The 57671-nt window shown below is 69.5% G+C and carries 53 protein-coding genes, 1 tRNA gene and 3 pseudogenes; 29 read left to right on the forward strand and 28 right to left on the reverse strand.

Annotated features, from left to right (window positions below):
* The first annotated feature begins 769 nt into the window (after positions 1-769).
* The 3 genes from LRS74_RS33235 (at position 770) to LRS74_RS33245 (ending at position 2986) form a co-directional block, all read left to right on the forward strand.
* The gene (locus LRS74_RS33235; RefSeq protein ID WP_277745041.1) at positions 770-943 is read left to right on the forward strand and encodes a DUF6087 family protein; all 174 of its coding nucleotides are present in this window, start codon (positions 770-772) and stop codon (positions 941-943) included.
* A 224-nt stretch (positions 944-1167) separates the two neighbouring features.
* Entirely contained in the window at positions 1168-2256 is a 1089-nt protein-coding gene (locus LRS74_RS33240; protein WP_277744488.1) for a hypothetical protein, read from the forward strand.
* Positions 2257-2341: 85 nt separating this feature from the next.
* Positions 2342-2986: a hypothetical protein gene (locus LRS74_RS33245; protein ID WP_277744489.1), complete on the forward strand. Its 645-nt coding sequence runs from the start codon at positions 2342-2344 to the stop codon at positions 2984-2986.
* A gap of 37 nt (positions 2987-3023) precedes the next feature.
* Here the strand turns inward: LRS74_RS33245 and LRS74_RS33250 are convergent, their stop codons facing one another.
* From LRS74_RS33250 to LRS74_RS33280, 7 genes are all read right to left on the reverse strand, one after another.
* Positions 3024-4565, reverse strand: a complete 1542-nt coding sequence (locus LRS74_RS33250; RefSeq protein WP_277744490.1) for an NUDIX hydrolase — start codon at positions 4563-4565, stop codon at positions 3024-3026.
* 269 nt (positions 4566-4834) lie between these two features.
* Positions 4835-5227, reverse strand: a complete 393-nt coding sequence (locus LRS74_RS33255) for an NUDIX hydrolase (RefSeq protein ID WP_277744491.1) — start codon at positions 5225-5227, stop codon at positions 4835-4837.
* Positions 5228-5329: 102 nt separating this feature from the next.
* Positions 5330-5557, reverse strand: coding sequence for a GNAT family N-acetyltransferase (locus LRS74_RS33260; RefSeq protein WP_277744492.1), 228 nt, complete (start codon positions 5555-5557; stop codon positions 5330-5332).
* Entirely contained in the window at positions 5491-6465 is a 975-nt protein-coding gene (locus LRS74_RS33265) for an NUDIX domain-containing protein (RefSeq protein WP_277744493.1), read from the reverse strand. The genes LRS74_RS33260 and LRS74_RS33265 overlap by 67 nt, the downstream gene beginning before the upstream one ends.
* Positions 6462-7319 (reverse strand): methyltransferase domain-containing protein, encoded by an 858-nt coding sequence (locus tag LRS74_RS33270; protein WP_277744494.1) that lies wholly within the window; start codon positions 7317-7319, stop codon positions 6462-6464. The genes LRS74_RS33265 and LRS74_RS33270 overlap by 4 nt, the downstream gene beginning before the upstream one ends.
* Positions 7316-8629 (reverse strand): methyltransferase domain-containing protein, encoded by a 1314-nt coding sequence (locus LRS74_RS33275; protein ID WP_277744495.1) that lies wholly within the window; start codon positions 8627-8629, stop codon positions 7316-7318. Before LRS74_RS33275 ends, LRS74_RS33270 begins: the two co-directional genes overlap by 4 nt.
* Positions 8626-9162 (reverse strand): hypothetical protein, encoded by a 537-nt coding sequence (locus LRS74_RS33280; protein ID WP_277744496.1) that lies wholly within the window; start codon positions 9160-9162, stop codon positions 8626-8628. The genes LRS74_RS33275 and LRS74_RS33280 overlap by 4 nt, the downstream gene beginning before the upstream one ends.
* A gap of 611 nt (positions 9163-9773) precedes the next feature.
* Between LRS74_RS33280 and LRS74_RS33285 the strand changes: the two genes are divergently transcribed.
* Positions 9774-10151, forward strand: a complete 378-nt coding sequence (locus tag LRS74_RS33285; RefSeq protein ID WP_277744497.1) for an HIT domain-containing protein — start codon at positions 9774-9776, stop codon at positions 10149-10151.
* A 2-nt stretch (positions 10152-10153) separates the two neighbouring features.
* Here the strand turns inward: LRS74_RS33285 and LRS74_RS33290 are convergent, their stop codons facing one another.
* The 7 genes and pseudogenes from LRS74_RS33290 to LRS74_RS33320 all read right to left on the reverse strand — a co-directional run bounded on the left by LRS74_RS33290 (position 10154) and on the right by LRS74_RS33320 (position 13829).
* Entirely contained in the window at positions 10154-11254 is a 1101-nt protein-coding gene (locus LRS74_RS33290) for a UDP-N-acetylglucosamine--N-acetylmuramyl-(pentapeptide) pyrophosphoryl-undecaprenol N-acetylglucosamine transferase (protein WP_277744498.1), read from the reverse strand.
* A 93-nt stretch (positions 11255-11347) separates the two neighbouring features.
* Positions 11348-11419 (reverse strand) — tRNA-Ala (locus LRS74_RS33295).
* Positions 11420-11622: 203 nt separating this feature from the next.
* Entirely contained in the window at positions 11623-11844 is a 222-nt protein-coding gene (locus LRS74_RS33300) for a His/Gly/Thr/Pro-type tRNA ligase C-terminal domain-containing protein (protein ID WP_277745042.1), read from the reverse strand.
* The gene (locus LRS74_RS33305) at positions 11845-12705 is read right to left on the reverse strand and encodes a YbaK/EbsC family protein (protein WP_277744499.1); all 861 of its coding nucleotides are present in this window, start codon (positions 12703-12705) and stop codon (positions 11845-11847) included.
* A gap of 97 nt (positions 12706-12802) precedes the next feature.
* Positions 12803-13288 (reverse strand): annotated as a pseudogene (locus LRS74_RS33310) (aminoacyl--tRNA ligase-related protein); the annotation flags it as partial.
* Positions 13285-13545: a hypothetical protein gene (locus LRS74_RS33315; RefSeq protein WP_347178184.1), complete on the reverse strand. Its 261-nt coding sequence runs from the start codon at positions 13543-13545 to the stop codon at positions 13285-13287. The gene LRS74_RS33315 and the pseudogene LRS74_RS33310, both read right to left, overlap by 4 nt.
* Positions 13491-13829 carry a hypothetical protein gene (locus LRS74_RS33320; RefSeq protein ID WP_277744501.1) on the reverse strand — a complete coding sequence of 113 codons (339 nt, stop codon included), beginning with the start codon at positions 13827-13829 and terminating at the stop codon, positions 13491-13493. Before LRS74_RS33320 ends, LRS74_RS33315 begins: the two co-directional genes overlap by 55 nt.
* Positions 13830-13917: 88 nt before the next feature.
* Between LRS74_RS33320 and LRS74_RS33325 the strand changes: the two are divergent.
* Positions 13918-14695, forward strand: a pseudogene (locus tag LRS74_RS33325) (PIG-L family deacetylase).
* A gap of 124 nt (positions 14696-14819) precedes the next feature.
* Here the strand turns inward: LRS74_RS33325 and LRS74_RS33330 are convergent.
* Positions 14820-15137 carry a hypothetical protein gene (locus LRS74_RS33330; RefSeq protein WP_277744502.1) on the reverse strand — a complete coding sequence of 106 codons (318 nt, stop codon included), beginning with the start codon at positions 15135-15137 and terminating at the stop codon, positions 14820-14822.
* Between the two features lie 170 nt (positions 15138-15307).
* Between LRS74_RS33330 and LRS74_RS33335 the strand changes: the two genes are divergently transcribed.
* The gene (locus tag LRS74_RS33335; protein ID WP_277744503.1) at positions 15308-15445 is read left to right on the forward strand and encodes a hypothetical protein; all 138 of its coding nucleotides are present in this window, start codon (positions 15308-15310) and stop codon (positions 15443-15445) included.
* Positions 15446-15493: 48 nt separating this feature from the next.
* Here LRS74_RS33335 and LRS74_RS33340 read toward each other — a convergent pair whose 3' ends face one another.
* Positions 15494-15919, reverse strand: coding sequence for a contact-dependent growth inhibition system immunity protein (locus LRS74_RS33340; RefSeq protein WP_277744504.1), 426 nt, complete (start codon positions 15917-15919; stop codon positions 15494-15496).
* 577 nt (positions 15920-16496) lie between these two features.
* Here LRS74_RS33340 and LRS74_RS33345 point away from each other — a divergent pair.
* On the forward strand, positions 16497-16889 hold the full coding sequence (locus LRS74_RS33345; RefSeq protein ID WP_277744505.1) for a hypothetical protein: 393 nt from the start codon (positions 16497-16499) through the stop codon (positions 16887-16889).
* 323 nt (positions 16890-17212) lie between these two features.
* Positions 17213-17374 carry a hypothetical protein gene (locus LRS74_RS33350; RefSeq protein ID WP_277744506.1) on the forward strand — a complete coding sequence of 54 codons (162 nt, stop codon included), beginning with the start codon at positions 17213-17215 and terminating at the stop codon, positions 17372-17374.
* Positions 17375-18634: 1260 nt separating this feature from the next.
* Here the strand turns inward: LRS74_RS33350 and LRS74_RS33355 are convergent.
* The 8 genes and pseudogenes from LRS74_RS33355 to LRS74_RS33390 all read right to left on the reverse strand — a co-directional run bounded on the left by LRS74_RS33355 (position 18635) and on the right by LRS74_RS33390 (position 29692).
* Positions 18635-20302 (reverse strand): immunity 49 family protein, encoded by a 1668-nt coding sequence (locus tag LRS74_RS33355; RefSeq protein WP_277744507.1) that lies wholly within the window; start codon positions 20300-20302, stop codon positions 18635-18637.
* 594 nt (positions 20303-20896) lie between these two features.
* Positions 20897-21523, reverse strand: coding sequence for a DUF6000 family protein (locus LRS74_RS33360; RefSeq protein ID WP_277744508.1), 627 nt, complete (start codon positions 21521-21523; stop codon positions 20897-20899).
* Positions 21524-21942: 419 nt separating this feature from the next.
* Positions 21943-22511, reverse strand: a pseudogene (locus LRS74_RS33365) (IS5 family transposase); the annotation flags it as partial.
* 113 nt (positions 22512-22624) lie between these two features.
* On the reverse strand, positions 22625-23023 hold the full coding sequence (locus LRS74_RS33370; protein WP_277741838.1) for a hypothetical protein: 399 nt from the start codon (positions 23021-23023) through the stop codon (positions 22625-22627).
* On the reverse strand, positions 23020-23868 hold the full coding sequence (locus tag LRS74_RS33375; protein ID WP_277741837.1) for an IS5 family transposase: 849 nt from the start codon (positions 23866-23868) through the stop codon (positions 23020-23022). Before LRS74_RS33375 ends, LRS74_RS33370 begins: the two co-directional genes overlap by 4 nt.
* Positions 23869-24370: 502 nt before the next feature.
* Positions 24371-27904 carry a helicase associated domain-containing protein gene (locus LRS74_RS33380; RefSeq protein WP_277744509.1) on the reverse strand — a complete coding sequence of 1178 codons (3534 nt, stop codon included), beginning with the start codon at positions 27902-27904 and terminating at the stop codon, positions 24371-24373.
* 16 nt (positions 27905-27920) lie between these two features.
* Positions 27921-28979 (reverse strand): TniB family NTP-binding protein, encoded by a 1059-nt coding sequence (locus tag LRS74_RS33385; protein ID WP_277744510.1) that lies wholly within the window; start codon positions 28977-28979, stop codon positions 27921-27923.
* Entirely contained in the window at positions 28973-29692 is a 720-nt protein-coding gene (locus tag LRS74_RS33390) for a Mu transposase C-terminal domain-containing protein (RefSeq protein ID WP_277744511.1), read from the reverse strand. Before LRS74_RS33390 ends, LRS74_RS33385 begins: the two co-directional genes overlap by 7 nt.
* Positions 29693-30123: 431 nt before the next feature.
* Here LRS74_RS33390 and LRS74_RS33395 point away from each other — a divergent pair, with 431 nt between their 5' ends.
* The gene (locus tag LRS74_RS33395; RefSeq protein WP_277744512.1) at positions 30124-30609 is read left to right on the forward strand and encodes a hypothetical protein; all 486 of its coding nucleotides are present in this window, start codon (positions 30124-30126) and stop codon (positions 30607-30609) included.
* A gap of 520 nt (positions 30610-31129) precedes the next feature.
* Here LRS74_RS33395 and LRS74_RS33400 read toward each other — a convergent pair.
* The gene (locus LRS74_RS33400; protein WP_347178185.1) at positions 31130-31891 is read right to left on the reverse strand and encodes a TnsA-like heteromeric transposase endonuclease subunit; all 762 of its coding nucleotides are present in this window, start codon (positions 31889-31891) and stop codon (positions 31130-31132) included.
* Between the two features lie 209 nt (positions 31892-32100).
* Between LRS74_RS33400 and LRS74_RS33405 the strand changes: the two genes are divergently transcribed.
* Positions 32101-32922 carry a TIGR02391 family protein gene (locus LRS74_RS33405; RefSeq protein WP_277744513.1) on the forward strand — a complete coding sequence of 274 codons (822 nt, stop codon included), beginning with the start codon at positions 32101-32103 and terminating at the stop codon, positions 32920-32922.
* A gap of 72 nt (positions 32923-32994) precedes the next feature.
* Here LRS74_RS33405 and LRS74_RS33410 read toward each other — a convergent pair whose 3' ends face one another.
* Complete coding sequence (locus LRS74_RS33410) at positions 32995-33258, reverse strand: hypothetical protein (protein WP_277744514.1); 264 nt, start codon at positions 33256-33258, stop codon at positions 32995-32997.
* A gap of 149 nt (positions 33259-33407) precedes the next feature.
* On the opposite strand from LRS74_RS33410, the gene LRS74_RS33415 reads away from it, so the two are divergent.
* From LRS74_RS33415 to LRS74_RS33425, 3 genes are all read left to right on the forward strand, one after another.
* A complete protein-coding gene (locus LRS74_RS33415) occupies positions 33408-34856 on the forward strand; it encodes a hypothetical protein (protein ID WP_277744515.1) in 1449 nt (482 codons plus the stop codon).
* Positions 34857-34952: 96 nt separating this feature from the next.
* The gene (locus tag LRS74_RS33420; RefSeq protein ID WP_277744516.1) at positions 34953-35138 is read left to right on the forward strand and encodes a hypothetical protein; all 186 of its coding nucleotides are present in this window, start codon (positions 34953-34955) and stop codon (positions 35136-35138) included.
* 677 nt (positions 35139-35815) lie between these two features.
* The gene (locus LRS74_RS33425) at positions 35816-37123 is read left to right on the forward strand and encodes a hypothetical protein (RefSeq protein WP_277744517.1); all 1308 of its coding nucleotides are present in this window, start codon (positions 35816-35818) and stop codon (positions 37121-37123) included.
* Between the two features lie 227 nt (positions 37124-37350).
* Here LRS74_RS33425 and LRS74_RS33430 read toward each other — a convergent pair whose 3' ends face one another.
* Positions 37351-40545 carry a HEAT repeat domain-containing protein gene (locus tag LRS74_RS33430; protein WP_277744518.1) on the reverse strand — a complete coding sequence of 1065 codons (3195 nt, stop codon included), beginning with the start codon at positions 40543-40545 and terminating at the stop codon, positions 37351-37353.
* Positions 40546-40899: 354 nt separating this feature from the next.
* Entirely contained in the window at positions 40900-41025 is a 126-nt protein-coding gene (locus LRS74_RS33435) for a hypothetical protein (RefSeq protein ID WP_277744519.1), read from the reverse strand.
* 159 nt (positions 41026-41184) lie between these two features.
* On the opposite strand from LRS74_RS33435, the gene LRS74_RS33440 reads away from it, so the two are divergent.
* From LRS74_RS33440 to LRS74_RS33515, 16 genes are all read left to right on the forward strand, one after another.
* Positions 41185-41904, forward strand: a complete 720-nt coding sequence (locus LRS74_RS33440; RefSeq protein WP_277744520.1) for a GNAT family N-acetyltransferase — start codon at positions 41185-41187, stop codon at positions 41902-41904.
* A 1136-nt stretch (positions 41905-43040) separates the two neighbouring features.
* A complete protein-coding gene (locus tag LRS74_RS33445) occupies positions 43041-44624 on the forward strand; it encodes a Mu transposase C-terminal domain-containing protein (RefSeq protein WP_277744521.1) in 1584 nt (527 codons plus the stop codon).
* Complete coding sequence (locus tag LRS74_RS33450; protein WP_277744522.1) at positions 44621-45424, forward strand: ATP-binding protein; 804 nt, start codon at positions 44621-44623, stop codon at positions 45422-45424. Before LRS74_RS33445 ends, LRS74_RS33450 begins: the two co-directional genes overlap by 4 nt.
* Positions 45418-46263 carry an ATP-binding protein gene (locus LRS74_RS33455; protein WP_277744523.1) on the forward strand — a complete coding sequence of 282 codons (846 nt, stop codon included), beginning with the start codon at positions 45418-45420 and terminating at the stop codon, positions 46261-46263. The genes LRS74_RS33450 and LRS74_RS33455 overlap by 7 nt, the downstream gene beginning before the upstream one ends.
* Before the next feature lie 83 nt (positions 46264-46346).
* A complete protein-coding gene (locus tag LRS74_RS33460) occupies positions 46347-47732 on the forward strand; it encodes a hypothetical protein (protein ID WP_277744524.1) in 1386 nt (461 codons plus the stop codon).
* Positions 47729-48511 (forward strand): hypothetical protein, encoded by a 783-nt coding sequence (locus LRS74_RS33465; RefSeq protein WP_277744525.1) that lies wholly within the window; start codon positions 47729-47731, stop codon positions 48509-48511. The genes LRS74_RS33460 and LRS74_RS33465 overlap by 4 nt, the downstream gene beginning before the upstream one ends.
* A 5-nt stretch (positions 48512-48516) precedes the next feature.
* Positions 48517-49674, forward strand: coding sequence for a hypothetical protein (locus LRS74_RS33470; RefSeq protein ID WP_277744526.1), 1158 nt, complete (start codon positions 48517-48519; stop codon positions 49672-49674).
* A gap of 45 nt (positions 49675-49719) precedes the next feature.
* Complete coding sequence (locus LRS74_RS33475; RefSeq protein WP_277744527.1) at positions 49720-50397, forward strand: hypothetical protein; 678 nt, start codon at positions 49720-49722, stop codon at positions 50395-50397.
* Positions 50398-50524: 127 nt separating this feature from the next.
* Positions 50525-50671 carry a hypothetical protein gene (locus tag LRS74_RS33480; RefSeq protein ID WP_277744528.1) on the forward strand — a complete coding sequence of 49 codons (147 nt, stop codon included), beginning with the start codon at positions 50525-50527 and terminating at the stop codon, positions 50669-50671.
* 580 nt (positions 50672-51251) lie between these two features.
* Positions 51252-52715 (forward strand): group II intron reverse transcriptase/maturase, encoded by a 1464-nt coding sequence (gene ltrA / locus LRS74_RS33485; protein WP_277744529.1) that lies wholly within the window; start codon positions 51252-51254, stop codon positions 52713-52715.
* A gap of 185 nt (positions 52716-52900) precedes the next feature.
* Positions 52901-53467, forward strand: coding sequence for an XRE family transcriptional regulator (locus tag LRS74_RS33490; RefSeq protein ID WP_277744531.1), 567 nt, complete (start codon positions 52901-52903; stop codon positions 53465-53467).
* Between the two features lie 18 nt (positions 53468-53485).
* Positions 53486-54676: a M20/M25/M40 family metallo-hydrolase gene (locus tag LRS74_RS33495; protein ID WP_277744532.1), complete on the forward strand. Its 1191-nt coding sequence runs from the start codon at positions 53486-53488 to the stop codon at positions 54674-54676.
* 137 nt (positions 54677-54813) lie between these two features.
* Positions 54814-54984: a hypothetical protein gene (locus LRS74_RS33500; RefSeq protein ID WP_277744533.1), complete on the forward strand. Its 171-nt coding sequence runs from the start codon at positions 54814-54816 to the stop codon at positions 54982-54984.
* Positions 54985-55067: 83 nt separating this feature from the next.
* Positions 55068-56813: an asparagine synthase-related protein gene (locus tag LRS74_RS33505; RefSeq protein ID WP_277744534.1), complete on the forward strand. Its 1746-nt coding sequence runs from the start codon at positions 55068-55070 to the stop codon at positions 56811-56813.
* A complete protein-coding gene (locus tag LRS74_RS33510; protein WP_277744535.1) occupies positions 56807-57103 on the forward strand; it encodes a PqqD family protein in 297 nt (98 codons plus the stop codon). Before LRS74_RS33505 ends, LRS74_RS33510 begins: the two co-directional genes overlap by 7 nt.
* On the forward strand, positions 57100-57516 hold the full coding sequence (locus LRS74_RS33515) for a lasso peptide biosynthesis B2 protein (protein ID WP_277744536.1): 417 nt from the start codon (positions 57100-57102) through the stop codon (positions 57514-57516). The genes LRS74_RS33510 and LRS74_RS33515 overlap by 4 nt, the downstream gene beginning before the upstream one ends.
* Positions 57517-57671: the final 155 nt, after the last annotated feature.

The following is a 57671-nucleotide window of genomic DNA, read 5'->3' on the forward strand; positions in this document are numbered from 1 at the left end:
GCGTTGGTGAAGCAGAACCCGGGGTGCAGCGACGCCACTGGGGAGCGGGGCCGGAGTGAAGAGCCGGCCTTCGCGTAGCAGCAGGTCGAACTGACTGGTGTAGGTCCAGCCCTCCGCGATCGCACGCGCCGTCGGGTCGATGGCTTCGGCCGCCTGGCGAAGGTAGGCGACCAACTGCTCTTCGGCTCTGGTGAGGCATCCGGTCTGCTCGGTCGTCACAGCGCCTCCAAGGATGGCCGACCAATATCCACCAGGCCAACTGTCTACTCTCCACGCCCAGCGCAGCCTATCCCGGGCCAGGGACAATCTCCTCTCCTGCCGGTAGGCGCCGGCGGCGAGAGGGCTACCGAAAAGGGGCACTGCAGGAGCCCGCCGTCGAACGCTTGCCCAGCACGTCTTCGGCCTCGGCCGGGCGCGTGCCCGCGACCGGTGCCCTGCTGGCAGGCACAATGTCGAACGGCGCTCGGCGAGCAGCGTCACCATCAGGTCGCCTCCCCGCCACGCCCGAGCCGTCCCCCTGCCCAGCGCCCACTCTCGCCCACCGGCCCTCGAGGCGAAGTGAGCCCTGGGTGGCCAAAAGACCCCATGTGGGGACGGCAGCGACGCGGGATGGCGCGAGGGCATGGGGGGTGTCTTCCGTACTCTCTGGGAACCGAGAACCGTGGGCAGGCACGCCCGACCCGGACCGTCGGACCAGCCGTCCCGAGCGGCCCCGCGCATCGACCCCGACGACCCGCCGGCCCCCTACCTCCGGCGCCGGCGCGCACCGATGGACGTCTACCGTCGGCACCGACCCGCTGGCGGCGGGGCCACCCACGTCAGGCCCGACGAACCGCGCGTCCTGGAGTCCTGGGACGGCTTCGCCTGCATACCTGAAGGCACCGCGCCGAACCTCGCGGCCGCGCAAGCCTGGGCGGCTGGCCGACCAGGACCGGGCGGGTAGGCCAGCGGCCCGCTCGGCTCATGCCAGAGGGTGGGATTTCGGCGAAATTGCCCTCGTCACGGACACGAATCCGGATCATGGAGGCGTGGAGGACTGGCATACCTGCAACGACCCAGCTGAACTGCGCATCCGGCTCGATGTGGCGCTCGAGGAGAACGCCGAACTACGGAGCGGAACTCGCCGAGCTCCGTACTGAGAGTCAGCGCCTGCGTACCCGGCTGGGCATGCCCACTGCCCGTGTCCCGCAGGCACTGCCGTCAGTCCCCGAGCCCCTGGCGCCAACCGTTGTGGAAGGCGAAGGCGGGCTGCCGTACGCGGACGCGACCACCGGCACGGAGGCGAAGGTCGCGCTGTTCCGGGCCCTGTTCGCCGGCCGCGAGGACGTCTACGCGACCCGGTGGGTGAGCGCGAAGTCAGGCCGGACGGGCTGGAGCCCCGCCGAGGACAATCCCTTCGCCAAGAACAAGAACGACGCCGAGCGGGTGTTCTGGCTGCTGACCGACGGGGCCGTCTACAACCACCTCGCCCGCCCCGAGCCCGGCTCCCGCGAGACCCATTTGGGGCTATACCCACTGCTGGCCGACGACACCTGCCGCCTCCTTGCGGTCGACTTCGACGGCAAGGACGGCAGCGACTGGCGCGGCAACGCAGCCGCCTACGCCTCCGCCTGCGAGGACGCTGGTGTCCCCGCGTTGGTGGAGCTCTCCCGCTCCGGGGCCGGCGCGCACGTGTGGTCCTTCTTCCCCGCCCCTGTCGCTGCGGTCACCGCCCGCACACTAGGGATGGCGCTGCTGCGCCGCGCGATCGATGTCTGCGGGCAGATGACACTGTGCAGCCACGACCGGCTCTTCCCCGCCCAAGACCTGATCCCGACGAACGCGAAGGGCAACGCCCGGTTCGGCAACCTGATCGCGCTCCCGCTGCAAGGAGCCTCCCGCCTCAAGGGCACCACGGTCTTCTGCGACCCACGGAACTGGGAGCCCTACCCCGACCAGTTCGCACACTTGTCCCAGGTGGAGCGGCTTTCCCTGCCCCCTGTCGAGGCACTCTCCGACAAGATCGGCGAGGTCAAAGCGGGCCCGTCAGCGATCGCGCCGGTCCTGCCGCCCAGCCGCGGCGGCGCGCTCTGGGCAAGGCCCCCCACATCGTCGAGGCGCGGTTGTCGGCGATGCTCGCTATCTCCACGAAGGGGATGCCGGCTGCCTTGCTCGCCGCGCTCAAGCACACGGCGTCGTTCCACTTCCCTGAGTTCCTTCTGTTCGGTGACGGAGGGCTCACCGGTGAACGCGGTGACGTGGACGGCGGTGGTCTGACGGAAATGCCGTAGGTCGCGTCCGTCAGCACCGCCAGGACGCGGGCGTCGTCGGTGAGGCGACCAGCCCCGTCTCCTCGCGCAGCTTGCGCACGGCGGTCTGCTCCGCACTCTCCACACTCCCGGTAGGCCGGCTTCCCGCCGGGCAGCTCCCACACATCGCGTACCGAGCGGCCCAGCTGGACACGGCCCGAATCGTCGGTGACCACGCCCACGCCGACCAGGCCCTGCGGGGCGGGGCGTCGCTTGTCGGCGACGGTGACCTGGGCCTGGACGGGGTCGCGCAGGACGATGAAGGCCAGACCGTCAGCGTCGAGCTGGGTGACGTGGCGCCAACCGGTGGTCAGCAAGGCGATCTCGCTGCCATCGAGAGCGATGCCGCGCTTGTCGTCCGGGACGTTGCCGACCTCCGGGGTGATCACGCAAAGGGCACCGCCGGGGCGTGGCCGCTCGCGCAGCCGGTTGATTACCCGAGTGCGATCGCGGACGAACGCGAAGCTCTGCCGGAAGGCCACCAGGTCGCAGGCACCGTGCGGGAGATCCGCGAGATCGTCGGCCTCGATGTCGAACCGGGCGTACGTCACCGCGTCGGCGGGGTCCGCCCCCTGGCGCGCAGCCTCAATCGCGGCCTCGGCGTAGTCGACCGCATCGACCCGGTAGCCGATGGCGGCCAGGTAGCGGGCCAGCTCCCCCAGACCGGATCCGATCTCCAGCGCGACCGCGCCGGGTGACGACGGGAGGTGCGCGTCGATCAGGGCACGCTCGGCGTCACCAAGCGGCCGGAACGACCGACCGGCCGTTGACCAGTTCGATCGCACCGCCGCCTGCGGCGCGGACCGCCAGACAGGCATGTACGCGCGGAACCAGGCGATCCAAGAGCAGCAGGTGCAGGTCTTCTGGGTCCGACAGACGCCACTGGGACAGCTCCCGCCGCGGCAACCGGATCGCCTTCAACGCCTGGTCGTCGAGGGTGCCTCCGTCGTAAACGTGGTTCACCTCCGCCAGCCCCGAGGCGGCGCGGAACCAGTCGGTCGCCAGCAGAGGCCCGATGGGCACCTGAAGACCGAGTTCCTCACTCACCTCGCGCTGCGCCGCTTCGCGCGGGCTCTCCCCGGCGTCGCTGTCGATGGCACCGCCGGGCATCAGCCATCGCCCGTCATCGTGGTAGGTGGGCTGGACGACCAGAACGTGTCCGCGGGTGTCGGTGAACAGGACGGTGACGCCCGCGTACGTCTTCGGTCGCACCGCGCGGTAGTCGGCCCTGGTCAGCGCCCCGGCGCGCTCCAGTTCGGCCCGCCGGTCAGCAGGGATGCCGACGGGGGAGCCCGGGTGGGGGATTCCGCTCTCCAGGTGCGCGACGCTGCCGGTGGCCAGAGCTTGCAGCCCGTGGCGGACACGGTGGCCGACCCGCTCAGGCAGCCGGCTGATGGCGCCGGCGGGCGCGAGCCAGTGGGCCGCCACGATTTCCCCGTCCGGGAAGCGGAGCCCCGCGACCTGCTGCGGGGTGAGCGGCCCGACGGTGAAGACGTGGAGGGCCAGTGCTCGACCATGGATACGGGCCGGGGCGCTGTCGACAGCCAGCAGCCGCCCGACGGAGACGTCGGTGAGGCCCAGCTCCTCAGCGATCTCGCGCGCTGCGCCCTGGCGCGGGGATTCGTGGGCCAACACCATGCCACCGGGCAGTCGGTACGTGGTCCCGTCGCCGTGGTGGTACGGGTGCTCGAGCACCAGCACGCGGCCCTGCTGGTCTGTGATCAGCGCGGTCGCGGAGACCATCGGGGCGGGTAGCATCGTGTAGTGGTCGCGCCGGTCGACGGGGACGGGGGCGCCCTCGCGCAGGTGCGCGGTGTGCGCGCCGCGCTCCGCCTCCAGCGCGGCGGCGACACGGCGCCGCAGCAGTTCGGGCAGGCGTTGCAGAGCTTCGGCTTCGGGGACGTACTCCGCGGCGCGGATTTCATCGTGTTGCAGCAGGAGGCTCTCGGCCGACGGTGCCTGGGGGATGTGGACGGCGTAGATGGAGGCGACCAGAGAGCGGCCGTAGACATCCTTAGGCAGGCTGTCGACGGCGAGCAGCCTGCCGATGCGCGCATCGTGGATCTGTAGTTCCTCGCGCAGCTCGCGGGCAAGGCCCTCCAAGGGCTCCTCGTCGTCGACCATGCCTCCGGGAAGGTCCCAGCCCTGCTTGTACGACGGGTCGACGAGGAGGATGCGGCCGGTCGCGTCACGGATGAGGGCGTCTGCCGCCATCACCGGTGCTGCGTGCTGGGCGAGGAAGGCGACAATCTCGGCCGGGGTGTGAGCCTCGGTCATCGGAGCGCGCTTGCCAGGCTCATCGGGTTGACGCCCGAGACGCGATGCTTGATTTCCCAACTCTCCATCAGATCCGTCAGTAGTTGGCGCAGTGGTGCTGCTCATGCGTGAAACGTCCCATCTTTCGGGGTGCTCGTGGTTCCCGTTGTCGTGGTGCTCGTACGTGGTGGCGGGCCGGTGCGGGATCGTGCGCCGCTTCGCGGACGTCGGCCAGGCGCTCACCGCAGCCTCGACCGCGGGTGCATGGGGATCGGACATCACGATGGTGATCACCTGGAGGTCCCAGCCCCACGTGTCGAAGTACGGTGTCGAGCCTGCGCGGCGGGCTTGGATGACCGCCTCCAGCCTGGCGAAGTCCCGGGGCGGTATACGCGCCTGCCACTCCTCCAGTGCCACTGAACCGACGTCGTGCTCGCCGGGTTCAGGGTGGTAGCGTCGAACTGCTCGGTGCTGAGCCGGCCGCCGTCGAAGACACAGCCGACCGTTATGAGCGGGCACTGCGCACCGGGAAGCCCGAACAACGCGGTCAGCAGCCGAGGTGGCCCTTCGACGACGATCCCGGCGTGGCATTCCCGTAGGGCGGTCTCCCAGGGGCCCTCGCCCGGCTCCGCGGTTCCGCCGGGCCACTGCCATGGGTCGGCCTCGGAGTACACCGTGTGCATCCTGGACCGGGCGGTCGTGTCCGTCGGTGAAGAACAGACCCCTGAACATGGTCGCCATGGGCAGCGTCTGGGCGTACTGCCCAGGCGGCAGCCATGCCTGGCTCATGACGCGCTCCAGTCGGCAGGATTCGGGAATCGGGTCCTCCGCATGAGCGCGGGATCGCCGGCGAACCCCAGGCCCTCGTACAGCGGTGCGGATCCCTCACTGGCGTACAGCTCGTAGAGGGTGACCCCGTCCGCCTCCAGGTGGTCCAGCAGCGCCATCAGCGCGGCCCTGGCGAAACCGCGGCGCCGGTAGGCGGGGGCCGTCGCGACGGCGTGGATACGCACCGCCAGGCCCTTGGGTACCGGGGGGCGGGGAGTACGGCGTGGATGAGGCCGAGAGCGCACGTGGCGAGTCCTCCGGTTGGCGCGTCGACGACGTAGGCCCGGGCGTCGCCGCCGCGTGCCAGACGGGCAGCCAACTGGTCTGTGCAGGTGGCGAGCCAGGTCGCGTCCAGGGGTGTAGAGAGGATCAACTCCGACCGCAGGCGGGCGATCTCGGCGGCGTCGGCGGGCGTGGCGAGGCGAGGCGTGGCCGCGGCATCTTCCTCTCCTTGCGGGGACAGGTGGCTGGGGCGCGACGACCGCCGTGGGGCGTCCTCGGCGTCGCCGATGCCGCCGGGCGACCGCTCGTCGAACTCCGACGGCGCCTTGGGCGGGTCTTGTGCGGGTGAGGGCCCGGGCAGGAACCGGGTGCGGTCCGGCCCGCCGGCCACGTAGCGGATGGGGTCACCGGGGTGCTGGAAGTGGACGGCGCCGGGATGGCCACAGCGGTAGGCGTCCAGCCCGGCGCGGCAGTACGCCACCATCGGCTCCGGCAGCGCGTCCAGGGCATACCAGTCCATCGCGTCGCACACTGCGGGTTCCATGACGCGCGGCCTCCCGGACCACTCCCGGACCTCGAAGAAGACGCCGATCCGAGCTCCCCCGTGGGGGCTGCGATGGTGGACGGTGAGCGCGATGCTCACGTCGTCCCGGTCGATGACGACACCGGTCTCCTCCAAGGCCTCGCGGATCACCCCGTCCGCCATGTCCTCGTGCGGCCCGTCCAGATGCCCCGATGGCAGATGCCACAGGCCGGCTGCGTAGACGTCGCCTGCGCGGCGGGACAGGAGGACCTCGGGCCCGGCGGAGCTGTCGCGGCGCAGGACGAGGTGAACGTCGATAGGCTCCCGGTGCCGCTGCTGGCCGCTCACGACGCAGCCCCCGGCCGGCGGGCCATCAGCACGGTGAACACCGCCTCCTCTCGCAGCACCCCTTCGTGTGCGTACGTCTCGAGCAGCTGGCGGGCCTCGGCCTCGAACTCCTCGTGCCGGTCGGCGAAGAGGCCGGGCTGAGCGAAGCTGGTACTGCGGAGATAGCCGACGACCGACTCGGGTGTCCAAGCGCGGCTGACGGGGAAGCGGTGATCGCTCACATCGCTGAACGCCGAGTCGGCCAGGTCGTCCTCGTAGGAGCGGCCGGGCTCGGCGTAGGTTCCGCGGACGCCCGCGCGGCGGTCCTGGCCGAGGTAGCTCTGGATCAGCTCGCGCAGTGCCTTGGTCCAGTCGGCGTCGTGGGTCCACAGGCTCCCGTCACCCATGATCGCCACGGCGGCGCGCGGGGTGGCCAGCCGGTCCGCCATGCGCAGGACTGCTGGACGCTCGACCCAGTGGAAAGCCCGGCAGCAGGTGATCAGATCCGGGCGCCGCTCCGGCGTCTGCGGTACGAAGGTGTGGGCCTGACCTGTGTGAGCGGAGACCGTGCAGGTTCCCAGGACGGGCTTGAGGTCGGCCATCGCGCGGGCGAGCATCCCGGGGTTGATGTCGACGAGGTGGATATGCGCCAGCCGCGGGACGACGGGTAGCAGCGCGCGGGGGACCTGTGCGGTCCCGGTGCCCAGGTCGAGCAGGACCGGTGCGGGGACACCATGCAGGGTTGCGGCGAGCAGGCGGACGGCGGCGTCCGGCACGCCCGGCCGGAAGCGGGCGTACTCGGTGGCGGCCGCACCGAACAGCTCATCGCCTGACGGCGCGGTGCGCTCGGAACTCTTGTCGGGGCGGGTGGTCACTGTTCCTCTTCGGGGGTGTGAGGGGTGTCGGGTAGAGACCAAGACAGGACGCCGGAACGGGTGGTCACCTGCTGGGCGCCGCCGGAATCCATCTCCACCTGGTACGTGGCGGGCGAGCCCGCTGCACGCCAGCGGTCGGCGACGTCGTGGAGCTCCGCCCAGATGTCGCGCGGCCCAAAGGTGGTCACCTCCCAGCAGCGAGTTCCGACGGAGCGGGTCCGCATCCAGGACCCGCACTCGGGCGCCCCGATGGTCAGGTCGTCGGCACTGAAGTCGCGGACGAGCCCGGGGTGGAGATGATCCAGGGCCAGCCACATGCCTCGGTCGGTATCCGCGGGGGGCTGCAAGCGGCTGCGCTGGGTCCGGCCGCCCTCGCCAGCAGTGATCTTCTTACGGAAGGCGGCGGAGAGGAACAGCCGGTCGAATCCGGCGCCGCCGCGGTGCCCGAGTTCCACCGCGATCAGTTCCGCCTTCGCCGCGCCGGCCTTCGTTCTCGTGACCACGGCCAGACCTGGCCAGGACGGTGAGCGGGTCCCCAGCGTCATCAGACCCCGGCCACCCGACGCGAGTTGCTCAACCAACGCCGACGGGACGCGGGGGACGGCGAAGGACACGAAAATCCGGTCGTACGGACCCAGCTCCGGCCAACCGGCCAAGCCGTCCCCGGTCACCACGGCCGGCTGGTACCCCGCAGCCATGAGGCGTGCTCGGGCGGCGGCTGCGACGTGCTCGTTGATGTCGAGGGTGACGACGCGATCGGGGCCGCAGATGAAGCAGGCCACGGCTGCGGTCACGCCGGCGCCGGTGCCGACGTCCAGCACGCGCTGTCCGCGGCGAAGTTCCAGGCGCTGCAGCAGGCCTGCGGTCATGCCCATGGTGCTCGACATCGCCGTGATGGAGCCCCCGGACCGGGAGCCGGTCGGGCGGCCGAGGATTGGCTCGCCGTCGTGCTGGACCAGCACGCTGTCCCCGCTGTAGAGCAGGCGGATCAGCTCGTCGCGGTCTTGGGGCCGGGCCCAGTCCAACAGCTCCCAGCTCGGCGGCTCGTCGGGGGCGCTGCGCCGTACGTACGCCTGCGGCATCAGCACCTCACGCGGCAGGGCGAGCAGTGCCTCGCGCACCGGGCCCTCGGCCTCCAGGTCCCCGGCCTCCTCCAGGCGTGCGACCATCGCCGCCCGCGCGGCCGCGATGTCCGGATCCGCGGCGGCGGCCGGGATCGCGTTGTCTTCCTCACGCACGGCGGTGCGCGCCTGCGGGAGAGCCGGAGCGGCCGTGCCGGCCTCTGTTCCGCCCGCATTCAGCTGCGTCACGACATGCCTCGCTTCTCCGGGCCGTCCGGGCCGACGTCCGGGGACGCCGGCCCAGGGGCGAGAATGGTCGATACGGGGGCTGGCTGCGGTTGCCGTCCGGCGTCAATCGGGTCGTCCGGCCCGGGCGGAGGATCAGGCATGTGTCGCAGGGCGCGCAGCGGAGAACGGGCCAGGACCACGCACGGCACAACGAGCAGGCAGGCACCGGCCACCAGAGAAGGCCGTACGCCGAGCCAGGTGCCGAGCCCGCCGGCCAGCAGCGCCCCTACCGGGCGGGCGCCGCGGTCACGAGCCACCCCCTCGGCCGACTCCAGGGGCTCGGTGGGCACCGCCATGGCCGCGTGCCGGGCCCGCGCGTACGCCTCGAGCCCAGGGGTGAGCTTGGGCGGGCAGTAGACGGTTTCGGCCAGGGGGTACACCGAACGGGCCATGTTGGTGGCCGCCAGTCGGTGCGCGAGCTCGACCCCGACCAGCAGCTGCTCCGAGTCCGACATCCCCGCGGTATCGGATCCGGACGTTGTCTTCTGGCTCATGCCCTCCGCCTCGTATCCGGTCGGGCATCGGGGCGGCGAGCAGGCGTGTCAACACGGCGGTGGATGGCCATCTGCCGGCAGTGCGAGCGCCGTCGATTTTCGAATACGCAAGGGGCTACGCCGCTTCTAGGTACGGTGTACACGGCATCCTCCGGATGGGTGCAGAACTGGTACAGGTGCTCTAAGAACGGCACCGAAGCGCTGGCGTCACGGGCACTTCGGGGGCAATTTGCGAACAAATGTTCTGGATCGACTTGGTGGGCTTGGCGGGCCGGGGTGGCGGTACCGAAACTCGCTCGAACAGGGTTGTTCACTCGTGCGGGGGATTGCCTGCTGTGGCGCGGCGCCCGGGGGCAGTCTGCCCAGGGCATGACTGCGGAGGCTTTGGCGAGCGTGCCATTGCCCTGGCTGGGCTGATGGGTTGACCTATGTGTGGGGAGCATGGCGCGAAGTCCTCAACGCCGACGGGTGAGTTATGAAGATCGGACAGCGATTCATCGATCGCCCAGGGAGCCAACGGGGTGACTCGGCCGATTCATGTGGGGCAGGAGTTTACGACCGATACGCTGGCGCCGCCCAGTTCACCGATCCGACATGGAAAGTGACCCGCTGTGACGACAGGTGCCGTCTCCGACTTCTACTGCAACCAGGCTCTTTCCGGCCTCGCCCCGATCGAGAAGGTCGCCGAGACCGACCACGCGTTGGCCTTCCACCACACCAACCCCTCGTATCCCGTGCACATCGTCGTGATCCCGAAGGAGCACGTGCCTTCGCTCACCGACCTCGGCAACGCCGACGAAAGCCTGATCCACGAGGTCGTGAGCCTGGTACGTGAGGTGGCTGCGGGCGTGGAGAAGGAGCACGGCTCGTGCTCGATTACCACGAATCTCGGGCTGTACCAGGAGTCCAAGCACATGCACTGGCACGTGGTCTACCGGGGCGAGGGTGCGGAGCAGATCCTCGCCACCTATGGCCATCACGACGGCTGACGCTAGCTGCGCCGGCGCAGCGGGGCCCCGGCTTCCACCGTGATCTTCGCGATGCGGGCGGCGGCGGCGTGCACCCGCTCCCGGTCGGCCCCAGGCTGGCGGTTTCCCATGGTGGGGACGAGGTCCTCGCAGGCTCCGAGGAGCGCGGCCCCGCCCGTCAGTCGCTCGTCATCGGGAAGAACCAGGCACCGGCCTGCCCTGCGGGCGGCGTAAGCGTGTGCATTCTCGATCTGGTCTCCTCGGCTGACGGAGGCGGGCAGAGGGATGAGGACCGCCGGCAGGTCGAGCGCCTCAAGTTCTGCCAGCGTCGTCGCGCCGGCCCGACCGATGACGAGGTCGGCGAGGGCCAGGGCGTCGGGCATCTCGTCGTGAAGGTATTCGAGCTGCGTGTACCCCTGTCGGCCGCTCAGGGAGTCGTCGACGTTCCCTCGTCCGCACACGTGGACGACGGCGAAACGAGCGCACAGCGCGTCGAGTTGGGAGCGCACTGCGTCGTTGATGCGCTGCGAACTGCTGCTGCCGCAGAAGATGAGCAGGACGGGGGTGTGGCGGGGGATCTGCAGGCGGGCCCGGAGGCGCTCCGGCTCGCCGTCGGCCAGTTCGGTGCGCAACGGCAGACCGGTGACCTGTGCCTTCCTTTGCAACCAGCCGGGGGCGTTGGCGGGTAGCGGAACGGAGAGACAGACGGTCGTGGCGAGCCGGGCAAGGATCTTGTTTGCCAGCCCCAGGGAGCGGTCGGACTTGTGGATGACCACCGGGATCTGGCACAGGGCGGCGGCGATGCCGACCGGGACGGATACGTAGGAGCCCTTGGAGAACAGCACGTCGGGCCGCTCGCGTCGCAGGGCCCTATAGGCGGCGAGGATGCCGCGGATCACCGTGATCGGCATGACGAGGTTGCCCCACGAGCGGTGGCGGCGCAGTCCGGCGGACGGGACGGAGCGGAAGGGGATCCCGGCACGGTGCGCATATTCGTGCTCGATGCTGCCGTCACGGCCAAGGAAGACCCCCAGCTGGGCGCCCAGAGCTGCGAGTTGGTCGCCGACGGCGAGGGCGGGCACGACGTGGCCGGCGCTGGCGCCGCCCGTGATGGCAATCTTCATCTGCACCATTCCGTGATCGTGGCGGCCAGCTGCCGAATCGAATTCAACAGCGGCAGAAAGCCTTGCGTTCAAGGTCTCGTGAGGGCTTTTGAGTCGGGTCGGCTGGATTCGAACCAGCTCCTCGGCGACGCTTTTGCCGTGCTCCACCGATTGAGCTACGACCCGTTCGCTTGGCGACGTTCATCAAGCTAGAGGGCGGTTGGGGCGACCGTCGACCAGGGCGCGAATTTGAGCGAAGGAAAATTCATGCGCGTTCAGCAGCAGTTTTGCATGTCACTTATTCGGTGATTAGGTAGCGCTAATAGCGCCGCCCGTCTTCGATGAATACAGCGGCGCTATTGGGCGTTTCTGGTTCGGTTCTCTGTCCGCTATGGGGCGGCCGTGATCTGGTGGATGTGACTGGATGTAGCGGTGGTGGTGCGGCCCGTCCAGCGGTTGATGACCTCGAGCTCGTCGGTGGGCCGGTCAGGGGACAGAACGATGGTGTGGGGCAGGCCGAGCAGGCGGGCGTAGCGCAGCTTGTCTCCGGCGGGAAGCGGCCGGTCGTCGACGAGGACGCGCCTGTTGTGTGTGAGGAGCTGCGCGGTCAGCTATTCGGCCTGCTTGCGCATTTCGGTCCGGTCGGCGCGCAGGACGGTGAGGTGGAGGTCGGCGGGGCCGGTGCCGGGTTTCCAGCGCAGTCCGTGATGGTCACGGTGGAGTTCGGCGGCGGTCTGCAGGCAGCGGGTGATGCCGATTCCGGAGCAGGCCATCCACGGGGTGGCTAGCTGGCCGTGCTGGTCGGTGAAGGTGAGGTTCATGGGTCGGGAGTACTGGGTGCCGAGTTCGAAGACGTGGGCGACTTCGACAGCCCGGGTGCTGCGGAGGTGGCCCAGCTTGCAGGCTCCGCAGCGGCCGGCCTCGGTGGCGTGGTGGAGGTCGGTTCCGTAGGGGGTGAGGGCGGGCAGTCCGCAGGCGCCGCTCCACCGGATGCTGGGGAGGAGTCCGTCGTGGCCGTCGGAGATAGAGAACTCCTCGAGGTCGGCGGCGGAGCGGTCGTAGAGGGCCAGGACATCGGGCGCGGCGGCTGCGTCCCAGGGGGTGAGGGTGCCGGCTTCCTTGCCGAGGAGTTCAGGGAGGCGTTTTGGGCCGAGGAGGGCGACATGGGTGGCGCCGGTGGCGGCGGCGACCTTGCGGAGGCTGACCTGGAGGTCGGAGCGGATAGCGACGGTGGCTGCCTGGGTTCCGTCATCGGGAAGGGTGAGGGCGACGGCGATGACATTGACGACCGGGTCTTTCCCTGCCGGCGGGGGATGCGAGGCGGTGACGGCCCCGTCGCCGCGGTTGCCGCAGTGGTCGCAGACCACGATGGTGCTCTGCCCGGTACCGGACAGCACGAGGTGCTCGGTGCTGGGGCCGGTGGAGATGCTGCCACCGTCGGCAGGCGCCTGGAAGACCCCGGTCAGGCCCATTGCCGGTGAGCGCTGCGGTGACCGCCTCGTTGAGGAAGGCGACCGACTCCTGCATGCCCTCCGGGGAAGCGTCGAAGGTGTAGGCGTCGGCCATGGTGAACTCACGGCCCCGCATCAGACCGCCCCGGGGGGCGACCTCGTCGCGGAACTTCGTCGTGCTCAGCGAGAGGCGGACGGGCAGGTCTCGGAAGGAGCGCAGGTGGTCGCGGACCGTGGCGGCCGCGATCTCCTCCGAGGTGGGCGCCAGGCACAACTCCTCTCCACTGGAGGACTTCACGGTCAGCAGGGCGCCCTCCTGTCGGTACGCCTCCCACCGGCCGGTCTTCTGCCACAGCTCACGGCTCTGCAGCGTGGGTGCGGCGAAGGTGAGGGCGCCGCGTTCCTCGAACGCCTGGCGGGCGATGGCGGTCAGGCGGTCGTGCACGCGGACGCCGAGTGGCAGGAGGGTGTGCACGCCGGTCGCTGCGGTGCGGGCGACGAACCCGAGAGTCTGCAGCAGGTCGATCGTGGTGGCGTTCGTTTCGCCCGCGCGGGGCCGGACCGGCGGCCACATGCGGCTGGCGTACAGGGGCGTGAGGGTCATCGGTGTTCCTCCAGCACGGTGTGGGACAGGGCGGCGAGCTGTGCGGCCGTCGCCGTGATGTCGTGCCGGCGGGCGTTGGCGGTGGCCGTGGTGTGAAGGGTCTGCCGCAGCATGGGGTTGGTGGCCAGGCAGTCGATGAGGGCCGCCAAAGCGTGGGCGTCTCCGGGCGGGTAGGCCAGGCCGCCGTAGCCGAGGGTGCCCTTCATGCCGGGCAGGTCGCCGTACAGGACTGGCAGGCCGTGAGCTTGAGCCTCCACGGCGACCAGCCGTACGCCTCCAACTGGTGGGTGGTGAACAGCATCGCGTCGAAGTGCGCGAACCGGGCCCACAGGTCTGCGCGGGGCAGGAACGGCTCGAAGGAGATGTCCTCGTCCAGGTGCAGCTCGCCTGCACGCTGCTGAAGGGCTTCGAGTTCGCTGCCGCTGCCGATAACGGTGAGATGGTGGCGGTCCCGGTCAGCGCGAGCGATTCGATCGCGGTCCGCGTGGACTTGTTGGGATCCAGGCGGCCCGCGTGCACCAGACGGAGCTTGACCATCCACCCGCCCACTTCCACCCCTACAACACCCCCGGCCGCGCCTAGCCTGGCGGCCACCCACCACCGCGTTCGACAGGAAGGCACCCGCCACCGTGACCCCACCCCCTTCAGCGACCCGGCCGTCCCTTCTGGGCGTCTTCGGCCATCCGGACGACGAGTCCCTTCTGGCCGGCGGCGTCCTCGCACAGCACGCCGCCGCGGGCGCGGCGACCGCCGTGGTCACCGCCACCTGGGCCACCGACAGCCACCGGGCCGCCGAACTCGTCGACGCCCTGGCCATCCTGGGGGCCGGGGAGCCGCTAATGCTCGGCTTCGCCGACGCCCGCATCCCCGACTCCGCGCCCGGCCGGCCCGGCTGTGCGACGCTCCGCTGGACGAGGTGGTGGGGCTGATCGTCAGGCACATCCGCACCGTGCGGCCTCAGATCCTGCTCACACACGACGCCTACGGCCAGCTGACCGGGTTCCCTGTCAAGTCCGCACCCACCAGGCGACCGTGCTGGCCTTCCACGCTGCGGGCCTTGAACACTTCCGCCCGGAGGCCGGAGCGCCGTGGCAGCCCGAGGCCCTGTACGCGGCCACCCACCCGCACACGGGGGTGGGCGAGCTCGGCCCGCTTCTCGCGCGGGTCAAGACGGCGCTGAGCGTGCCCGACGAGCTGGTCACCGCGACGGTTGACGTGAGCGGCTAGCTCGAGCAGAAGTGGGCCGCGATCCTGGCCCACCGCAGCGAAGCCGCCCGGGAGCGGTCCCTGCCCGGGATCCTCGCCCGCCTGCCGTCAGAGGTGCGGGACTCGATCACCGCGACAGAGCACTTCACCCGCCTGGGCACCGGAGGCGGGCCGGACAAGCTACGGGAGCTGACTGCCTGATGCGGGCACCGGCCGCTCTCGAGGTGGGCCAAGCCTGAACGTTGCCAACGGCCTGTGCCTATCGGGGGCAGGGCCGCACCCTTCTTTGACGGTGATGCTGGAGAAGTCAGGGGAGCCGTATGCCCTACTCGGTTGCTCTGTGTAGTACACGCTCCGAATCCAAGCTGCACTCCGCAAGGAAATCTTCCAGCACCTGGTTGAGATTGACGCCCCCGATGGCGGTCAGTATGTAGCCGGGGGCAGGCGCGTTGTCGAGCTCCCTCACCAGGGCAGCGAGAATGCCCCCGTTGAGAGCGAAGACGAAGGTGAACCATTCACCGAGGTCGTCTTGGGTCAGCTCAGAGGGCCCCCATCGATCCTCAACTTCTTCCGTTGTGACCCTGATTTGTGCCACGTATTGCTGAGGGCTTCCACGGAAGCTGGTGGCTTCGACTCTGCGCATGCCACCCTCCTCTGTCTGAAATGCGAGAATCCTAGCAGAGCCCGCCCTGCCCGGGGCGACACCTTCGGCAGCTGGTCAGGTGAGGCCGGCGGAGGCGTTGTCGTCCCAGCCGTCCTCGCGCTGCATGTACCGTCGCCACCGGGCTGACCCAGAAGAGGCTCGAGTGCGGAGTGCACCGCTTCGTCCAGGCCCTCGAACGCGACATCCGCGCCTGGCCCGCCGGCTGGAACGACCACCTCAAGCCCTTCGCCTGGACCGAGACCGCGGACGAGACCTTCCACAGCGGCCTACTGCGACCGAATCTCTGATTCGCATCGTGAGCCCTTTGCGTAAACCTTCCCCATGCCTTCGTCGGGTCAGCGAAGCGGTTCGGGCCGCGCGATGAAGCGGGCGAGCTCCTCAGCGGCGCCGCGGGGCAAGTCGGCGACCGCTACCTCCGGCAATCTTCTGATAACACTGCATAGTCGCGCGGCGGGGTCTGGCAGCAGGGCCCAGGCCGAAGCGGGGGCATTGACGGCGGCAAGCAGGAGGTCGCCCTCATAGAAGTAGGCGTCAAGCAGCGGCTCCTCAACTAGCAAGCGCACCGCGAGCGGAAGGACATAGGGCAGTGCCACTTGCTGTGAGATGAGGGTGCGCAGATCCGCCGGGTTAAGTTCACCCAGCGGCACGAGCCGCAACTCATGTACTTTGTGTACCAAATGGGTCGCGCCCGCGGCAGGAGGCGTCCAGCGGGGTGGGTCCAGCTCATCGAGCGTGCGGTCGAGATGCAGCAGATGGTCCATGGGGTTCATTCTCGCCAGAACAGACATGCAATCTCCGACTCAGGTCAGTAGTCCAGGCCGCCACCTACCTCAGTTGACACCGGCCTGGACTGCGCCACCTACCGCAGGTGGCTCGCCGACCGTGCACGGAGCGTCGCGCAGCTGCTGCCGGCTGCCCACGCTCTGCCCGACGACCAACCTTCCCCGGGCGCCGTCGCTTGGTCCCTGTCCATCGAACGCGCCGATGCCCTGCGCTCCGCCGGCCTGGCTCGCCCCATGCTCCAGTTGGCAGCCATGCTCGACGCCAACGGCATCCCCGACACGGTCCTGACCAACCCTCTGCCCTCTCCGGCCTCACTGCCCACCGCACCCCCACCCAGCACAACAACCCCAAGGAGGCGGAACGGGTCCAGCCCGAAGACGCGCACCTGGCCCTGCGGCCTGCACCGGCTCAGGTCACCCCCGCCACTGGGGACCTGCAATGCCTTCTCGACGTGCTCACCCTCAAGGTCGCCCTGCTGAGCGTCCTCAAGCAGCCCGCGCGGCGGCCCGTCATCGGCGCCGGCAAGGTGGCCCGTTACTCACCAGCGATCGCGCGATGGTCAACGGCGACCTGGCATTCGTCCTGCGCCTGGACGGCGAGATCGACGGCGGCATAGCGATCCGTGTCGAGGACGCCCGCATCGCCGGCCTCTCCTACGTGCGCAACCCCGAGAAGCCGACCCGCGCCGAATCCGAGTCTCCGCTCACCCTGAGCTGGCATGCTGGTGGCGCCATGGCCACCTGGCATCAGGGCGACACCCGGCAGGCTGGTAGACCTTCTCCCTCGCCCACAAGCGCAAGGGTTCGTCACGGGACGCCTCACGTCGGAGCGCTGCGTCACCTAGCCACCGTGCGGAACGGCCACTGCCTTCCTCGCCTCAGGCGGGCTGTGGCACCAGTGGAACGACGCCCAGTACACATCGTCGCCGCCGAGCCGGATCATCGATGACCTGTGCGCGATCGTGGACCGACGCCAGTCCGCCGACGACACCCCGACACGACGACCTCACCGAGGTGACCAGCACACGATCAGCGGCGGATACCTGCGGGCCCGGGCGAGCCCGACGTGGAGAGGTTCGCCTGCGCGGTGAGCCCTACGATCAGCCCGGCAGTGTGGGCAGGAGATGAGCGCGCTCGGAGCTTCGATGAGCTCTCGCGCACTGCGGCCGGTCACGACTCCGGTTCGAGGCCAACGCTTTGCTCAAGCGACACCGACATGTCTTCGCAGCCAGGTGCTCAGCATCGTCGGCCGGCAAGGGTTCACTGGACGATATGGCACAGGCATTCCTGGCGTATGTGTATCCCTGCCCACCCGAACTTGAGGATGGGGGGCCAGCGTGGAGTGAGATCGTGGAGGTCCGAGAGCTGCCGGTGGACCACGTCATCGCCGACGACGGCGAGGTGCGCGACCATCCGGAGGTTCCCGCTGTCTGAGGAACGGCGGGACACAGTCCTACGACGGCTGGGCTACCTGAGGAGCGGTCCATGGGTGGAAATCGGTGACGAGTGCGCGCAAGCCCCTGTAGCCCAGCTACAGCTGTGCTGACTGCGCCGTGACCGGCACGGGTGGCTGGCCCGCCCCGTGCGAGACGCCAACGCGTTGACCGCTGGCACAGGAGACTGCCGCTTCGGGCTGCTGGAGGCGCATCGCGCGGTCCGTGCACCACCACCCCGTCATGGCCTGGCACGCTGCCGCAGGCGACGACGCGCAGCAGATGGTGACCGCCCTCGCCCCGACACCGGCGGCTTCGTTGCCTTCCTCACCTGGGATCTGGGCATGGCCGATATCCGCCTTCGCTGAAGCCCGCGCCGCGTGGCCAACCACCACCGTCCGGGGATCGGCGGAGGTCCTCACCGCCAGCGCCCGCGTCCACGCCGCCCGCGGTGACCGCGGCCTGGCAGCGCACCTGGCTTCTATCAGGAGCCCTGATCAACCCCTGGAGCAGGGTACAGGTCAGCGCGCCCACGGGCCCCACCACTTGGGTGGCAGCGGTTCGGCTGGACGCGATGTCGGCTGATCAGGGTGAAGTCCGAGTCGTCGCAAGGCGTCCCCGTGAACGCGGACGATGATCGTGCCGTGCCAGTGCCCGTCGGAACGCACACCGCACATATGGTCAATCCGAACATCCTGGTCGACAAAGGGGCACCAATCGATTCCCCGATCACGCAGTCAAACCGACATCAGCTGGCCGGGCCGCGGGCAGCCAGCGACGTTCTCGAAAGAGAAGAGGGTCACCCAGTCAGAGGCGTGTCCGTTCATGGCCGCCATCATGCCGCATTGCGAGCAGTCAGACGCGGTGCGGGCACAGAACAGCACACATGTCACGAATAAGGATGCCATCGGCAGCTGCGGTCCCGGGTGATCTCCAGCCTCGGGGAACAGCCATACAGCCATAGGCCGTGGCGGAGATTCCACGCGAAGCACGGGATCGGCAGCTTAGTTCCCGGACGGCTTAGTACCCGAAGTCGCCTGCGGAACTGGAGGAGGTGGCGTACTGGCCGTGATGGAGGATGCTGCGCCCTGGACGTGACCGACGCCCCGCGCTGGGAGCGCGCCCAGCGGACTGCGGCCCGGTGCCAGCCCCACGAACCCCGGCCCGCGCCCACTGCCGAACCCGAACGCTGCGGCCGTCGCGTCGTGCCCGCGCCGACTGACGCCCGGTGGCCCTCTCTGCATGGGGAGGTGAGTGGCCCTCAGAAAGGTCCGCTGGCCTGGAGGAGACGCTGGGGCAGGTAGGGGGACTCAACGCGGATCTCCCAGCCCCGGCGGCGGGCGTGGCAGGTCAGGGCGAGGATGTCGAGATTGATTGTGGCGTCCGCATCGTCGGCACGGTCGGCGACCTGGTAGTGACCGCGGTGTGCTTCGAGGGCGTCGGCCAGGGCCAGGTTGAAACTTTCCTCGTCGCCTTCCACCAGCTGTGACAGCAGCACGGCTGGTCGCGGAAGGAAGCCCCAGTCCTTGGCCTGCTCGGCCTCCCGCAACGCTCGCTCTGCCGCGAGTTTGGAATCCACGCCCGTCAGGTAGGCGTGGAGGGCTTCCCGGTACGCGGTGAAAGCGGATCCGTCCTTGTCGGCAAACGCGGGGCCGGTGAGGACCAGGGGGGCAAGGTCCTCGCGGACGCCGGTGATCAAGGCGAAGACGGTGGCGTTCTCCCAGCTGCCGGCGCCCGCTGTCTCGCCGCGCGACGCCGGGTAGCGCAGGTTCCGGCCGGCGACACTCACCTCGACCTCGGTGCCCGGCTCCGCCAGGGCGATGCGGAAAAGAGCGGCCCCCAGCTGGGAGGCCAGCCGCAGATTCGCAAGCTGGGCGTCCGTGACATCAGCGGAGTTGCCGGCACGCCATTTGAAGAGGAGCTCCTGGTACTGCATGGCACTCTCGAGCTTCCAAACGGCGAGTGCTTCCCCGTCTTCCGGGGTGTGGGCCTCCCGGGTGTACTGGTCGAACAGAGCCTCGCTCTCCGGGTCCACGGCCTGGTCGCACGCCGGCCGCTCGACCACCAGCGTGCCCGCGGCCAGCGCGGCGACCGCGTCCGGGCGCCGGTTGCGGCCGAACCCGCCGACCCTGGGTCCGGCGGTCTCGAAGCCGGTGACCAGGGCGTGCGGGAGGTAGTGGGTGTGGATGGCCGGCATCCAGTCCAGCGTCCGATACGCGAGCGCGGCCAAGCCGAGCGGAATGAGCGGGAGAAGGCTGCTCGCCGTGGCGGTCGGACCGTGAAGGGTGGTGTGCGCGAGCAGGAGGTCGGCCAGCGCGGAGTCGAAGGCTTCACGGTCCTCGGCGGCCAGGGCGCGTAGCGTCCGCAGCGCCGTGCTGTCCGGCTGGTCGAGCAGGGTCTCGCTGGTCTCCTCGGTGCGGGTGCGGATGCGGTTCAAGGCGGCGTCGAGGGCGGCGAGCTTGGCTTGCGCGCTCGGCGGGTACTCCTCGTCGTCGCCGGTGTCGTCGAGGACCAGGGCTGTCAGTCCGGTGGCGAGTTCGCCGGCCGGCGTTCCCTGCGCCTGCTCGGCGAACTTCTGCCGGGCGAAGTGGAAGGCCTCACCGTGCCACTTGGCCTTGCCACTGAGGACCGCCAGGCAGAGCGCGTTGATCCACTCCTTGGGGGTGACGCTCTCGGCGGGGGCGTCCTCGCCTGGGTCGTAGCTCATGCCGAAGTTCACGTAGTCCAGGAAGATCTGGAACCTGCAGTGTGGGTGGTACGCCGCATAGGCGACGGCGCCGGCCGCTGCCTCGGAGGCGTCCTTGAGGACGGTCCGGGCTTCCGGGGTGTCGAGGTCAGGTGTCTCGACGGAGAGGGCTCCCAGGTAGTCGAGGAACTCGTCGGCGATCGACTGCCATTCGTATGTGGCCATCCGGCCGGCCCGCGACATGGACCGCACCTGCCCCCCGATCCGGTTCGCGAAGTCCTCGCGCGCTGCCGAAATGACGGCCCCGCCCACCTGGTGACGTTCTATCCGCACTGCCCTGCTCCCTGATCGAATCGGTACGGACAGACTAGGCAGGGGATCTGACAGGCCGGGGCTGCCGGGCGCAGGGCGAGTGGGTCAGCAGCGGTGCTGCTGACGTGGCCGGCGTCGAGGGGTGGTGGAGACCAGACGGCACCGGCGTTGCCCGGGCACCGTGCCTCGAAGCCTTACGCAGTCGGTCGCCCCTGGCGCGTTCAAGACGCACTGCACGTGCAGGCACCGGGTGCGGTGTTCGACCGCGGCAGTGAGAGCCGTGGTTGGGAGCCGCCCGGGCTGGTGGCTCGTTTTGCCCCCAAGGTTCACAAGCGCCGGGCAGGGGATCCAGCTTCACCATGCACACCCAGCGCCACCACGTCGAAGCTCCCAGTGCGCTCACCTCCTGTCCACACTGCGACGGCTGACCATAGGGCTCACGACACAGGCGAACCGCACCACGCCGGGCTCGCCCGGGCCCGCAGGTATCCCGCCGCTGATCGTGTGCTGGTCACCTCGGAGAGGTCACCGTGTCGGGGTGTCGTCGGCGGACTGGTGTCGGTCCACGATCGCGCACAGTTCATCGATGATCCGGCTCGGCGGCGACGATGTGTACTGGGCGTCGTTCCACTGGTGCCACAGCCCGCCGGAGGCGAGGAAGGTGGTGGCGTGTTCTGTTCCAGCCAGACCATCGATGTGGAGCAGCGCGCTGATGGCCCAGTGCTGGTCGTACTGACAGTCAGGACGTTGGAGATAGCGTTCCAGGTAGGACACCAGGTACAGGGCGTCTTCCTCCGTGCCGAAGCGTGCGAGGGCGAAGCAGTAGCCCTGACCGGAGAAGCACAACTGGCTGGCAACCAGCAGGTCAGCGAGCACATCTTGGAAGTACTGGCGGCGGTCGCAGCCGATCAGCCAGGCAGCGGTGAGCCGGGCGCGCCAGTCGCTCTTCAGGAGAGTCTCGAGTTCCTCATCGGTGATCTCTCGGGCGGCCGAATTCAAGGACTGGAGGAAGAGTGCGCGCTCACCTTCGTCGCGGCGCATGAAGTTGGCATGGAGGAGGTTGAGGTAGCGCCCATGCCCCCGGGTTTTCGCCTTGACGTAGCGTTCGAAGACGTCGACCGGTTCGGGGTCTGAGGAACGAGGGAAGCGCATCAAAGTATCTTCGCGTTCGCCGCTGTATACAGCCAGCTGATTGCGAGACTGGTCCGAAACGAGTGCCGCGGGAAACGGCCGTAGGAGCACACGCCGGAGGTAGCGCTCAAGCACAACGAGGCACCGGCCATGCTCCAAGCCCTAAGCGGCCGAAGCTGCCCAAGGGCCTTCCGGCTCAGCGCTGTATCCGGCAGCACTCGCCTGTTACCGGCTCAGCCCCAGGTCGCGCCGCTAACAAGGGAGGGGCCGAAGTAACGGGCAGCGACGGAGATGATCGCCGGCACGGCACCTTCTTCCGCCGCGTGCTTGAAGGTGTGGACTATGCAGGTGCGCACCGGATGTACCGGCCCGCCGGGATGCCCGGAGTTGTTGGTGGCGAGGGGGCGGATTTGCGGGCGGGCTAGGCGGTTTCGTTTGGATCACCGAGCGGACCAGAGGAAGATGCCCGCGATGTGGAGTCCGGCCAGGTAGATGACCGCTGTCTTCTCGTAGCGGGTGGCGATCCCTCGCCACTGCTTCAGGCGGTTGATGCACCGCTCGACGGTATTGCGCTGCTTGTACGCGTCACGGTCGAAAGCGGGTGGCCTCCCACCGTGTCTGCCGCGACGCAGCCGGTGGCCGCGCTGATCCGCCCGGGTGGGGATCACTGCCCGGATGCCGCGCTGGCGTAGATGCTCGCGGATCGCACGTGAGGAGTACGCCTTGTCGGCCAGGACGACGTCCGGCCTGGTGCGAGGTCGTCCACGTCGGCGGGGAACGCGCAGACGGGCCATGACCTCGCCGAAGGCGGGTGCATCGCCGGCCTGGCCGGCCGTGAGGACGAAGGCCAGGGGCCGGCAGTCGCCGTCGGCCGCGAGGTGGATCTTCGTGGTCAGCCCGCCGCGGGACCGGCCGATGGCGTGGTCGGCCGGTTCTCCAGCCGGGGCCCCCTTTTGCGGGCCCCGGCAGCGTGCTGGTGTGCTCGCACGATCGTGGAGTCCACAGAGACGGCCCAGTTCAGGTCCTCGTCCGCGTCGGCCTGGGCTATGAGTGGGCGGTTCGTGAGGTGATGTCCGTTTCCGGTTGAGGTTGGGGCAAGGTCGCTGGTGGAGGTTCCGTCTGCTATTGCTTCCTGGCGAAGTTGCCGGTGTCGGCCTCGGTGAGGATCCCGAGTTTGACCAGGCGTTTCAGCTTGGCGCGGGTGCCTTCGACGTTCTTCGGCAGCAGTTCGTGGCCGAGGGCTTCGCAGACGTCCTTGGCCCGTAGCGGCCCGGTCGCGTGGTTGAAGGCGGCGAGGATGCGGGGGTAGTCCGGGTGCTCGGGCAGTTCCGGCGGGGATGCGGGGAGCCGGTCGGCGAGGCCGGTGATGGTCTTGCGGGTGATCGCGAGGTGCTCCAGGTGCATCTCGGCCTCCCGCAGCCGGGTCTGCAGGTCGTTGATTTGTGCGCGGAGGTCGTTGGCCAGGGCCCGGGCGGCGTCTTCCTGGAGGTCCAGGGCGTCAAGCAGGGGCTGGATGTTCACGCTGCCACCGCCTGCGCCGTGCGCCAGGTGGGGGCGTTCGCGCCGGTGAGGCGTCGGGTCATGACGTGGGTCATCGCCCAGTAGACGCGGGAGGCGGAGGAGGAGGGGCGGTGCTCGTAGTCGCGGACCAGGCGCCGGTGCAGTATCAGGATCCCGTAGGTCTGCTCGACCCTCCACCGCTTCGGCTGCGGCACGAACCCCTTGTCCTGCGGGTTGCGTGCGACGATCTCGACGTCGATGCCCAGGCCGGCGCCGTGTTCGACGACCTGGTTCTTGAAGCCCTGGTCGACCAGGGCTTTGCGGACGCTTCCGCCGGCGTGCTCGGCGACCTGGTCCAGCAGGACGATGCCCGCGGCGTTGTCGTGGGTGTTCGCGGCGAGGACGACGACCGCGATGACCAGGCCGAGGACGTCCACGGCAAGACCCCGCTTGCGGCCGGGCACCCGCTTGGCCGGATCGTGGCCGCTCGTGGAGGCGGGGACCCCGGCGGCCACGTGGACACTCTGGGTGTCCAGGACCACCAGGGTCGGGTCCTCTAATCGTCGGGCGCGTTCACGGACCTGGCAGCGCAGGAGTTCATGGATGACCTGGTCGGTCCCGTCGTCCCGCCAGGCGGCGAAGTAGTAGTAGGTCGCGCTCTTGGGCGGCAGGTCGTGCGGGAGATAGGCCCACTGGCAGCCGGTCCGCCCCTGGTAAAGGATCGCGTTCACGATCTCCCGCATGTCGTAGGCACCCTGGTGGCCGCTGACCGAACGGTGCCGGTCCTTCCACGCGGTGATCACCGGCTCGATCAACGACCACTGCTCGTCCGATAAGTCACTCGGATACGGCTTGCGTTCACTCACCCGGTCACATCACCAGATCACCAACCGCGGACCGGCAGATTCCGCCCCGCCGCCACACCATCAGGCGACAGCAGATCCACTCAAAGAGTCACGAACCGCCCACTTACGGGCAGCCAGCCGCGTCACGTACGAGCCGGTGGACTCGCCCTGCAGAAACCGCAGCCGCAGATGCATCCGGCGCCGCCCGAGCCATTGGTCCCGCTTCTCCGCCACGACGGCGCTCCTTCCGGGATGTCCGGCCGCGGCTTCATCTAACTGCCGCCGCCCCCGGCAGGCAGCCCAGGCTCACGAAACGGTCCCACCTGGCCTGCACCCGGTCCCAGAGGCGACCCCTTACGCGCACGCGAAGAAAACAAAGAGCAGATTCGATCAGCGTCGGCCGGACCTTGCAGGAAAGCTGCCAGGCTCTCCACTGCAAAAAGGCTGGTGGAGGTGCCCTGCGGGCACGGAGTGTCGCCGTTCGTTCTTTTTGATCGGTGGTTGGGGTGTTGAGCTGGGCTGATCAGTTGGCTGGTTGGGGCTGACGGTCGGTTGTGTGCTGGCGGGTCGGTTGGTGCCGGTGGCGGGCGGGGGTTGGGCGGGGCTGTGACCTGTGAGTTTCCTGTTCCGGGGTGTCGGTGTGGTGGTTGGTCAGTTTGTTTGGGTGGCTGGTCGGGTTCGTTGGGTGGCTGGTCGGGTTCGTTGGGTGGCTGTTGTAGTGGTGTAGGGGTGTGGGGCCGTGGATGCCGAGGGCACCCATCAGGTGCTGCTGGCGGGGGTGCAGGTGTTCCCAGGATCGTTGTTGGGTGCGGATCCACTTGGTTGTCTGGTTGGGGAAGCGCCGACCGGCGCTGTAGTAGGTGTGGGCTTGGTGCCAGCTGTGGTTCCAGTTGGCTCGCCAGGGTGGGTTCCACCAGGGGTCCAAGGCGGCGAGTTTTCCCTCGTGGGGCCAGGGTTTTCCGGTTCGCTTCAGGTGGGCGTGGGCGGCGCGGCGCTGCTTGTACAGCCACCATCCCAGGGGGAAGCCGTCGTGTTCGGCGCGGTAGCCGGCTGAGGTGAGGTTTCCGTGCTGGGCAGCCCAGGTTTGGGCGTAGGGCAGGCCGGCTGCGAAGGCGGAGGGTGGGTTCTTCAGGCGGGAGCGGGCGGGGCGGGATGGCTGGCGAGGTTTCGGGGGCTGGGCCAGGGCGCGGGCGCGTTCAGCTGTGAGGCCGAGGCCGGTCAGCAGTCGGCGTTGTTCGGGTTGGAGGCTGTCGTAGTTGGAACACTGTGTGAACAGCCATTTTGCTGTGGCGGTCGGGAGCGCGTTGAGGTCGCTGGCTGCGTGGAGGGTTTGTCTGGCTGTGTGGGTGCGGGCGGTGAGGTAGGCCTGGTGCCAGCGCAGGCCTCCGGCAGGGCTCCAGTGAGGGTCGATAGCCTCCAGGGCTTTGATGCGGTCGTCCGGTAGCCGTCCGCGGGCGGCGCGCTTGCGCTGGTGGGCGAGCCATCGGCCGAGGGGGTAACCGTCGTGGCGGGTGTCTCCGGGGACCGTGAGGTGTCCGTGCTGGTCGGCCCAGGCCGCGGCATGGACCAGTCCGGCGGCGAAGGATGCGGTCTGGGTGATTCGGCGGGGTCGGGCGGCACGTGCGCCTTCGGCGGTGAGGCCGAGGTCGGCGAGGAGCTGCTGCTGGCGGGGGTGGAGTTCGTCGTAGACGGTGCACTGGTTGTACAGCCACTGTCCCGTCCAGTCCGGTGTACCGGGGAATCCCTTCTCCGGGGCGAGGGCGTGGCCAGAGGTGAGCTGTGTGCGGGCGGCCTGGTAGCGGCGGTGCCATTTCATACCCCAGGGCGGGTTCCAGAACGGGTCGATGCGGACGAGGGCCTCTTCGTGCGGCCAGGGGGTGTCGAAGAGACCACGGTGGAGGTTGGCCTGGTGCCGTTGTCGGACCAGCCAGCGGCCGAGAGGGAATCCGTCGTGCTGAGCGTTGCGGGGGAGGTCAAGGCTTCCGTGCTCGGCGGCCCAGGCGCGGGCGTAGTAGAGCCCGGTCTCCATGGCCGGGTGCCGGGTGCCCGGGTTGGGCACGGCGGTGTCCGTGAGGGGTTCGGTGAGGCCGAGGCGGGCGAGGAGGTGCTGCTGGCCGGGCTGAAGCTGCGTGTAGTTGACGCACTGGGCGTACAGCCACTGCCCGGTGCGGTCGCCGAAGTTGCGGAATCCGGCTTCCGGATCAAGGAGTGTGCCTGCGGTGACGGCGGCATGCGCGATGTGGTGTTCGCGCTGCCAGTCGGTGGGCCAGGGCGGGTTCCACGAGGAGTCGATGGCGGTCAATGCCTGGTTCAGCGCATGGTCGAGCTGGCCGCGTCGTGCGTGTACCCGCTGGTTGTGTAGCCATTTGCCGATGGCGAAGCCGTCCTGGCGTGCGGAAGTGGGGGCGCACAGGTGGCCGTGCTCGCCGGCGTAGGCGCGGGCGTGGTCAAGGGCGGTGCGGCGGGCTGCCTTGAGATCCCGGCGCCGGGGCGCTGCGTCACGGGCTCGTTCCTGCGTGATGCCGAGGTCGGTGAGGAGTCGCTGCTGTCCGGGGTGGAGGCTGCTGTAGGTGGTGCACTGCTCGTAGAGCCAGGTGCCGAGATTTTCCGTGGTGCCGGGGAATCCGCGTTCGGGCGTGAGCGGCTGTTCGGCTTTCACCAGTGCCTTGGCGCGGTGGTAGATGCGCTGCCACCACAGGTTCCAGGGCGGGTTCCACCACGGGTCGAGGGCGTCGAGGGCGGCGGCGCGTTCGGGAGCGAGTTCGGGTCCTGCGGCGCGCTGGTTGGCGAGCCACAGGCCGATGGCGAAGCCTTCCGACCGCACGGTGTTGGGCGCGCACAGGTGGCCGTGTTCGGCGACGTAGGCGCGGGCATGGCGCAGCCCGCGTGCAAACCCCTGGGCAGCGTCTTCAGTGCTGTCTGGGAGCGACGCAGGCTCGGGCTGCACGGGTGTCTCGCCCCGGTCACTGCTTTCCGCCAGGAGCTGGGAGACCGGGGTGGGCCGGTGCGGCGGGGAGACGCGCCACATGCTCCGGGTCTTCGGTTTGTGTCCGGCTTGGCTGCGTACGCAGGCGCGCACCCAGGCGTTCAGCGGGCCTGTCGTGGCCACAGTGAGGCGACCGGCGATCCACGGCCGCTCAAGACGCCGGGCCAGTTCGTTGACGAGGCGGGGAACATCGGCGAGCGAGTGCGGTTGATGCCGGCCCGTCTCGTCGAGCAGCTGCTGCTGGACACCCACGTGGGCCAGGGCCGCTGCCAGGGTGACTGCTTCCGGATAGGTCACCGCATCCCGCGCGGCTGCGTGCCATGCGAGGCCGCCTGCGTGAGTCATCAGCCGCAGCCGGTCGGGCCAGGTGGTCTCTTCCGGCCATGACTCGTCCCACCACGAAGCCATAACCGCCTGCGCTACAGCGAACGCTTCACCGGCGTGCGAGCTGCGCCGCAGCAGCCGTGCATGACGGCGCTGGGCCGCTGCGACCTGCGGCACATGCCGCAGGTCCAGCTGCCCGGGGCTGGCCGTCGCTCCGTCGATGACGGGTGTTTCCAGCATCCAGCACTGGTGCCTGACGCATACTCGTGCGTGCGGCAGGAGGTAGCGGCGTGCTTCTTCCCGGCCCTGTGTGGCGGTTGCGGTGCAGGCCCGGCATCCGGGGCCGGTCGGCGGGATCGTGGCGGCGGTGCGGACCCAGGCGGCCGGCCCGCTTCCCAGCCTGCTCGAGGGAACCTCCCGGTCCCAGGCCGGTAGGGCACGGCGCAGGTGTTCTTCGGGCATGCGGCAGAAGGCGGCGACCATGGCGCGGGCGTTGGTGTTGAAGACGACTTCGCCGTCGGGTCGCATGGTGAAGAGGTTGGGACGCCGTCCTACGTCCACGAGTGCGCCGATGAGCTCTTTGGTGGTGAGCCGGTAGCGGGAGGCGACTCGGCTCATGTAGGACAGCGTCGTTTCAGCGTGCAGCGGCGCTACTCGCACCGCGCCCATAGGCAGGCCGAGCGTGGAGGGGGGGTGTTGCTCGCGCTGTGGTGGCTGCGCGTGGTGCCCGTTGGTGGCCTTCGTCACTGCTGCTCCAACCTCGTCAGGATCCCGCGGTGTGGCTGCGCGGGCGCGGGAGGCGTTTTCGGGGCGGGCGGGCTTGCTGTTCGGCCCGGATGTCGAGCTGGATGCCGGCCAGGAGCTTCTTGGTGATCTTCTCGCTGCCGTCGAGCAGGGCGGTCAGGGCGGCTTCGCGGATGAGGTGGGAGAGGCTGCCCATGACGCCGCCGGTGCGCTGGTGGAGGTAGTCGGTGTGCCGCGCCAGGGTGTGCGGGGTGTGGTGGCGCAGGCGCAGGGCTTGCTCCATGTCGGTGACCAGACCACGCCAGATCTCGCGTTGCTCTTCGGTGGCGCAGGGCAGCGCGGTGTTGCGGATCAGGGTGAAGCGGCCGGCGAGCTGGGCGCCGCGCGGCCCGGTGAGCAGGGGCGAGGCTTCGACGTCGACGCCGGCGTAGACGAAGGTGGCGGGGATGCGTTCGCCGAGGTGTTTCATCTGGTCGGAGGTCTCCGCGCCGGACCGGGTGCGGGTGTCGAGCAGGTGGACGTCGTCAACGAGGACCAGCTTCGTCTCGATCTGGCACAGCAGGTGGCAGACGGCGTCGGTGATCTGTGCCTGGTTCATGCGGGCCGCGATGGGGATGCTGAGGAACCGGGCGAATTCGCTGACCAGCATCTTGGGGGTGGAGGCCGGTGGCACGGCCAGGAAGACGACGGGCAGGCGGTCCGTGCGGCCGGGGTGCCGGCGCTGCTCGGCGAGTTCGAAGGTGCGGCCCATTTCCAGCAGGGTGGTGGTCTTGCCGGTGGTGGGCGGTCCGGAGACGATCAGGCCGCGGCGTGCGGTGCCCTGCTGGCGGCGGTTGAGGAGCATCAGGCGCCGCAGCGACAGGGAGATGCGTTCCATGGCCGGGGTGGTCAGCACCACGAACCGGGAGTGGTAGTCGAGCCGTTCCTCCAGCGACCAGTCCTCGTCCGCGGCCGGATGGGGCTGCAGCGGGGGAGTGGCGACGAACTGCTGCCAGCCGTCCCGCGTGGTCGGCGGCGCGTACGCCGCGGTCCTCGCTCCGTCGTGAAGGGTGCTGTCGGCAGGGGTCTCTGTCACCACTGTGCTGCTTCCTGGTAGGCGTCATAGATCCGGGACGGGCGCGGAACGTGGGCGGCGGAGTCCGGCTGTTCGCCTCCGGCAGGCTCATCGGCGTCAGCGGGGCCGGGCAGGTCGTGGTCCTCGTCCCAGCCGTCCTCGAACCCTGTCTCCCCTTGCTGATCCTCTTCTTCCGGCGGAGTGAAGGCACCCACCAGGCCGTAGGAGAGGGTCGGAGCCGCCACGGGGTCCGGGACTGCAGGCGGCACGGCCGGTCGGGCCAGGGACGCTGCGGCGCTGGCGCGTGCCGCCACCGTCTGCTCGCGGCGAGTCCCGGCACCGTTGCTCGCACGCCGCAGGAGGCGGTCCAGGGCCTGGGCGAGCTGCCGCTCGTGCTCGACGCGGTCGCCGCGACGCTCGACTGCGGCACGGACGTGCTGCCAGGTGAAGTCGGTGAAAGGCAGGCTGACACAGCCGCGGTGGATCCACGGCACCTCTTCCCACCCAGTGGGCAGCCGCACCCAGATCTGATTGGGGTCGTAGGGGTTGTGGTGCACCTCCCATCTGCCGTCCGGCGCGCCCGACCGGTCCCCGCGGTGCGGATTGAGGACCTTGTGGTCGTAGGTGCGGTAGTCGAAACGGATGCCGTAGTCGTTGATGGCCACCCGCTTGATGGGCATGAGCTCGATGTAGTCGTCCACGCTCAGCGGCACCGGGACATAGCCGGTGACTCCCACGAGCGCGCCACATCTCGTTCGGCGACAGAGCGAGCTTCGGCGCCATCGGATGGCGCAGCGACGCGTGCGGGCGGTGCTGCCAGTCGGCGATCAGCCACTCATCCAACAGGTCCTGCACCTGCGCAAGAGTCCAGCACGCCTCGTCCTCAACGCGCGTGCCGCGCCGGGTGACATCCGAGCCGCTGTAGCCAGCCACGTACTGGGAGAACCGGTCCCCGATGGTGCGGAACGTCCGCTCGACATGGCCCTTGGCCGGGCCGTTGGCCGGCGGCGCCGGCTGAACGGACACCCCCAGGCTCCCGCACGCGGCAATGAAGGAATGGGAGACAAACACCGCACCTTGGTCGACCACCACCGTCTCCGGCATGATCACCGGCCGGGCCGCTGCCCCTTCCAGCCGCGCATCCAACGACACCAACCGCTCATAGGGAATGACTGACCGGGACATCGCCAGCGCCATCTCCCACCCCGGGCGCATCCGCATGGGCGTGACCATCTGCGCCAGCAGCACTGCCGCATCCACCGATCTCGTGCCCACCGGACGCACCACCGCGGCACAGATACTGCGCGTTGCCACATCCAACGCGATCGACAACTCGACCGACCCCGTCACCCCGTCGGCGAGCACCACCAGCACATCCAGCGGCGTACTGTCCAGCATCACCAGCTCACCCGGCCGCAGCGCCACGGTCGGGGTGAAGGGAGGGGCCGGCCGCGACGTGCGCCGCCGCTGCTGTGCCGCCGACCGCAGCAGTCCATGGCCATCGGCGAGCGCGTGCACCAGCCGGTTGAACGTCGTCACCGGCGGCACCTCCACCGCGCCGGGACCATGGGCCTCCTCCAGAACCCACCCGACCATGCGCCGCAGCCGGCTCAGCGTGCCACTGGAGCGTTCCCGCCGCGCCTCCAGCACCTGAGTGATCGCAGCGACCACACGCTCATCGGCCCGTCCCACCACAGAACGCCTACGCGCCGTGCGCTGGTCGACCAGCCCCCACAGCCCCTTCTCACGGTAACGGGCCCGCATCCGCCGCACGGTCACCGCACTCGTCGGCTGCCCAGCCGCGGTCAACTCCGCCGCCTTGGCCTCCTCCCGTTCCGCCACAGTCCGCTGCGCCGGATCGAACTCCGCCCGCGGCGCACCGCCCTGCCCCGGCACCGGAAGGCCGGTCTCCACCTCGCGCACGTGCCGCTCCCAGGCCTCAGCACGCTCGCGCGCCTGCACAGGCAGTTCCTCCAGGAGCCCGAACGGAGGCACCTGGGGGCGGGCCGCTCCTACGAGTTCGAAGTCAGGAGCAGCGAACAGATAGCTCACCAGCACCGTCGCCGTGGAGTGGTCCGAGCCGACCAGCCGTACACGGGCCCCTTCGAGCATCACCACCGTCCAGGAGCGGTCCTCGAACCGCACCTGGCTCCCCACCTCGAGTACTGCCGCCGTCACGCAGACGCCCCCTCGCCCGGGCCTGCTGTCACGGTCACCCGTTCATGCAAGGGCTCGTTCAGCGGGGCTGACAGCGCCCCGGTCCATAGGGCATGGAAGAGGGCCGGGAGAACCCTCATGGTGTCCCCGAGGTCACGTGCCCCTTCGATCAGCGGCCGAGGACGGGCAAAGACCTGCACCGCCTCTTCCAAGAGCGCGGTGTCCCGGTAGCGAGGGTGCCGGTATCCCGACAGCCAGCCCAGGTTGGCAGCGACAACCGGTTCGGGAGGTGAGGCGACCCTGTACTGCCATCCCACCGCACGTGTCGCCGCTGCGATGACGTCAGCACGGTGTGCGAGCAGGGGAGAGATCTCCCCTCGCCCGGCACAGTCGAGCAGCAGACCGCCGCCGTCGCCGAACCGTGCCATCAGATGCGGCGCATGCGACACCCTGGTCCCATCAGATTCCCGCCAGGACAGCTCTACAGGGCGGCATGCCATCGTCATGACCGAAGGATCACGGTCCAGCAGCATCACCTGGGTGCGCATGACACCCGACCCGTAGTGCACCAGTCGCCCGGTGGTAGCCGACCACCACCAGCCCGGCGCGAAACGACGGCCAGATCGCAGGGGAAACGGTCGTACCGGACCGCAGTCCTCCAAACGAACGATACGAGCGGCCTCGCCCCACGGCATCCGCTGTTCTTCCCCGTACGGATCCAGGAAACGGGCGCTGTATCGACAGGGATCAGCGACCGCCGAGGAGCCTTGCTGCCACATGCACCTTCAACCGATGAGCATCCCATCAGGTAATGGCCACGTGGCGGCCTGCTCCCTCACACGCATTCCAAGCCCTACTCAGCGAACGCGTCGGGCTGCTTCGGGGGGAGGGGGCTGAGTTTGCCCCGTCTGGCTCACAACCCGAGCGCCACGCTAAGCGGAGGAGGCCACCGCTGGGGACGGCCGCCGAGCGTGACACCATCGGCGGCATGGACGCGTCCCGGAACCCCGAGTATCTCCGCAAGACGGCTGAAGCCGTGGCCGAGTTCAAGGAGGCGCTCGAGGCGTTCCTGTTGCTCCATGTAGAGACGACAGAAGCCCCTTTCGGCCGCGGCATCGTTCCAGCCGTGACTCCCAAGGCTGGCGTGTCGAAGGAGGAGCTCCGCGCGGCCAGCGATCGGGTTGCACGAGCAGCCGGCCGCGCCTCGGCCGCTCCCGGGCTGACGCAGATGTACATCGGCGTCTCCACCTTCTCTCAGCCGGTGGACCCGATCGCGGCGTGGCGGAGCATCGCCACCCCGAAGCCACTGCTTGAACCAGGTGACGTCCTGGACGCAGCCGAGCAGATCCTGGGGCGGCTGGAGGCAATGGCCCTCAGAGCGGAGGCCGAGCTGCCGCCGACCACCGGCGTGGAAGCGATGCATCCGACGATCTGGGGAGCAGCCCGGAAACTCTGGCTGGACGGCCACTTCAGGCTTGCCGTGCAGACGGCTGCTGAGACCCTCACCACCCAGGTCAAGGCCCGCACGGGGCTGTCCAGCATGGACGCCACGAACGTCTACGAGAAGGTCTTCGCCGCCAGGGCGCCAGTTCTGAGGTGGCCAGGGGATGCGAACGACCGCACAGTCAGTTCGATGCAGAACGGTCTCGCCAAGTACGCTCCCGGGCTCAACATGACCGTGCGCAACACGGCCACCCACGAAGCGGCCGATGAGATGACCGCGCAGCAGGCACTGGAGCGCCTGGCTGCCTTGAGCCTTTTGGCGCACTGGATCGACGAGTGCGAAGGCCCGATCCCCACGGAGGACTAGCGGCGCCACGAGTCGTATGAGGCATTAACGTCTGGGCCACACCACTCAACACTCAACGACCGGGCGGAGGCGTCAACCAGCAGCCCGCAGCCTGGCCAGCCGCCGCCGGGACTGCTCGATGCGCACCTCAGGGGCGATCACCCGGTGCGCCTGCTCGGTGGCGGCCATCCGGTACTGCGTCAGCACGCCCAGCACCAACCGGTCCCCGTTGCCACGTCCACACCGATCAATTACGGATCTGCTCTCCTCCCGTCCCGGTGCGGCGCCGTCCTGCCGGCGCTGCGCGTCCCGGTCACGGCAGCAGTCGGCCCCGACCAGACCACCGACCACGGTCACGAAGCGGCGAGGGGATCGTGCGCCGCTGGTGTTGCTCGCGCGCGACGGCGCGGCCGCGCGTGACGCCGGACGGACAAGGCGCCCTGCCGTGGCCGTGGGGGAGGAAAAGGTGTGGCTGCGGTGTCGTACGCGGCGGCTACGGTGCTGTCATGGCTGCACATTCCCAGGGTCCGAGCTGGCTGGTTCCTGTCCACGTTGCTGTTCACAATCCTGCGGAGATGTCGGAGCCCGATCCGCAGGCGGCCGACTATGCGCACGAGCTCTTCGCGGCGTCGGCCAAGTACGCGGACATCTCCTGGAGCGAGTCGGGAGCTGAGCCGCGCTGGCTCGGTATGGCCAGCACCTGTGCTGCGGCCATCAATCCGAGCCACTTCGCCAGCCGGGGCGCGGATGAGTTCGAGCGGTTCCTGTCCGGGGCGGCCTCGCGCGGCGAGCCCGCGCTGATCATCGCCACGATGGGCAATGCGGACCATAGCGGTCTCCGAAGAAACGTCTTCAGTCGCTACAGCGCCCGTGTGGACTTCCGTAACTTCACCGGCTCGATCGTCGGGAAGCGCCTGCCCGCAGGGGTGGAGGTCTCGCTGGCTCCTGATCTGGACGCGGCCGACCGTGATCTGGGCCTGCGGCTGCGGAACCGCCCGGCCGACGCCCCATGGTGGGCCATGGCTCTGCAGGCGACCGCTATGGAGGGCCCTCAGGGGGCCACTGTCCATGAGCCCGAAGGGGAGCTGGTGCCGATCTTGGTGGACAGCCTGGGCGATCCGGTCGTTGCCCGCTGGACACCCAGTGACGGCCAACAGATCTGGTACGTGATTCCTGACGCGGTCGACTGGGACACCGTAATCGACTGGATCGCCCAGAAGGCCCTGCCTGCTCACGTTCCGGCCGCGTTGCGCCGCGTCCGGGCCCCGCACAGCATCGACGTCGGCCTGGAGACACCCGCAGAGACGCACGCCCGCGTCGCCCTCGAGGAACTGGAGCGCCGCTACATCGACGACAAGGCCCGCTTTAAGGCCGACCTGGAACGGGCGCGGCAGGAAGCCGAACCCGTACGGTCCGGGCTGCTGTACGGCACCGGCGGCGAATTGACCGACGCGGTCGCCGTCGTGCTGCGCGCCGCCGGGTTCACCGTCACCGACCTGGATGCGGAACTGGGCGCCACCAGGTCGGCGGACCTACTGGCCATGTGGGATCAGGAGACGTGCCTGATCGAGGTGAAATCCGCATCCGGCGCAGCACCGGAGAAACTGGTCTCCCATCTTCAACGGCACCTGGAGACCTGGCCGCAGCTACGCCCCAACCAGCCGGTCACCTGCTCCGCCTTGATCGTCAACCATCAGCACCGGCTCGACCCCGCCCAGCGCCCCACCGAGGTGTACCAGCGTAAAGAGTTCGTCGACGCCCTCACCTTCCCGGTGCTCACCACCGGCCAGCTCTTCGACTGGTGGCGGGCTCAAGACTGGTCGGCCGTGCGGACCGCCGTGCTGGGACGCGCCCACTCCGGCCAGACAAGCAAGCCAACCACGGCACAGAGCACTGCGAGCGCCCATCGGCAGCGCAGGTTCTGGTTCCGCTCAGGCGGTGCCAACTCCGCGTAGCGGAGGATCCGTCGGCGATCCCGATGCTGTCCCCCATGGGCTGAGTCCTCACCTAAGGGGTGAGGCGGGAGAGCCGCGCCGGATGGAGGTACCGCTGTGATCGTTCGACTCGTGGGTGGCCCGCTCGGTGGTCGGGAGCTGTCGACCACCCCGGGCGCGTGGGCTGGGGGCTGGCTCACCGCCGGTGACGCCGACTGGGGCCTGTACGTTCCTGTGCACCGCGTCCCCGTGACCGGCGTCGTCCTGGCGGAGATCCGGGCCACCGCACCGCGCCGCCGGTAGCCGGCCGTCGACCCTCGACAGCACGAGACCCCGGACCCTTTGAGGCCCGAGGTCTCGTGCTGTCGGGGAGCGAACAGGGTTGTTCTAGTAGGCGTCGTCCCGCTCGGCGGGCGGCCCCAACTCCTCGATGAGGTCACAGGTGCACGTGCCGCCCTCGTACAGCGTCTTCTCGCACTCGTCATGGTGGTGCCGCACCGGCAGCCGCTTCGGCGGCGAGGGCTGCGCTGGTACACGGTCCGTGGGCCGGACCGGGGCTGTGAGGTACGGGGAAGCTGTCACCGAGGTGTTCGGCTTCATATGTCACTGGCAGGGAGACATGTGAAGGCTGAGCAGCCACCGTTTCAGCTGATTGATCACGGTGACAATGTCCCGAGTCTTCAGTGACATGAAGCCGTATCGACCAATGTCACCTTCGCCGAACCTCCTTCTGTTCAGCCTTGCGGTTGGCGTTGCAGGTGTCAGCGGGGTTCGAGTGAACCACGCACTACCGCTGGCAGCGCGTCAACGGGCACCCCACCCAGATCAACGGCGCACGGTGATGCCTGGTGAGTGGGATGTGCAGGTCAGGGGGTGGGAAGGCCGCACTGCGGGCCGGTTGTCAGTGCCAGCGGTTAGCCTCCACGGTCATGAGTCCTGCGCGCCGTCCTGCATCTGAACTCCCCAGTGACCCGGCCTACTTGCGGCTGATCTACACCCACGGACATCCTGCTGTCCCCTATGAGGACGAGGACACGCTCGAGCACTGGTATGTCTCCATCCGTGCCTTCCACGATGAGGAGGAGGAATGCGAAGGCGGCTGCACCGATGCCTGCGACCGGCTCATCAACGATGGCAACGAGGTCGGGTATCTGCGCTTGCGGCGGCTGCGCAACCACACCGGCGCAGACCGCTGGACGGTCGCGGACGCCGAGTCAGGTGACCTGGAGAGCATTGCTGCCGCCGTCCTCGACGACGGCGAGTACTCGGCCGCCTTCGAGGAAGCCATCGAGTGCCCAGTGGGGGATCTGCTCATCCTGGATCGGGTGTTCCTGTCCAGGCCTTGGCGCGGGTTTGGCCTGGGTCCAGCGTTTGCGGCCGAAGCTGTACGCCGGCTGTCTGGCGGATGTTGCGCGGTCGCGGCTGAACCCGGGATGGCCGAGTGGCCCGAGAACAGGGAAGAGGTGACCGACGCCTATCGCGCCGCGGCGAAAGAGAAGATTGCGGCCCTGTGGGAGTCGATCGGCTTTCATCCCTTCCAGCGCGGCGTGCAGCTGCTGGATACGAGCCGACAGGAACCCGTCGACCTGCACCGGCAGCGCAGGAACGATCTGGAAGAGCTCTCCGCCGCATACCAGGCACACCTCAGCGGTCCCGCCGACCTGGCCGCCGCGCCTCAGTCGGTCACAGCCGCGCCCGACCCGGCTCCGTCTCGTGCGCCGGCCGATGCTCGCCAGCCTGCTCCAGGGCCGGTTATGCTGGCGGAGCGCGGCGACGGGCTGGCGGCCGCATCGAGCCTGTCCGCCCTGCAGGAGGACTGCGCGACATCCGGCTGGAGCCGCAGTGACCGCACGGTCGCCCTGAAGGCGGCTGAGCAGGCCACCAGCAACACGGACCTGCGCCACCTCGCCGACCAGGTCGAGGACGTCCATTTCGGCCTGCGTGATGCCTGGGCCGCCGCGCTCACCTTCCCCGGCCGCTGCTTCAACGTGCGTCCCTTCCGCCAGGACCCGGCCGCGCTGGGGCCGCTGGCTGGCGTGTGGGTGTACGGCTCCAACCTCAACGGCCGCTTCCAGGGCCGCTCCCACGCCGTGGGCGGAGACTGCCAGCACTCGCGTCCCCTCACCCCGCACACAGAACGGATGACGCTGGCCCAACTCGTCGAACTCAGCAGCTTCTGGGAGTGGAACGGGCCCGCCTGCGCCTTCTGCCATGGATGGTCCGGACAGCGTCTGACGCCTGCTCAGCACGCGCACTACCTGAACGCCGTTGCCAACTACCAGCGCTAACCCGGATCGGCACACCATGCCTGACGTCGAGCCGGGCACCACGGGTTCCCGCCCGGGAACCTGGCATTGCGGGTTGGACATGCGGTGAAGGCGCCGCAGCAGAATGTGTCGTGCGTGCGAGGTTCGGTAGGTCACTCCTTGCAAGTGAGCGAGATGTGTTCAGCTTTGCTTGACAGATGGATGCACACGAGATCCTTGCCGCCAGCCTCTGCTGCGCCTGGTCCGCGTCACGTAGGTCCTTGGAACGAGCCAGACGTCGGATGTGAGTTTGCGTTGGCGAGTGCGTGTCTGACGCGGGCGCTGGGGTCGTATCGGAGCTGTTCGATAAGTCGTTCATAGCGGCCGTCCGTGTCGGGGATGAGCTGCGCCAGGGCGTGGGCGATGTTGTGTCTCACTCCGGGGTTTTTGTCGTGGGTGAATACGGTGGCGAGGGCGGGGTCGCGGTCGGGGTGGCGGTGCCAGCAAAGGACAGCTACCTGACGGATGAGGTGGGAGGGGTGGCTGGCGAGCAGGGCAACGGGTACGGCATGGAGCGGGTCAACGCTCATGAGTGTCTGGGCGTGCAGGTAGGACGTGCCGTTGTCTGCCTGGCCTGCGGCCAGGCGGGGGAGGAGCCGCTGCTGGACGGTGCCGGCTTGCTGGGCGGTATGGGAGAGGACAGCTGCGGCCAGGAGTGCCACGGCGGGAAACTGGTGGGCCCCGAGGTTGATCTGCAGGCCGCTCAAGGGATGCTGGGAGCGGCGTTCGAGGGCGTCCATAGGATGCTCTCCGGGAGCATTGTGAAGGGCCAGGACGCGGTCGAACATTGAATTACGCATGGCCTCTGGGAGCGCCGAGGCGAGCCGAATCAGCGCCTGAAGGGCTGACGACCGCCGGTCAGCGGTGTCCAGCTTTTCTTCGGCCATGGTCATCAGCTGCGCCGCAAGCTTGACCCGCACCCGGTCGACAGGTTCCTCTTCGGGGCCGATGAGCGAAGGAATGTCGTGTGAAGCCATGAGCAGAGCGGCGGCCAGCTCGCGCTGGTGACCGATGCTGTACTCGTTGCGCTGTACGCCGACGGGTTCGTCGAGGACTGACTGCGTCATCACTCGCGCCGTTCGGTTAACCGTGGGGTCATTGACCTGCCAGTTCACCAGGACATGGACAGCGTCTTGGCGGCCGCTCGCGGCTTGCTTACGGACGGCTTCCACGAGAGTCTCGCCGGGAGCCTCAAGACCCGACAGGTGCCCATCCGCACTGGCCACGTGCCGCTCCCAGGCCTCAAGGAGGCCCTCGCGGGCACGGTCGGCTGTTGGCAGACCGGCGTCGACGCAGGCGGAGAAGTACGCGAGCATCTCCTTGTCCGTGAAGCGATAGTGGTTCGGCTCCCGCGGCAGCCACGACCACACCACGTCGAACACGCGGTTCGCCGGAGTCTCGGGCAGCCGCGAGGCCAGGGCAGCCAGCGCACCCAGTGCTGATTTCACGGAATCACTGCTTGATGATCCTGGGACCGGGCCAGCGATGACGATTTCCGCCAGGCGACCGGCGACTTCCTCCACAGCGGAGTCGGGAATGAAGTCGGCCTGAACCTTGAGGACCCCGCCAAGGGCGTAATGCACCCACCGGGCCTTGACCGGCAGGAAGCGACGCACATCGAGAAACTCGGTGGCGTCGTCAGCTGCCTTGGTCGCGAGCTTCTTCTGACCAGCCAAGATCAGATGCTCGACCGCTTGGCGGGGCATACCGCATCGCACAAAGATGTCCGCTAGTCGGTTACGCGCGCCGAGCTCGTCGGTCAGCGCACCGCTGATCCGGTCTTCCCACAGCCAGCGGCGTGCCCAGCGCAGAGCGCTGCGTGGCTTGTCGTCGACCAAGCCCTCAAGCGCACTGACAGCAGGATCGTGAGAGCTTTGAAAACGGCAGTTCTGCCGCGACCCGAGCGTCCGGGCTCCCAACAGAGCCCTGGAGGAGATTGCGAAGCCACTGCTTCCGAACCCGTACTGGTGCGCCAGGAAGGAGATCGACCGCAAGGCATGTCGGGCATCGCCACCCAGCCCGCTGCGTGTAGCGAACAGCACGGCGCGCCGGTACGCCTCCGCCGCAGCGTCACCCAGGTCCGCCAGGGCCAAGGCCCGGCCCTGGCGCATCAGGACCAGACTGGCGAACTCCTCCGCGAGGTAACCGCTCAGGGCACGACGCTCCAGATCACCGAAGGCCTCCCGGGGATCCTTTCCGCCCCGTACGGCGAAGTCCGCCAGACAGCACTCCATCCGAACCCGCATCTCGCCTGACTGGGCATCCACGAGGTCGTTCAGCAGAACGGCTAGGTCCGCGGGATCGTCGCGTGGGTCGTCTTCCACGACCATCTGTTCGGCCACGGCCAGCGCTACCCTCGGGGCAAGACCCTCGCCACTGTCGACCACATCCCGCAATGCCTCCACGACAGGCGCAAGGTCATACCCCTGCCCGTACCAGTCCTCCAGCGCGGTGAGTACGACATGGGCGGAACTGGCCCAGGAGCCTGCTTGATTGGCCAGGTTCGCTGCGGCACGCAATTCCGTCAGGGCATCCTGACCGCTGTCATAGCGGTCCAAAATCATTCCGGCGCTTACGCGGAACGCCTCCTGTACCGCGCCGCTCTCGGCGAGGAGCTCGCGCATGCGGACCTGCAAGGGCTCGGCGTGCGCGACATACGAGGCCTTGCGCAGCTCTCGCACCAGGTCGCCCAGCAGCTCGCTGGCCGGGCCCGGATCGGTTTCGGCCAGCTGCTGCGCCCGGTGCAGCGCGCCGGACAGCCCTAGGTGCTCCAGAGGATCGTTCAGCAGCGCGTATGCGTCCGGCAACGGCGGGTTCGCAGGGACGTCCATGCCGAAGAGTGCCTTGGCCCATTCTGGGCCGAAGATCCCACCGACCACGCTGGGGCGGTCCCGCAAGAAGCGCGTGAGGGCTCCGGCATCGTAGAGATCAATGATGAGATCCCCCTGGTACCGCTCCTGGAGTGAGACCAGCTCGTTCTCGACGTGCGTGTCATTGACACTGCATCCGGTAGCCAGGACAAAACGGTCAGCGGCAAAGTGCCGATTGGACCACTCGCTCTTCGGTGTGGAGACCCGCGAAGGCCCTGCGAAATCAGTCACCGCGTCGCGCAAGGTGCGGGGAGACAGAGACTCGATGCGGCGGACCTGGTAGACGTGGGTGCATCCGCCGCGTCGGCCGACAAGGTCGAGGCCCCCTTGGTCTTGGCCAGAGCGGCCATAGCCGCGGACGTCGTTCATGCCGTCGACGAGCCACATCACCTCGCCCACCAGACGCTCGAAGACGGGTGGCGACAGTTCGCCGAACGGGAGGACGGAAGGAACAGCCAATGGCGGCGGCAAGGCCGACTCCTGCCGACGGCTGACCAGCGCACCGAGGCGCACCTCGTAGATATCGTCGGGCATCTGTACCTCCCTGTATCCGGACACGATGATTGCAGCACTCACTGACAGCAGGGCAGGGCGTGCCAGTCCTGGGGCCGCGGATCTGGGCCTGCTGGCTCCGGAGCGTGGCCCCGCGTGGACGCTGCGGCGCTCCTCGAGCTGGCCATGTTGGGGAACAGCGCTCGGGCCGACCTCCTTGATCAGCCCGTCGGATATCCGTAAGGAGGCCGAACTTGCCGCCAGCCTCGACCGCCTTCATGGACTCGTCGTTCACGCGGATCGAGTTTCTTGGCGTTCGGATACTGGGCGGAGGTGATGTTGTCGCCGCTCAGGTCCATGTCGAAGGCCGGTCCGCAGCGCGTGGATCTTCTCCTGCTACTTGACCTCGGTCTCGGTGAAGTCTTCGATGCCGGGGTGGTCGACGTCGAGGATGATCGCCATGACCGCGGTGGGTGGCGCCACCGGTACTTGATCGTCCCGGCGGGGGCGTCGTGCCCGCATGAAGGACACCGACCTGGAGGTGATCGGTGCTCCCGCTGGCGAGCCTCTCGGCCGACGACCCTCCGCTGCCCTGAGCCTGGGCACAGGTGGCAGCGCATTATCTGCGGGACGACGTACAGCTTGGGCGTGCGCGTGGTACGCCGCGGGTAACTCTGCGGGATGGCAAAGAGGAAGAAGCGTTCGCAGCCGTCCCTGCGGCTGACCCGGCAGAAGCTGGTCGACGGCTTCACTGGGCCTGACCAGACCTGTATACGCCTTGCCCGGCCTGAGGAGAGCCACCGGGTCGGTGAACTGCTCAAGGCGGCGACCGCTGAGATGGAGCAGGCCCATCTTGACGGTGTGGCCGCAGGCCGGTGCGGGACGTGGCTGCTGGAGGGGCTGTCCGGTGTGGACCGGGCCCTAACGGAACCGCTGGTGCGTGCTGCTGCTGAAGGGCGACTGCAGGAGGCTGCCCTGGCGCTGACACTTCCGCTGGTCGCGCAGGCCAGGGACGGCGAGCTGGTAGGAGCACTGCTCGCGCTCCCGCCCGGTACGGTGGTGCAGACGGTCCGGGACGCCGGCTACCCGCAGCATGCGCTGCTGGCCATGCTCAAGTACGTCAAACTCAAAGCCCTCGCGGTCGCCCAGGAAGCACAAGGCCAAGGGCTGGGCGCGGCCCTACTCAAGCGTTGCACCCAGCTGTACTGGCAGCTCGATTTCATGCTGCTGTACGGGGAGTTCGAGACCGAACGTGCCCTCGGGCCGTTCTATGAGCGTCAGGGGTTCACCGTGCTGGAGCCGGGAGAGAGTACCGATGTCGGCTATGTCCTGACCGGTCGGCCGATCGGTTTGGGAGCCGGGCCGGGGGAGCAGCTCTTCCTCCGCTGGAGAAGGAGCTGATCCCACGAGACCCGGCAGCGCCGGGGCCGGCGTGCCCGCCCGACCGGACTGAGGCTTTCGTGTAGGCCCCGGGCCCGATCGCGTATTGTTCGCCAGCCAATAGTCGCGCCCGAACGGGACCCGGGCTTGGCGTCGGCGTGCCCGGGCAGAGGGGGCCGACCTCGTGGCGTCAGGGCGAGCAGGAAGCGGCCGTACAGTCACCTTCGCTGGTTGAGTTCGTCGGCCCACGTCAGTCCCCAGACCGCGTAATGCTCCAGCAGTTCCTCGCCCAGCCCGGGCGCGCTGCTCGTGGGCTTTTCAGCCGCGCCAGCAACCGCACCGTGATGCCGTTGGTGGTCGTTTGCCAGTCGGCCTGCGCCGCGTGTCGCCGCTGCTCGTTCACAAGCGGCCCGACCTCCTCCACGCACAGCTGGGCGGCTTCGACCACAGCGTGCGCTCGCTCATCCAGGGGCACTGCGCCGTTCCTCGCGCAGCTCGCTCCCAACGCGCGCATGCCCGCGCAGCAGGCATCGAGATCCGCCCCGCCGAACCGGCGGCTGCCCGCGGATAGCTCGCCGATGGTCCCGCCGTCGGCGATGTAGAGGTCCGATAGGACCGAGTGCCGCTGCCACGCCGCATCCCATGGCTTCTTGACGCGCCACGGAGCCCCCAGTGCTTCGGGCTGCTTCGCGTGCCCCGACTCCAGGCCGCCGTGCCTCGGTCATGAGTCGGCCAATGGCAGCAGGCGACAGGCCCGGTGCGGCAAGTGTGTCCGGGGCGGGTTCGCCTGTGTGCGGTGCTGGCTCAGCGTGCGGCACGTTCTGGCGGTCGCTGTCGGAGTTCGTCCAGCAGGGACGGTGCCGATGCCGACGTTGATGTCGCGTGGCTCTGGCTGGTCCAGGCTCCAGCGGAAGCGGCGAGGGTGGATTAGCGTATGCGTCCATCGAAATGGTGGTGGAACGGTCTGGTGTCACCCGTTGGGGTGAGTAGCTGGCGCGGGTGCTCAAACGCCGGTCATAGCCTCGCGTCAGACGTATCCGCTACGCAGGACGCGTCCGGCTGGACCGGCCCGTGCGTACGCGGCTGTTTCGATGTTGGAGGCTGTAGTTGATCACTGTGCCGTTATCCGCTGGCCTGCCTCGCGGGTACGGTCACCAGTGACCGCGCTGGATGACGCCTCCCAGGTGGACTTGGGCCGGCATCGCGACGAGCTGCGGCCCGCTGCTGTGGCCCAGCTGCTCAGACTGCGTGGGGCCGGGGAGCTGACGACCGCGCATGTTCGGCTGGTTGCCGATTCGGTGGATGTGAGCGTGCGCACGATCTGGCGATGGCTCGCGCAAGCCGAGGAGACCGATACCACGGAGAAGCCCGAGCGCAGACGATTCCGAATTACCGACGAGATCGTCGATGTCCTTGCCGACTACCAGGGCAACGTGAAACGCGCTCACGAGCACCTGGTACTCGTAGCCGAGGCGGCGGGGGAGGACCCAGTGGGTCTGACCACCCTGCACGACGCCATCGCTCGTGACCTCGACCCGGGATTCATGGCGGGTCTGCGGGAGGGCATTCCTGCTGCCCGTGGGTTCGATCCCGCTTTCAAACGGCCGGCGGTGGCCCGGAACCAGGTGTGGGAGGGGGACCACAAGCAGGCCCCGCTCGTCGTGATGATGCCCGACAAGAAGCTGTCGAAGGTGTGGGTAACGTGGTTCGAGGACCGCGGTACCAGCTATGTGATGGGCTGGGCGGTCACCGCCGGCTCCGCGCACCGCGGCTCGGTCCTGGCGGCCGTACGGGCCTCCGTCCTGCGGGAGGATCCTTATGGGCCGGCCGGGGGACTGCCTCAGCTCGTGCGGGTCGATGGCGGCGCCGACTTCCTGTCCAAGACCGTCCGGCGGGCCTTCGGACTCCTCGGCGTACCGGTGCACCGGGTGCGCAGCGCCCGCCACAAGGGCGGTATCGAGCGGCTGAACCGCACCAGCATGACCCGCTTCTTCGCCGACCTGCCCCGCTACACCAAGGCGCCCCGGCTCGATCACCGCCGCCGCGTGGGCGAGACGGACCCGCCGCTGACCTTCGAGGCATTCGTTCAGCGCCTGGGGGAGTGGGTCACCGAGCACAACACCCAGCACGTGGTGCAGCGCACCGGGAAGACGCCCCTTGAGGCGTGGCTGGCCGACCACACCGAGATCCGTCCCGAGCCCACCCCGGCCGAGCTCCGTGCCTTCATGCTGGAGAGCGATCACCGGCCGAGGAAGATCACCAGTCACGGGGTGGAGTTCGCCGGCCGCTGCTACATGCCCGAGAACGGTGTCGGGCGGATCGGGACCCAGGTGCGGGTGCGGTGGATGCCGCACCACTCCCACGAGATCGATCTGTACACCTTCCGCGGCGACCGTTACCTGGGCCGGGCGTTCCTCAGTGACGAGGCCACCGAGGAACTGCGCGCCAAGGTCCTTGCCGACCGCCAGGAGCACAGCGCTGACCTACGCCGGGCACTCAAGCGCTCCGGTGAGCGCAGACGCGACCGTTATCTGCCGGCTACCGAACCCCAACTGCCCGCCTCGGCAACCCGGATGACCAAAGAAGAGGCGCTCGCCGAACTCGCGGGCACCAGCCAGCGAGCGCCTGCCGCGCCCCGCCGTCGCGCGGAGCCCTACTCGCCCTTGACCCCCATCCCGGCCGCCTGGGCACGCCCCGGCCAGGCAACCGACCCCGCCAATCCGTCTTCGGAGGACACATGACCACCACCGCCACTGCCGGCGCGCCGAAGCCACCGCCCGAGCCGGCGGCCCCGCGCCGCCCGGACCTGCGCCCGCAGTTCTTCCTCGGCCTTGAGGGCTCCTCGCTGGTCGCCACCGACACGCTGCTGCAGATCAAGGACACCGTCGTCGACACCGTCGAAACACGGGCGATGTCGGTGATCTACGGCGACGCCGGGCTCGGCAAGAGCTTCGGCACCCGGGCCACGATCCAGGAGATGAACCCGGATCTGATCCTGCCCCTGGATTTCGCCCGCTCCCGCCCGGGGCCGAAGGACCTGCGCGAGGAGCTGTTCCACCAGATGAACCTCTCCTGCAAGATGCCGGGGACACCGACCGCGTTCGACAAGCTGCTGCGCGAGACTCTGCCCCGACGCCCGTATGTGATCGTGTGCGATGAGGCCCAGCAGTACCGGCGGGAGAACTTCGAGTTCCTGCGCAAGCTGTGGGACAACTGCGACCCCAAGCCCGCCATCCTCTTCGTCGGCGGCCGGGAGGCGTACGAGACGCTGCAGAGCGATCCGGCGCTGGCTTCGCGGATCTACATCCGCCTGGAGATCCTGGCGATGACCGAGGAGGAGGTCCTCAAGACCGTGCCCGACTCGCACCCGGTGTGGAGGGGCGCGGATGAGGCGCTGCTGAAGCGGGTCGACACCCAGTACGCGCTCGGCTCCTTCCGGGAGTGGGTGAAGGTCACCAAGCACGTGGTCAAGGGCATGGAGCACTTGGGGGCCGACAAGGTCGACGACCGGGTCGTGGACTGGGCGCTGAAGCGGTGCTGACCACCCCGCCCCCGTCGTCGGCCGTCTGGGGCGCGGCCGGCGCAGCCGGGCCCTTCGCCGTCCTGGACGACGCCGCCCCGCCCGGCCTGCACTTCCTCGACACCCCCGGTGTACGGACGCTGCTCACCCCGGGCATGCTCGCCGTGGGCGATGCGCTCGCCGACGCTTACGCCCAGGGCCGGTTTGTGTGCGTGCTGGGCGATGCCGGGGTCGGCAAGACCTTCGCCGTCCACACCGCCGCCCGCCGTCTCGGTGAGCTGTTGCTGTTGCCGCTGCTGTTGCCGCTGTATCTCGGGGCCCAGCCCACGCCGGCGGACCTGCGCGCCTGCCTCCACAAGGCGCTGAAGCTCCGCGGCGAACCGCCCGCCGACCCGGGGGCCGCCGACGCCTGGATCCGCCGCGCCCTCGCCCTGGGGCCGCGCATCGTCGTAGTGGAGGACGCCCACCGGCTGTCGGCGTCCTGCTTCGAGTACCTGCGTTTCCTGCACGACGACCTCCCCCAAGGGCTGTGCGTGGTACTGATCGCCTCGACGCACCGCGAACGCTCTTTGCGCGCCCACCGGATGCTCGCCACCCGTACCGCCGGCTGGCCCTACATCTGGCCGCTCAGCCGCGACCAGGTCCCGAAGGCGGTTCCCGCTTTGCACCCTGTGTGGCAGAGCGTTGCGTCCGACGAGCTCAAGGCGCTGGATGCCCGTATCGCCGATGGCTGTCTGCGCCGCTGGGCCGTGCTGACCTTTCACCTCCAGCGGGCTCTGACCACTACCGGCGCGAGCAAGCCGGATTGGGGCCTGCTCGAGGCCGTGGCTGACCGGGGCGACGGCGGGCGGCGCCCATGACCGCCCCCACGCTTCCTCCCGTCCCCGCCTCTATGCCGCCGCCGGCCGCACCACCGTTGGCGGCGGCCCGGGTGGCGGGGCCGGTGAGGCTGCTGCTGGACGGCGACGACGACCGCGCGGTGCACCGGGCCGCCTATCAGTGGGCCGATCCCGGCCGCGGGCGGATCACCGTCGATCCCACCCCGCACACCACCAGCCCGGCCTACCTCGCGCTGGACGTGCTGCGCGCCATGGGCCGCGACACCTTCGCCCGCCCGGAGGCCGAGCGGATGTCCACCGACCCGGCCTGGCGCGCGGTGACCTGCTGGACCCTGGCCACCGACCCGCATGAGGTGATCGTGCTGCGCGCCCACCGCCTGACGGTTGAGCGGCTGCGCCGCCTGGCCGCCTGGCGCGCGGACACCGGCATCCACCTCACGCTCCTGGCCCACACCCCCGAGCAGGCCGATGAGCAGCGCCTGCGTGAACACCTCACGGCCGCCCATCTGGTGGACGTGGCGACCGTACGGGGCACGGCCGCCGTCCTCGGCGCGATCGGCCCGGCCGCCGTCGGCCGGCGCATCGGCCCTTCGCCGCAGGACCACGCTCACGCACTGCCGACGGTGCCCCGTAGCGGGGTGGCGGCGTTTCGCGCGGACTGCTGGCGCCGCCAGAACGCCACCGACTTCGCCCACACCGACGCCCAGTACCGCGCCGGCTACGCCGCCGCCCGCACCTGGCTGGCCCACACTCTGCAACCCCAGCCACCCCCAGGTGAGGCCACCGAGCCCGCCGGCGGCCCGGCCGATCCCACCCCTTTCAGCCTGCAAGAGACCGAGGCCTTGCGGCTGTTCCTGGCCCGGCTGACCGTCTCAAGCCCCAGTCCCCAGCACACCGTGGCCCGGGTGCGCGGCGCCCAGGCCGGCTTCCTTACCCGCTCGCTGCTGCTCAACGTGCCCGACGACCTCACCAGCCGCGCGGGCCCGGGCATCACCACCGTGCCCCTCACCCCGCGCACCGTGCACACGATCACCGTGCGCCTGCCCAACCCGCTGCGCGCCGCCGCCATCGCGGCCCTGCTGTTCACCGGCACCGACACGTCGCTGCTGTCGATGACCCAGGTCGCCAGCGTCGAGAAGGCCCACGCCACCGTGGCCATCGACCGCGACTCGCGGATCAACATCGGCGAACCTCCCGGACCCCGGCACCTGTACGCCGTCCCGCCCCGCGCCCGCCCCCTGCTGCACGCGGCCGTCGAATTCCGCCGCCGCACCCCGCGCACTGCCGACAATCACGGCCTGTTCGCGAACTGCTTCGGCACCACGCCACGCCTCGAGGCCCTCATCGCCGACGCTGGTCTCCCCATCCCCGCCCTGGCCCACCCCGATTCCGGGGACGACTGGCACACCGCCGCCCGCTGCTGGCACCTGAACACCCCCGCCCCGCCCGCTCCTGATGTCCTGCCGCGCCTTGGGGAGTTACGCCCGTGACCGACCAACTCCCGCCGCCCGGCGACACGTCCGCGGTCGCGTTCGACCTGACGTTCCTACGCGAGCGCGCCGTGGAGTGCCGGCTCACCGACGAGGACCTGACCGCGCTGACCGGCATCCCCACCGCCGACTGGGACAGCCACCTCACCCCGCACACCCTCCCCGCCGCGTCCCTGTTCACCCTCGCCCGCGCCCTGAACACCTCCGCGGAATCCCTCCTGCGCCAGCCCGCACCGAACCGCCGTCCCGCCCCGGCGGCGGCCGACCACGCCACCGTGCTGCACGCCGCCCTGCTCGAAGCCGACCGCATCCACCCCGACGACCTGGCCTCCGCCCTTCAATGGACCCCGCACCGCCTGAAGCGCGCCGCCACCACCCTGGCCGCCCACCTCGAGCAGCCCAGCAGCCCGCACCGGCTCGTCCACACCGACACCGCCATCCACCTGACCTGCGTCGCCGACCTGCTTGACCCCAAGCAGCGGCAGAACCTGCACCACGCCGGGCACACCGCCGCCTCCCTCGCCCCCGGCGAGGCCGCCGCCCTCACCTGCCTGCTGCACCACACCGTCCGCGGCCTCACCCCCGACCTGCCCGCCGAACATGTCCCGCGCCTGGCCAACCGGCGCCTGCTCGCCTCCTCCGGCGAGCAGCCGGCCCCCCACCCGGACGTGTTGTTCGCCCTCGGCCTGGCCGCCCACCCCCTCACGGACGCACAGGCCGCCGCAGACGGCTTCGCGTCGGTGCCCGCCGCTGACCCGCCACCACCAAGGCCGCGATGATGCCGATGCCGCGTACGACCACCGTGCCCGAGACCACCATCGGCGCGCCCGAGGCCACCACCGGCTCGTGGAAGCCCACGTGGTCACCCGGCCACACGAGCCCCGGCCTGCCCCCGCTCACCGTGGTGCACGACCCAAGCGACGACTACGCCTTCATGGCCGCCGCGCTGGCCGCCCACACCCCTGAGCGGGGCCGCATCACTGTCCATCCCACCCCGGTGGCAAGCGCTCCCGCCTCCCTGGCCCACGACCTGCTGCGCAGCATGGGCAAACACCTTCCGCCGGCCGGCAGCGAGGACGGCGCCTACTGGAGTGGCAACACCGAGACCGCCTGGCGCGCGGTCGCCGCCTGGATCCTCGGCTTGCGCATCGGTCATGTCGTCGTCACCCGGGCGCATCGCATCAGCTCCCGGCACTTCGAGTACCTCTTCGCCCTGGCCGAGCTCACCAAAATGCGGCTGACCCTGCTGTGCCACGGGGCTTTGCCGCCCGCCCTGGCTGCTGCCCTGGCCGTGCTCCCGCACGAAGAGGTGCACACCCTGGCCGCGGCTCGCCGCGCCGTGGCCGCTCCCGCCCCGCTGCCGCCTGCCGACCGGTTCGCGTGGTGGGAGACGGACGGGCAGTTCCCGCCTGACGAGGGCGAGCCGTGCTTCCTGCTGCCCACCCGCCGTACGCCCGGCCGCGGCGTGATCGAGGCAGCGGCCCACCGCCTGGGCCGTCCGGTGCTCCCGCTGCCCGCTGCCGGCCGCTTCCCGCCCGAGCCCGACGAGCCGACCGCGCTCCTCGCGCACCGACTACACGCGCGCATCGCCCATCCCGTCCACGCTGCGGCCCTGGCGGTGCGGGTTTTCGCCGCCCATACGGATCTCCCGGCCCGAACGGGCCGTGGCCGGGAGATGCGGACACCGTCCTGGGCAGTGGACTTGATCGAGGCAGCCTGCCACTTCGGGCAGATGGAGGGGCGTGCGGACAACTCTTTCCTGCCCCACCTCAGGTCCTGGGACCACGCGGCTGTTACCGAAGCAGCTCACGCCTGCGGCCTGTACGAGCACCAGGCACCGGGCCCGAAGCGGCGCTCCGCCGCCCCCACCTCGCGCTCCGGGCGGCCAGCCGCCGTGCGTCCTGACGTGGACGGCACACCGGCACCCGGCCGGGCAGCATGAGGCGTGCAGGAATCCAACCAACCGCAGAGACCAGGGGAGTAGACGATGGCCGAGCCAGGGACAGAACTCTTTGAAGCGATCCGCCGCGACCACCGCGGCGGCGACAGGCTGCCCAGCTCCCTGGCCGCCCGGCACGGCGTGCCCCGCCAGGCGGTCATGGAGGCGATCTCGACCGTGCTGCCGCTGCCGCATTCCCTCCCGGCCGACGAGGAGGAACTGGACGAGGCCCGCCAGCTTCTGGATACGCTGCTGGCCGAAGACCAGGCCAAGGAGCCCGCCGAACGCCGCTCGGCCTTCGAGCTGTATGAGGAGCTGAGCCTTCGCACCAGCAGGCTTCCGCTGTCCTACCGGTGGGTGTGGGAGTACATCACCGCTCGCCGCTCCCAGCACGCTTCCGACACCTCCCCGGAACCACACGAGCGGGCCTGGGCCGGCAACGTTCCGTCCGACATGCCGAGCTTCGTCACCTACCTGATCACCAGTGCGGTGCGCGACCTGGCGGAGCTGAAGATCGAAGGGACGCTGCCGGCCGCCGATGGGGTCGAGCTCGGCATGGTCTCCCTCGCAGGCGCCGCGGCCCGGATCAACCAGGCCCTGCACGAGTTCGCACTGGTCGGACGCCGGGCCGGCCTGTCCTACGCCCAGATGAGCGCCTTCACCGGCATCCCCGAAGACGACCTGGCGAAGCAGGTCGAGGACTACCACCGCCTCATGACGACCTGAGCCGCTGTCCGCCGCGTCACCTCCCCGCGTGCGGGAGTCGCAGACCGCCAGGCCGGGGCTCCGATGGACCGGCGCCGGGCGGGGAAGACTGCGGGTACTGCCGGTGGATGGGGAGGGGGCGGTCGCCGTGGCCGCAGCCAGTAGCACGGACTCGGCGCTCAAGCGGGCCCGGCTCGCGCTGAACATGACGCTGGAGGAGGCGGCCGACGCGCTGAACGCGATCACGGGCGGAGCGACGGACGCGAGTCTGATGAGCGCGTGGGGTGCGCCGTGAAGCGCACGTTGTTCGAGTGGCGGTGAAAGGACGCCACCGCCGTCCTGTCGCAGCAGGACGGTTGAAGCTGAGGGCAGCCTGACCCGGGAGGTGCCGGGGAGGGTGGCAAGCGGCCCTGACAAAGCCGGGACGTGCCAGCACTGCCAGATGGTGCGGGTCCGGCAAGCAAGACGGAAAGGAGTACGCGAGGAACCAGCGCTGACGCCCCCTTACTCATCGCCAGCTCGAACCTGGTGGATACGGGCTGGAAGCGGTATGCCCCCGCCTTGTACCTGAGGCGGGGAACTTCTCGGATGGTGGCCCATGGCCGTTCGGGGAGGCTGCGGTGAAGTGCTGCGGGGTAGCCGTGGCGAGGCCGCGGGGGTATAGCTGGGCTCCTCCTCCGTCGATCGAACAGCGAGTGAACACGGGAACCGTCCCGGCCCTGACCTCGGACAACGCGCCCAGCGATGTTCGAGGCTGGGCCCACCGTCGGCCGATCGGGTCGGGGCGGGGCGGAGCCGCCGTAGTACTCCGAGCCGGGGAGAGCCCGGTACATGGGGAAGGGCGGCAGCGGAATCGAGAAGGGAAGGAGGCTGCAATGCCGAAAGTCGCGCCGCTGAATAGCGGCGCTCCGGAGGCCCCTATGGGGTTTCACCAGCGGGTATCGGGGATGCAGGCCAAACTTCACCGTTGGGCGGCGGCCGATGGTGGCCGCAGGTTCGACGATCTGTTCAACCTCGTGTGCGACCCGGCGACGCTGCTTGTGGCGTTCGAACGGGTCGCGGGCAACAAAGGGGCCAAAACGCCCGGAGTGGACGGCCTGACGGTCGTCAACATCGAACGGGAGACTGGCCCTTATGGGTTCCTGGAGGATCTTCGGCATGTACTTAAATCGGGTGAGTTCTACCCGTTGCCGGTACGTGAACGCAAGATCCCCAAGCCCGGCGGGAGCGGGAAGATGCGCAAGCTCGGCATCCCGACCATTGCCGACCGGGTGGTCCAAGCAGCCCTGAAGCTGGTGCTGGAGCCGATCTTCGAGGCCGACTTCAAGCCGGTCTCCTACGGCTTCCGGCCCCTGCGGCGGGCGCACGACGCGATCGCCGAGATCCACTTCTACGGCACCCACGGCTACCGCTGGGTCCTGGACGCGGACATCGAGGCGTGCTTCGACTCAATCGACCACACGGCCCTGATGGGCCGGGTGCGAGCACGGGTCAAGGACAAGCGCGTGCTGCGGCTGGTCAAGGCGTTCCTCAAGGCCGGCGTCCTCACCGAGGACAACAACCGCGAGGACACGCTCACCGGCACCCCGCAGGGAGGCATCCTCTCCCCACTCCTGGCGAACATTGCCCTGTCGGCGCTCGACGAGCACCTGACCGGGCCGTGGGAGCCGGGCGGGGAGATGGCCACGGCCTACCAGCGCAGGCGGCGCCGAGCTACCGGGCGTCCGAACTGGCGTATCGTCCGCTACGCGGACGATTTCGTGGTTTTGACTGCTGGCGAACGCGGCGACGCCGAAGCGTTGCGCGAGAACATCGCCGACGTGCTGCAACCGCTCGGGCTTCGCCTCTCCGAGGCCAAGACGCAGGTGGTGCACATGTCGGAGGGGTTCGACTTCCTGGGGTTCCGCATCCAGTGGCGCCGCAAGCGGGGATCGGATAAGTGGCACGTTTACACCTTCATCGCTGACCGGCCCATCCGGCAGTTGAAGGACAAGATCCGTGCCCTGACGAACAGAACGTCGCAGCAGGACCCCAGGGAGGTGCTGATCCGGCTTAACCAGATCATGCGCGGCTGGGCCAACTACTTCAAGCACGCGGTCTGCAAAACCGCCCTGAGTTCCCTCGCCCACTTTACGTGGCGCCGGGTGATCAGCTGGTGGATGGTGCTGCACCGCTGGAAGTGGAAGGACGTCCGCCGATGCCTCACCGACCGCAACGGACGGTGGCGAAGGCCCTCGGCAGGCGGGATTGAACTGTTCAACCTCCAAGCGGTGACGGTCTCCCGTTACCGCTACCGAGGAAGCACGATCCCCAACCCCTGGATTCCCAACCACGCCTGAACGGCAGAGACCGTGGAGAGCCCGGTGCGTTGAGAGGCGCACGCCGGGTTCGGCGAGCGGCACGGAGAAACGGACCGGTGGTAACACCGGCACCGCGCTCCGTGCCGACTCTACAATCGGGCCGGCGCCGTACCGGGAAACGGAATCGGGCCGGTCTGTGCCAGCTGTACCGCGAGCGCCCGGAGGTGCTGTTCGCCCACCAGGACGGCGCGGCCACCAGCGTGCTGGAGAGCTCCGGCACCGCCGTGGTGGTCAAGGTTCTCACCCGCTGGACCGATTTGGTCGAGGCGATGGTCGACGTTGTCGCCGGCGCGCGCGAGCAGCTGGTCGTCACCGGCTCCCGCAGCAGGGAGAAGGCGTATCTGGCGGCGATCGAGACGGCCGTCGCCCAGCACCCGGATCTGGTCCACTACCGCGTGCTGTACGGGCCGCCGCGGCACCGGGCGCTCGCCGATCACCTGCTGCGGCTGCTGGAGCTGCGCGATCCGTCCGCGCGCCGCAACGGCATCAAGACGCTCCACATCGGGATGGTGGAGCCGACCGAGGCGCTGGAACGGTTCTTCGTCGCCTCCGAGACAGCGGCGGTGGTGCCGCTGCCGTCTTTCCACGGGGCCGAGGGGTTCGACTGCGGTGTCTTACTCAGTCGCGAGGCGGCGGTGGGCCTGGTCCACCATGGGCGGGAGGCGTGTGCCTCCGCGCGGCCGGTGGAGACGATCGAAGCCGTCCGCGCGCTGCCGGTACGGCACAACTGATCCGTGGTGGGGAGAGGCGTGAGCAAGAACTTGTCGCAGGTGGCCGAGGCCCGCGCGACCTCCGTGGTGGGGCTGGCCCAAGAGCTGATCCGCCGGCCGAGCCGGGCCGGTATCGACGAGTACGGGCCGGTCTTGGGCGTGCTCGAGGACTGGCTCGCCGCCCGCAGACTGCCGCACCGCCGCCTGCACGACGACGCCGGTGCGCTGGTGGGGCTGCTGGTGGAGATCCCAGGCGGCCGGCCGGGTCCGTGGTGGGCCCTGGACGCCTGTGTGGACACCGCCCCGTACGGCGACGAGGCCGCCTGGTCCTTCCCGCCGGCCTGCGGTGACATCGTGGACGGCTGGCTGCTTGGCCGGGGCGCGGCCGACTCCAAGCTCGCCGCCGCGATGTTCTGCCACATCGCCGCCGACCTGCACGGCCGCGCCGCTGACTTGCACGGCGGGCTTGCCGTGCTGCTGGACGTGGATGAGCACACCGGCGGCTTCGGCGGCGCCCGTGCCTACCTCGCCGACCGGGCTGCGGCCCGCCCGGACGGGGTGATGATCGGCTACCCTGGGCTGGACGAGGTCGTGGTCGGTGGCCGGGGGCTGTGGCGGGCCACCATCGCCGTGCACGCTCCCTCCGGGCACTCTGGGTCCAGCAAGAGCGTGGTCGGCGCGATCTCCCGCGCCGCCCACCTCGTGCGCCTCCTCGACGAGGCGGAACTGCCCGGCGTGGACGGCGTTTCAGGTTTTCCGTTGCCGCCGAAATTGTCGGTGACCTCCTTCCATGGCGGCCAGGGCTTCTCGGTCACCCCGGACCGGTGCGACCTGAACGTCGACATCCGTACCGTTCCGACCTTCGACGCGCACGACGCCGAGACCTTGGTCCGCAAGGCGGTCGCCGAGCTTGACGCGGAGCTGCCCGCCCCGAAGCCCACCGAGGTCACCCTGATCGCCACATGGCCGCCCTTTCGCCTCGCCGAGGACGAGCAGCCCGCCGCAGCACTTCTCACTGCCGCCGCCGAAGCTGGGCTGACGGTGCGCGCGAAGACCGCGGGGCCGTCGAACATCGGCAACCTGCTGGCCGGGGAGGGCATCGCGGCCACCGCCGGCTTCGGCGTGCCGTACGAGGGGCTGCACGGCATCGACGAGCGCGCCCACCTCGCCGAACTTCCCACGGTGTACGCCGTCTACCGGCGGGCCGTACTCGGCCTCCTTGGAGGCTGACGTCCCAGGCACGTCCCAACTTCCTCCCAGATCCGCTCCCAGCAAGTCCCCAACTCCGTCTCTGGGAACACATCTTCGGTTGCGGTGACATAGAGGTAGCACAACCTCACATCCACCGATGACAAGGGAGGCCGGTCATGGCCGAGCAGACCATCGTCACCACCCAGCCCGCCGTCGAGGACAAGCCCGCCGCAGCGCCGCACGCCGGCGGATTCGCGCCGCAGGTCAGCACCCACCCGGTGGCGACCCTGACCCTGGGACGCCAGACGTTCAACGACTCGGACAAGTCGAACTACTTCGAGGGCTGAGCAGTCCACGGACCTGACCGAGCACCCCGAGGGCCGGCCGTACGACGGCTGGCCCTCGGGCACGTCACAGGGGAGGCGGACGGATGGAACAGGAGTGGATGACCGGCGGCAGTGCCGCCGTGGACGGATTGACGATCGACGGGCTCGGCGACGTACGCCGGGCTCCGGGCGCGCGTGTACGGGTAGTCGCCGAAGGGCCGGTTGCCCTCGCGGTCGTGGGCGACTGCCCGGTGACCGAGCAGCAGCTCCACGCCGGGCTTGCGGCCGTACGGGCCGGCCGGTGGGCGGAGCTGACCGGGTGGCCGGGCTCATACTGGATAGTCGCGGACAGCGGGCGGCAGCGGTTCGTGTGCGGCGACCTGGCCGGTATCCGGGCCGTCTACTACACGCTGCGCGGCGACGCGGGGACGGCGTGGGCGACCGAGACCAGCCGCCTGGGGCGTCCGCTCGTGCCGGATCTGCCCTGGCTGGCGGCCCGGCTGACGGTGGGTGAGCACCACTGGCCGCACCGCAGCCCGTACGAGCAGATCCGGCTGGTGCCCGGCGGATCCGGGCTGCTGCTCTCACCTGGGGCACCGCCGCAGCTCATCGACATCTCCGGCGTCGAGCCGCCCTGCGAGCTGCGCGAGGGCGCCAACCGGTTTGGGCAGGCGCTCACCGAGGCTGTCCAGCACCGGGTCCGCGCGGCCGGCGGGGTGGTGGGGGCGGACCTGTCCGGCGGGCTGGACTCCTCGGCGGCCATCGTGCTCGCCGCCGATGCCGGAGCGGTGCACGCGGTGACGTACACCGACGGCTACACCAGCGGCGAGGACATGGCGTTCGCCTCCCGCGTTGCTGAGCACACCGGGATCGCGCACACGGTCGACATTGGCGCCGACGAGCAGCTGCCGTTCTCCTTTCCGGCCGGGCAGCCGACGGGAGTGGAGCCGGTGTTGGAGGCGGCGATGTTCGCCATGGACAGCAGCTACTTGCACCCCATACGGGGGCTGCCGCTGCATCTGACCGGGCACGGCGGGGACATCGTGCTGGACGCCTCCAGTTCCTGCTGGGTCCGCCTGCTGCAGGACGGCCGACGCCGCGAGGCCCACCGCCAGGTCGTGGCGTTCGCCCGGCTCCGCAACACCGCACCCGGCCCTTACTGGAAAGCGCTCAAGCAGGCCGCCGACCTGGGCCGGGCCGGCTCCCTCGAACGTGCCGCCGAGGCCCTGGAGCGCGGGCCCGTCAGGCCGGAGGCCGCCGTGGCCGGCTGGTCGTGGTGCCGTCTGGGCGCCACCGCGTCCTGGCTCACCGGCTACGGCCGCCACCAGGTCGCAGCCCTGCTGCGGCAGGCCGCCGGTGACCAGCAGCCGGAGCTGGCGGACGAGTTCGACCAGTGGGCCGCTCTGCGGTCGGTGGGCGCCTCGGCCCGCGGCTGGGCCCCCTACGGCCACGCGCTCGGTATCCGGCCGGTGTACCCGTACCTGGACAACCAGGTCGTCCGCGCCGCCTTCGCCGTCCCGGCCCTCGCCCGCCGCGGGCTGGTGGCCTACAAGCCGCTGCTGCGCGAGTCACTGCCGCAGCTTCCGGGCTGGCTGACCTCCCGTCGCTCGAAGGGCTCGTTCACCGCCCAGCGCATCGCCGGACTCGCCCGCCACCAAGGCCGGCTCGATGAGCTGATCGCCTCCAGCCCCCTCGCGGCCGGCGGCCTCATCGACCCCACGACCGTCCGCACCACCCTCGCACAGGCGGCCCGGGGCCAGAGCGCCACGGTGATCGCCGACCTGCACCAGCTCATCGTCACGTGCTGGTGGCTCAGCGGCCAGACGACCGAGCTGGAGGCGGCATGCTGACCCCGGCCGACCACATCCACCACGCCACGGGCCCGGACGGCACGGCGGTGCTCGACGTCCGGCGCCAGACGTGGCTGATGCTCGATAAGGACGCCTCCCGGATCTGGCACGCCCTCACTGTCCGCGGCGGCACCGCGGGGCTCGCCGACGAGATTGCCGTCCCCACCGGCCAGGACCCACAGCAGATCAGCGGCCAGATCGCCGCATTCATCGACGAACTGGTGGCCGCCGGCGTGCTCGTCGACACCGACCGGCCCCGGCGAGCACGGCGAAGGTGGTGGCGCCGATGACGGTCATGGTCCCCACCACCCGGCCCACCGCCCCATGGCGCGACCGGCTGGTGGCTGCCACCGCGCTCACCCTCTCCCTGGCCATGGGCCCGCTACCGCTGCGCCTGAAGCTCGCCGCCGTCCGTACGCTGCGCGGCCTGCCCTACGCGCGCCTCGCCCGGCTGGAGGCCCTGTATACGGCGGTACAAGCGGTGATTCCGTCGTGGTGGCCGGGCCGGATCGCGTGCATGGAGATCAGCCTCGCCACCGTCATCGCGACCGCGCTGACCGGCCGCCAGACCCGCTGGGTGCACGGCGCCCGCTTCCTGCCCGACGCCGCACACGCCTGGGCCGAGGTGCCAGACGGCGCGGTCGGCCGGGACACCGGCGACGCCGTCGACCGGCCCTGGACGCCGGTACTCGCCGTGCCGTAGAACCACCGGGCTGCCGTGGTCCGGGGAACGGCCCGAGCCTCCCCGCCCCGAACCACGACCTCACTCGAACGGGTGAAATCTAGGGGGTATGGCTGACATTCGGGCCGGGCGACCTGGGCCGATGAGGAGCCGGCGGAACAAGCCCGTTGCCCGCC

This window comes from Streptomyces sp. LX-29, from assembly GCF_029541745.1.
In the GTDB taxonomy this organism is placed as follows: domain Bacteria; phylum Actinomycetota; class Actinomycetes; order Streptomycetales; family Streptomycetaceae; genus Streptomyces.

Excerpts from the sequence above, each read along its gene's own strand:
- LRS74_RS33235 (WP_277745041.1), top strand. The coding sequence starts at position 770 with ATGGACGTCTACCGTCGGCACCGACCCGCTGGCGGCGGGGCCACCCAC.
- LRS74_RS33240 (WP_277744488.1), top strand. The coding sequence starts at position 1,168 with ATGCCCACTGCCCGTGTCCCGCAGGCACTGCCGTCAGTCCCCGAGCCC.
- LRS74_RS33250 (WP_277744490.1), bottom strand. The coding sequence starts at position 4,565 with ATGACCGAGGCTCACACCCCGGCCGAGATTGTCGCCTTCCTCGCCCAG.
- LRS74_RS33255 (WP_277744491.1), bottom strand. The coding sequence starts at position 5,227 with ATGCACACGGTGTACTCCGAGGCCGACCCATGGCAGTGGCCCGGCGGA.
- LRS74_RS33280 (WP_277744496.1), bottom strand. The coding sequence starts at position 9,162 with ATGAGCCAGAAGACAACGTCCGGATCCGATACCGCGGGGATGTCGGAC.
- LRS74_RS33290 (WP_277744498.1), bottom strand. The coding sequence starts at position 11,254 with ATGAAGATTGCCATCACGGGCGGCGCCAGCGCCGGCCACGTCGTGCCC.
- LRS74_RS33305 (WP_277744499.1), bottom strand. The coding sequence starts at position 12,705 with ATGGGCCTGACCGGGGTCTTCCAGGCGCCTGCCGACGGTGGCAGCATC.
- LRS74_RS33330 (WP_277744502.1), bottom strand. The coding sequence starts at position 15,137 with ATGCGCAGAGTCGAAGCCACCAGCTTCCGTGGAAGCCCTCAGCAATAC.
- LRS74_RS33340 (WP_277744504.1), bottom strand. The coding sequence starts at position 15,919 with ATGGACCATCTGCTGCATCTCGACCGCACGCTCGATGAGCTGGACCCA.
- LRS74_RS33345 (WP_277744505.1), top strand. The coding sequence starts at position 16,497 with ATGGTCAACGGCGACCTGGCATTCGTCCTGCGCCTGGACGGCGAGATC.
- LRS74_RS33350 (WP_277744506.1), top strand. The coding sequence starts at position 17,213 with ATGGCACAGGCATTCCTGGCGTATGTGTATCCCTGCCCACCCGAACTT.
- LRS74_RS33355 (WP_277744507.1), bottom strand. The coding sequence starts at position 20,302 with ATGTCGCGGGCCGGCCGGATGGCCACATACGAATGGCAGTCGATCGCC.
- LRS74_RS33360 (WP_277744508.1), bottom strand. The coding sequence starts at position 21,523 with ATGCGCTTCCCTCGTTCCTCAGACCCCGAACCGGTCGACGTCTTCGAA.
- LRS74_RS33395 (WP_277744512.1), top strand. The coding sequence starts at position 30,124 with ATGACTGACCGGGACATCGCCAGCGCCATCTCCCACCCCGGGCGCATC.
- LRS74_RS33400 (WP_347178185.1), bottom strand. The coding sequence starts at position 31,891 with ATGTGGCAGCAAGGCTCCTCGGCGGTCGCTGATCCCTGTCGATACAGC.
- LRS74_RS33405 (WP_277744513.1), top strand. The coding sequence starts at position 32,101 with ATGGACGCGTCCCGGAACCCCGAGTATCTCCGCAAGACGGCTGAAGCC.
- LRS74_RS33415 (WP_277744515.1), top strand. The coding sequence starts at position 33,408 with ATGGCTGCACATTCCCAGGGTCCGAGCTGGCTGGTTCCTGTCCACGTT.
- LRS74_RS33430 (WP_277744518.1), bottom strand. The coding sequence starts at position 40,545 with ATGCCCGACGATATCTACGAGGTGCGCCTCGGTGCGCTGGTCAGCCGT.
- LRS74_RS33435 (WP_277744519.1), bottom strand. The coding sequence starts at position 41,025 with ATGCGGGCACGACGCCCCCGCCGGGACGATCAAGTACCGGTGGCGCCA.
- LRS74_RS33440 (WP_277744520.1), top strand. The coding sequence starts at position 41,185 with ATGGCAAAGAGGAAGAAGCGTTCGCAGCCGTCCCTGCGGCTGACCCGG.
- LRS74_RS33450 (WP_277744522.1), top strand. The coding sequence starts at position 44,621 with ATGACCACCACCGCCACTGCCGGCGCGCCGAAGCCACCGCCCGAGCCG.
- LRS74_RS33470 (WP_277744526.1), top strand. The coding sequence starts at position 48,517 with ATGCCGCGTACGACCACCGTGCCCGAGACCACCATCGGCGCGCCCGAG.
- LRS74_RS33475 (WP_277744527.1), top strand. The coding sequence starts at position 49,720 with ATGGCCGAGCCAGGGACAGAACTCTTTGAAGCGATCCGCCGCGACCAC.
- ltrA (WP_277744529.1), top strand. The coding sequence starts at position 51,252 with ATGCCGAAAGTCGCGCCGCTGAATAGCGGCGCTCCGGAGGCCCCTATG.
- LRS74_RS33500 (WP_277744533.1), top strand. The coding sequence starts at position 54,814 with ATGGCCGAGCAGACCATCGTCACCACCCAGCCCGCCGTCGAGGACAAG.
- LRS74_RS33505 (WP_277744534.1), top strand. The coding sequence starts at position 55,068 with ATGGAACAGGAGTGGATGACCGGCGGCAGTGCCGCCGTGGACGGATTG.
- LRS74_RS33510 (WP_277744535.1), top strand. The coding sequence starts at position 56,807 with ATGCTGACCCCGGCCGACCACATCCACCACGCCACGGGCCCGGACGGC.
- LRS74_RS33515 (WP_277744536.1), top strand. The coding sequence starts at position 57,100 with ATGACGGTCATGGTCCCCACCACCCGGCCCACCGCCCCATGGCGCGAC.